Source organism: Asaia bogorensis (assembly GCF_900465345.1).
GTDB classification, from domain to species: domain Bacteria; phylum Pseudomonadota; class Alphaproteobacteria; order Acetobacterales; family Acetobacteraceae; genus Asaia; species Asaia bogorensis_A.
Genome location: NZ_UEGO01000038.1, coordinates 1 through 57,671, shown reverse-complemented (window position 1 = coordinate 57,671; position 57,671 = coordinate 1). Strand labels below are relative to the sequence as shown.

Genomic DNA, 57,671 nt, shown 5'->3' with positions numbered 1-57,671 from the left:
CATGGCGATCAATCCCTCTGCCCGACTCTGCGTGTCACAGCCTGCGCCCGCAAGCTCACATTCCCTACCCTGCCCGGGATCGGACCTCCGGGCGAGAACAACCTTCGCACACCCTGCCTCGCATAGGGAACTCGGGGCTGCATGACATGGATGGGAAGCAAGTCTGACGCGGCATATCGAGGGCCGGTTGGCCGTATCGCGGCGATGGAAAGGCTCAGACCGTCTCGCGCGTCGAGCCGGGATGACCGGCCCCCGGTGGCATAACGGTCGCGACAGCACCGGGTGTCATGACGCCGGGTGCTGCACCATCGGCAACAGGTTTGCGGCTGCGTACCAGCCAGTAGCAGATACCGAGAGACAGGACCGAGGCCGACAGCGCCAGAACCCCCATGACGTCCACCGCGCTCAGGTCGAGCACGATGAATTTGCGCACGGTCGCCATCATGCCGATCAGCAATACGGAACGCATCCTGACCAGGCTGTGCGACGGTGTATCCGGTGCAACGAGAATGGAATGTTTGAACTCCAGCGCAATCAGCACTGTAAAGCAAAGGCCAAACAGCGATTGCAGGACAGCCGGGTTGGATGGAACCAGCGTTGCCGAGCGCACCATCTCGAAAACAGCATAGACGACATGCACCAGCCCAAGCGTCGCCACGGCCATGACGCAGAGCGTGAGAATCAGCATGGCGCATTCCTCGAACAGATCGAAGAGCGTAGAGACCTTGAAGAAACCGGGGATACTTTTGATCATGGGCTGTCGATAATATCTTGGTGAGGAGTAAGCCCTCACTCTTACCAGAGCCGCAAAGACACAGCACCCGCAGAATGGTTGTCTTTTCGTAATATCGCCCACGTGATACGCAAATAATATCTGCAACATAAACATGATAGACTTTATTTATTAATATCATAATATAGAAAATATATATTTATACATCAAAATCATAATAATGGCTTTTTCCTTCCTTTGGACAAACCTTACAGAGCCGTCATTCTCGAGGCCTCCAGCCTTACGCGTTGCACGGTTCCGGCCTGGGACAATCGCTTCGGAGGAGGGCATCCGGCGCCACTCTGAAGCATAACAGGCACGACCTGCATTTCCCTCCATATGTCCGGGGCGTTTTCTCCCTCTTGCCAAAGAAGGGTGTTGCGGTGGAAATCGCTCACCATGCGCAAACTCGACCCCTTTCTGCTCAGCCTCATCGCCGCCATCGTGCTGGCCACCTTCCTCCCTTGCTCGGGGCCTGTAGCGGTCATCCTATCGAAACTGACCACATTGCTCATCGCCCTGATGTTCTTTCTGCAGGGCGCAAGACTCAAACCCGAGGCCGTGCTGGAAAGCGTACGTGACTGGCGGCTTCAGGGCAGCGTGATGTCCTGCACGTTTCTGCTCTTTCCCCTGCTGGGCCTTGTGCTTCATGGCCTCATGCCGGGTCTGCTCAAGCCCGATATGTGGCATGGGGTGCTTTTTCTTTGCTGCCTGCCCTCAACCGTGCAAAGCTCGATTGCGCTGACCTCTATCGCCAGGGGCAATGTGCCTGCCTCGATCTGCGCTGCTACGCTGTCGAACCTGCTCGGTATCGTGGCCACGCCTGTTCTGGTCGGGCTGATCGTGCAGAAAGGCAATATCTGGTCGGCCCATGCCATTGTGGATATCGCAACCCAGCTCCTGCTGCCCTTCGGCATCGGGCAGTTGCTGCACAAGCGCCTTGGGGCCTGGGCGCACCGCAACAAGAAACTGCTCTCGCTCAGCGATCGCGGCTCCATCGTGCTCGTGGTCTATACGGCGTTCAGCCATGCCGTGATGGAAGGGATCTGGCATCGCGTATCGCTTCCTGACCTTGCCTTGACCGCCGGGCTCGATATCGTGCTTCTGGGGCTGGTTCTGTTCCTGTCGCGCCTGATGGGCCGTGCTCTTGGCTTTTCGGAAGAAAGCAGCATCTCGCTCATGCTCTGCGGCTCGAAGAAGTCGCTCGCCACCGGTGTGCCGATGGCCAATATCCTGTTTCCGATGTCCGTGGTCGGCACAGTGGTGCTGCCACTCATGATGTATCACCAGATCCAGCTTTTCGTGTGCACGTTGCTGGCTCGACGCCTGGCCTCACGCCCGGAGGCGTAACGCACAGACACCAGGCGCAAGGCTGTAGCGGCGCTTCCCATCCGGGCGCCGTCGTCACCCGCACGCCTTTCCTTACCGCTCTTTCATGGGAAACGCTGGCGACATCAGGGGTTAACCCTCTCATGCGCCGGTTTTGCGACATCACGGCAACGTGATAGCAAAACGCCCCGTCGTTTCGAGTGAAGAAGGAAAGCCTGTGATCAAGCAAGACTATGTGCACTCCATGTCGAGACTTCTCGCATGGTTCGACTGGCTCCCGCCATCAGTGGCGTCAACACTTCTGCTGGTTGCCGCCGCGCTCATTGCCCTGCTTTTCAGTCGCCTGATTACCGAGGCGCTGCCGCGTCTGCCGGGTTTGCGTCGCATCGCCTTCATTCACGAGACAATCGCCAGGCTGCAAAACCATGTGCGCCTGCTGCTGATGATCGTGGCGGCCTCTGCGGCCCTGCCGGCCACGACGGGTTTTGCCCCCACCACCATCCAGTTTCTGGCGCATTTCTTCGCTTTTGCCGTGATCATCACCATCGGTTTCGGGCTGATCAAGGCGTTTCGCTTCGGCACTGACAAATATCTCGATCGCATCGCCAACCGCGAGCATGTGGATGATATCACGGTCCGCTCGCATCAAACCCAGATCCGCATCCTGCGCCGCCTGATCGAGATTACCTGCGGGGTGATCACCGTGGGTGCCGCGCTCATGGTGTTCGAATCCGTGCGTCAGTATGGCGTGTCGCTGTTCGCCTCGGCGGGTGCCGCCTCGCTAGTCGTCGGTCTCTCGGCCCGTCCTGCCCTGTCCAACCTCATTGCAGGCATCCAGATTGCCATCACCCAGCCCATACGCATGGAGGATATGCTGATCCTCAATGGTGACTGGGCCTATGTGGAAGAGATCAACGCGACCTATGTGGTGCTGCGTACATGGGATCGCCGACGCTATATTGTCCCGATTGCCTATTTCCTTGAGAACCCGTTCCAGAACTGGACGCACAGCTCTCCTTCACTCATCGGCTCACTGTTTCTGTGGCTCGATTATCAGACGCCGGTCGATGAGGTCCGTCGCCTCTTTCACGAAGAGCTTGAGAAATCACCCGACTGGGACCGCGACATGAGTTCGGTTGGCTGTCAGGTGGCTGACAGCAATGCGCAGGTGATCTCCATCCGCCTCATTGCGGGAGCTGTTGACGCCAATGGCATGTGGAATCTCTGCTGCGACCTGCGCGAGCGCATGCTCAAGCGCCTGCGTGAGGAACTCCCGCAAGCCCTGCCACGTGGCCGGACGGCTATCGTGCCCGGCGCACCTGCGGAACCTGCCTGGCCTGACTCGCTAGTATCACCCCCGGTCAACCGGCCCGGTCCGGGCGGCGTCATGAGCAGTGGCCAGTATAACGGGCCCGATATCCAGACACGCCGCTGACCCTGACCGCTGCGACACCGGTTGACGTCGAACAGGATCAGACACGCGTTCCGTAAGGATCAGCGCTTCATCAGCGGCGGTGATCATCGCGCCACAAGCCCCGACAAAGGCTCGTCGGCGCGCCCTTGGGATAAATCCTCCGTGAGGCCAACATGCCTCACCAGCGGTTTCCCAGCATAACACGCCCCCCTCACGGGGCCCGGCGTGAAAAATGATGGTTTTCAATCAGTTTTTCACCATGCCGCGACAGACGTTCTGCCTAGGGTCTCGCAGTCGAACCCGACGCTGACACAAGCCTCTCGCCTGCGTATGCAAGGGAGCAAGCAGCCAGAGCGGGTTTGTCCTGAAGGAGGAGCCCAAAGGTGAAACTGGTTCTTGACCCCTATATGCAGCGCCATCTCTCTTTGCCCGATATCGCCCGTGCGACGGCGGGATACGGATTTGATGGCATCGAGCTCTCGCCCCGTGCCGATTTTCTGGACTGGTGGGTGATGCCGCGCGCCACATCCCAACGCATACGCGACTTCAAAAAAGCGCTGCGCGATAACGGGACCGAGCTCACCACGCTTCAGCCCATGTATCGCTGGTCCAGCCCGATCGAGGAAGAACGTCAGGCCGCCATGCGCTACTGGCGCCGCGCCATCGAGATTGCCTCGGAAATGGAATGCAGGATCATGGTGTCCGAGTTCGGTCGCGGCACCTCGCCCGAACGCGCAGCCGGCCTGCCTCCTGGTGTCGCCACGCCCGAAACCTGCGAGGCCGCTTTCTGGCGCTCGATGGATGATCTGGTGCCCCTGCTGGAGCGCTCTGGCATCACGCTCTCTCTCGAACCGCATCCGGAAGACTGGGTCGAAACCTTCCATCCGGCCATCGATATCATCCGCAATATCGGCTCGGACGCAGTCAGGATGTCCTATATCGTGCCGCACACCTTCTTTTACGGTGAGGATATGGCGGCCATGCTGCGTGAGGCAGCCGATATTCTGGTGCATATCCGGGTGGCCGATACATTCGACCATCGCAAATCGTCAGAGCTGCGCTACATCGTCAACCCGCCGGGCGCAAAGGTGCGGGTGCACCAGCATCTCGATATCGGGCAGGGTGAAATCGACTGGGCCACGTTCTTCAACACGCTGGCCGAAATCCGTTTTGACGGCGTTCTCTCCTCCTGCGTGTTTGCCTGGGAAGACAGGGCAGAGGACTCCACGCGCTTCATGCTCAGCACCATGCGCAAGGAACTGACTCAACGCGGCATGATGTGACGATGCACACCCCCGGCGCGGCTTACCCCAGTACCGCGCCGGATGTCAGATGTCTTTCGGCAGGCGCTGCACGCGAGAGCGCAGAAGTTGTTCCTCGAAATCAAGCTCCTGCTGTAGATCCCATTCCGTCTGGTCGTTGATTCCCCGTTCGATAAACAGCCGGTGCAGGGTCTGGCGCTGGGCCCGCAGCAGCAGCAGACGGGTCGCGAGCTCCAGCCTCTCCCGGCGCATTGACAGGCTGCGACTCATGAGTGAAGCCTGTGGCGCCTCATCAATCTGGCTCAGACGGTTCTGATAAGTCTGCTCCAGCCGGTCCAGCACATCAATCCTGAGCGCGTTATCGGCTGGCTCCGCCTGGCTGTCCTGTGTGCAACGTGTCTTTTCATCATGCAGAAGGGTGACAGCCGTATGGAGCAGGGCCTGACGGGCCGTATTCTCCTCTGCCGCATGGCGCTCCATGCCGCGCTTGGGCAGAAACAGGATGCAAAGCGGCATGAGTAGCCCGGCACCGACCAGCGAGATCACAATGACTCCAGCCGCAATGGTGATCAGCAGGTCACGTGAGGGAAACGCCCCCATGTCACTCCCGAGCGCAGGCAATGACAATACCGCCGCCAGTGTCACGGCCCCGCGTACCCCCGCAAAGGTGAGCAGTACGGAACCCAGAAAATCGGGCCAGACAAACGGCGTATGGCTCCATCGGGCCACGAGCCAGCGGCGCAGGATGGAGCACCAGATACCGATGAAACGCAGCACGGTCATGATCAGATAGATCGCGCCGATCAGGGCCAGCAATTGCAGGATGGAAACCTGCCGCTCATGCGCCATCTGCACCCCACCCCGCATGAGCGCCGGCAATTGCAGCCCGAGCAGCAGGAAGATGAGCGCATTGAAAATGTAATTGACCATACCCCAGACCGTGGTGGCCTGAAGCCGCGTGGCGGTATTGGTCTCCTCGATCATGCCCATCATCTTGATGACCATGCACGCCGCAACAGAAGCCAGAATACCGGAGCAATGCACCCGCTCGGCCACGATATAGGTCACGAAAGGCAGCAGGATCATGAGCGTGATCTGCAAGGGCGGGTCATCGAAGCCACGTCGTAGCAGAATCCGGTTGAGGCGCGCCGAGACATAGGCAATGACCGCCCCGATCGCGAGGCCGCCAAACGCCACGAGCAGGAATGAATCGAAAGCCTGACGATAGGAGAATTCCCCCGTCATGGCGGCCGCCGTGGCGAAGCGGAAACAGACCAGTCCGGAAGCATCATTGAACAGCGCCTCACCCGAAAGCACATGGATCATTCGCTCTGGCACATGCTTTCCCGCCAGCAGGCTCGACACCGCCACTGTGTCGGTAGGTGAGAGCGCGGCAGCAAGCGCAAAACAGCAGGGCAGATCGAGCGTCGGGATCAGCCAGTGAATGGCGTAGCCACAGCAAATGGTGCTGAATACAACCAGCCCGAAGGCCAGAAAGAAGATCGTGCCGCGCAATTCATGGAATTCGCGCAATGGCATACGAAACGCATCGGCAAAAAGCAGTGGCGGCAGAAAGACCAGCATGAAGAGGTCAGGGCGCAGGCCGATCCTGACGCCCAGAAGGGCTGCTGCCACACCCAGAACGATCTGGATGAGCGGCAGGGGAATACGGTTTCTCAGCGCTTTGGCCAGCAGACTGCTTGCCGCAGCGAACAGGAGAAGAAGCAGGATATTATCGGCAGGAATCATGACTGAGGCGATGTCCGGGTGTCCCGCCGCACGGCATGCAGCGCTTCCTTCTTTCCGACGGCGCGCAACGCACATGAATGCGCTATAATGCGGTCATGAGCTCGTTCCGCTTTCTGCACGCCGCCGATCTTCATCTCGATAGCCCACTTCGCGGGCTTGAACGTCATGACGGTTTGTCCATGGAGCGCATACGCGATGCCTCGCGACGAGCACTCGACAACATGGTGGAGATCGCCATCTCCCATGACGTGGCGTTCGTCGTCATTGCGGGGGACCTGTATGACGGCAACTGGAAAACAATCAGCACAGGACGCTACATGGCCCAGGCGCTGGGCCGGCTTATCCGGCACGGCATTCGCGTCTTTCTGCTTCAGGGCAATCATGATGCCGCCTCGATCCTGACGCGCGATCTGCCATTGCAACAGGGGATCGACCGTTTTCCCTCGCGCAAACCGGGCAGTTTTCTCATCGATTCCCTTGGCGTCGCCCTGCATGGCCAGAGCTTTGCCGATCGCCATGTTCCGCATGACATGACCCCCGCCTATCCCGCACCGCTGGAGGGATATTTCAATATCGGGGTTCTGCATACGTCACTTTCAGGTCATGGCGAGCACGAGACCTATGCCCCCTGCACGCCAGACGGGCTGCGTGCCAAAGCCTATGATTACTGGGCGCTGGGCCATGTCCATGAGCGCATGATTCTCGATAACGGCACGCCCATCGTCTATCCCGGCGTGCTTCAGGGGCGTCACATACGCGAAACAGGCGAGAAAGGCGTCGTGCTCGTCACGGTCGAGAATCACCGTGTGACCTCGATCGATCCAGTCCCCTGCGATGTGGTGCGCTGGGTCGAAACGCGCTTCGACTGCGCCAATCTCACCCATGAGCCTGATCTGCATCAGCATCTCGGGGCCCTGTTTCAGGATATTGCCCGCGCTCATCCTGATCATCTTTGCGTGCTGCGTCTCGTCCTGTGCGGCCAGACCGCTTTGCATGACACGCTCAGGCGTCAGGGGGCGTCGCTACGCGAAACAATCCAGCATCTTGCGGCCATGAGTGGCGGCGAAATCGAGCTGGAAAAACTCGTTCTGGACACAGTCCCGCTCATGGCACCGGGTTCAGGTGCCTCCGATGGCGTCCTGGCGGATGACAGCGCCCTTTTTGCCCTGATCCATCGTGCCACGCAGGACGCGGCACTTCTGGACGATATCAGCCGCGATCTTGATCTGTGCCTCAAGACGCTGAATCTCGGTGAGATCGCGCCCGATTCCCTGCTCGATCATATCGAGCGGCGCGACTGGGCCGCGATCCTGCCGGGGCTGGAAAATGCGCTTTGTGAGAAGCTCTCCGGCCATTCGGGGAACGAGGCCTCCCATGAGGCGGAATACGATCCCAAGGGCCTCTCCACCTTGCGTGGCGGTACGCAGGGAGAGACGCCATGAGAATCGCGCAGCTTGATCTGATCCGCTATGGCCGCTTTGCCGACCGCCACTACGATTTCACGGCGTCTCAAACCGATCTGCACGTGCTATACGGGGCGAATGAGGCAGGAAAATCCACGACGCTTCAGGCGATAGGCGATCTGCTTTTCGGCTTTCCGCACAACAAGGCACAGGACTGGCGTTTCGATGCTGCCCAGCTGCGCATCGGTGGTGTGATGGAGCATGAGGGGCATTCTTTCGGCGCGATCCGCAAGCGTGGCACCAAGCAGACCCTTCTGGCCCCCGATGGCCTGACACCGCTTGATGAAAACGGGCTCATCCGTTGTCTCGGCGGCGTGGACCGTGCAGCTTTCGAGCGCCAGTGGAGCCTCGATCATCAGCGCCTGCGCCTTGGTGGCGATGCCATGGCACGTTTTGAGGATGATCTGGGCCAGCAGCTTCTGGCCGCTGGGTTCGGGCTTGAGAACGTCCAGTCTGTGCTCGACCAGCTTGACGCTGAATCCGGTGCTCTGTGGAAGAAGAACGGACGCGGCACACGGCTCAATGCCCTGCGTACGCGCCTGACCGATGCCCGCACTCGCCTGACTGCCGCAGAAAAGGACAGCCAGCGCTGGACTGCGCTCAACCGCGAATCTGATGAGGTGACGGCGTCACTTGGCCAGATCCAGGCCCTGCTGCGCGAGACTCTGGCCGAGCGCAGTGGGCTCGAGCGCCTGACCCGGCTGCGAGGCGACCTTGAACGACATGCTGCCCTGACAGCCTCGCTGGAAGCTGAACCACCCCCGGTTTTCTCGCCAGACGATCACACCCTGTTTGACGAACAATTGGGGCGTCTCGTCGCTGCGCAGCAAAAAGCCGACCGGCTGGCGGAGCTGCGCGAAAGCCTTATCTCCATGCGGGCGGCCTGCACCCCCGATCTCGCCCTTCTGTCCCACGAAGCGACAATCGACGCGCTGGAAAGGCAGGAGCGCGACCTTGCCCCGGCAAGACGTCGCTGGCCCGAGCAGGAGCAGAAACTGGCCGATCTCGATTTCTCACTGCGTCGCGAAGGGCTGCGCGGAGAATACGAGGAAATTCTTCCGGCCCTTCCCACACCTGAATACCTCGCAAGGCTACGCCCCCTCGCCCTGCGTCACGACATGCTGATCCAGCGCGAGGCCGAAACCCGTACGGCGCATCTCGCCGCCGAGGAGCGCCTCGCTTTGGCAAAATCGCGCGCCGGCGCGGAGGAAACACGCCCGCTTTCCTCGCTGCTGATCGCCTTGCAGCAGGCTGAAAGACGCGATGGCATCGATGCCGAACTGGCCAGCCTTGATCGCGAGAAACAGGCTGCAGAGACCTCCCTCGCCCAGTCATGGCGCGACCTCGCCCCCTGGCAGGGCACGATCGACGCGCTGCAGGGCATGGCTATCCCTGATGCCCCCTCACTGGAAGCCCAGAGCCTCCTGTGGCGTGATTTGCAGAGCCGCGATGCTGCTCTGGGTGAAGCGCTCGACACTGTCGGTCATGCTCTGGCGCGACAAAATCTCGCCAGAACCCATCTGGAGCAACGGCAGATCGTCTCGCTCGGCGCTCTGAAAGAAGCGAGGGCCCAGCGCGACGCCCTGTTCGAGGCCTTCGCCCATGATTCCCGTGACAGATCAGCACGGAGCGCCTTCATCGAGGCACGCGACCATGCCGATCATCTGGCCGACAAACGCTTCGATGAGGCCGAGGAATCGGCAAAGCTCACCCAGATCGAACAGGAAATCGAGCGTCTTTCCCTCGATCGTGCGCATCTCGTCACCCAGCGCGATGCCCTTGGGGCGGAAACCGAAAAGACGACCGCATCCTGGCATGAAGAATGTGCAAATCGCGCCCTGCCAGCACTTGAGCCGGAACGTTTGCGCGGCTGGCTGGCCCTGCGTGCCACGGCACTCAGGAACCATGACGCCGTGCAGCAGGTGATCATGCGCCGGACCGAACGCGCCGCCCAACACAGCGCTGCGCTCGACATCCTGCGCAATGTCCTGCCTGACATGCCAGACTTCACCCTTGTCAGCGATGCGCTGGTCTGGGCTCAGGCGCGCCGCCAGACATGGCAGCAGGAAGCCGATCGTCTGGCCCGCATCCGGACCGATATCGAGCAGGAACAGCGCAGCCTGGAGAGCGAACTCAGAAAAGCCCAAGCCCTGCACGACGAACAGGCCGCGCTGAAAGAGGAATGGTCATTGCAGGCCGGTACCGACAGCAGCACAACGGCAATCATCCCGCTGCAATCGGCAGAAGCCATCGACCGGCTTTCGGGCCTGCACGGTGCTGCAAGCGAAGCCGCCCGACTGCATCAGACCCTGAAGGCCCAGAAAGACGCTGATAACGCGCTCGGCAGCGCCATTGCCGCCTTCGCCAAAAATCTGGCGGGGCATGAGGCCCTCAGCCATCTCGATAGCGCAGCCTGTCTTGACCGTCTTGCCTCCCTGCTGCGCACTGCCCGGACGGATCGTGACAAGGCTGCTGCTCATGATGCCGATCTGGCACGAAACCTTACAGCCCTGAACGAGGCACAGAACGCCTGCGACGTGCTACGACAGGCCTTCCTCGCCTTCGCCCGCAGGATGCCGGATCACGAACCCGCAACAGCGAGCGTGGATGCGGCCATGATCGAAAAGCTTCGCGTGCGGATCACGCATGAAAAAGCCCGGCAGGCAGCGCTGGATGAAAAAACAGCCCTTGAGCGCCGTATCGCTCTGGAGCGCGATGCCCCCGGTCTCGATCAGCTTCAGGAACAGGCCAGAACCCTGACGCCCGATTTCGTAAGCCTTCGCCTCTCTGAACTCAGGAGTGACTATGAGGCCATCGAGCGCCGCCGTGAGGAGAACCTCAAACGTCAGGGTGAAATCGCCAATGACATGCGCCAGATCGAGCAGGCTCATAATGCCCGTGATGCCGCCCTGGATATCGAGACCTGCCGCACCGAAATGGCCAATGCCGCCGAGGCCTGGGCCAGCGCGCGTATCCAGTCGATGATCCTGAGCCATGTGGCGCGCCTTCAGCGCGACGAGAACACCAACCCCCTGTTGAAATCGGCAGAGTCCATATTTGCCGCGCTGACTTGCGGGCGATATCGCAGGCTTACCATCGCCGAGGATGGCAAGGCGCCTGAACTGGCTGCGATGCTGGAAGATGAAAAACTGATCCGCCCCGGTGCCATGAGCGAAGGCACACGCGACCAGCTCTTTCTGAGCCTGCGCCTCGCGGCCCTCGATCAGGCGCAGGCGCGTGGCATCACCCTGCCTTTCATAGCCGATGACCTGTTCATCACCTTCGATGAGGCCCGTGCCGAGGCCGGTTTCAGAACGCTCGCCGCGCAATCGCAGCGCAACCAGATCCTGTTCCTGACCCATCACGCCCATCTGGCTGACATGGCCGCCTCATTTGGCGCGACACGACACAGCGTATAGTCTTGCCTGCATGGATTATCGTACGATCTTCATTACCGGCGCGGCCTCGGGTATCGGCCGTGCCCTTGCCCTTGCCCTTGCGCTCTCTGCGCCCGATTGCGTCCTCTACCTTGCCGATTGCAATGCCACGGGGCTGCAAGCCACCCGGCAGGGCTGCATGGAGAAAGGGGCAACCGCCCACATCACCTGTCTTGACGTCACGGATCGCGAGGCGATGACGCGATGGTGTTCGCAGGGTGCAGAACACGACGTCGATCTGGTTCTGGTCTGCGCCGGGGTTACTGGCGGCGTGAGCGCGGTGGACCAGGACGGCGCGGCCTTTGAGACAGGCGACCAGATCAGGCGCATGATGGCGGTCAATATGGATGGCGCACTCAATGCCATCCTGCCCATGATGGCGCGAATGCGCGAGCAGCCCCTGCGCAAGGCGGGCCGGTTTCGCAAACAGCGTGGACAGATCTGTGCCATCGCCTCGGTGGCCGGATTGGTCTCCTATCCCGGCACCCCTTCCTACTCGGCCTCGAAAGCCGCGCTCGACCGCTTTCTTGTTGCCAGCGGGGCCTATAGCCGCCGTGCCGGTATCTATCTCTCAAGCGTGTGCTGCAGCTTTGTAGCAACCCCCATGGTGGCGCAGAACCATTTCCCCATGCCCGGCCTGATGCGCGTTGAAAACGCAACTGCCCATATCCTGCATGGCCTTGCCAGACGCAAAAGGCGGATCATCTTCCCCTCCTGGCTGGTTCTTGGATCACGCTTCATGGATCTGCTGCCCGTGCGTCTGGCCGAGCTTTATTATCTGCATCAGCCAACAGGCCGGCCGGGTTCCATGCCGGGCATCGAGAACCCGGCCTGCAAGGATGCCACCTTGCCATAAAAGCCGAGTACCCTGACGCCTTTGCCCGTTGCCTCGACAATCGCAAGGTCTGACCAACAGAAAACAGCTTTGCTTGCCAGTAGCCCACACAGGTGACCGCATGGCAAGAAGGCCTTCAGGGCAGCTGATGTGACAAGATGACGAAAAGATAACCAGGTTACACGCTGATACGAAGTATTCCCCCGGATTTTTTGCTATGGAGGCGAAATGAATTTGTGTCGTCTCTTCATCATGCGCCCCGTGGCGACGATTCTGCTCGCCCTTTCGCTGCTCGCAGCCGGAGCCATCTGCTATCCGCTGATGCCGGTTGCCAACCTGCCTGATATCGGCTCCTCGACGATCAATGTCGAGATCGAGCAGCCTGGCGCTAGCCCTGAGCAGATGGTCAGTTCCGTCACGACCCCGCTTGACCGCTATCTCGGCCAGATCGCCGGGGTGAAGCAGATCGAGTCCGACAGCGAAAACAGTTTTGCCTATATCCGGGTCGATTTCGTGGAATCACGCAATATCGACGGTGCCCTGCGCGACGTGCAGGCCGCTCTGCGTGCCGCACGCGCCGACCTGCCGCAGGGCACGCTCGATCGTGATCCCTATGCCTATAAGGAAGATCCGACCTCACAGCCGGTCTATCTGCTTTCCCTGACATCTGACGTGATGACGCTGCCGAAGCTGTATGATCTCGCGCAGATACGCGTCAAACCCCTGCTGGCGCAGATCAAGGGCGTGGGCCATGTGCAGGCCGTGGGCTCCGCCGATCCTGCCGTACGCGTCGATGTGAACCCTTATGCCCTCTATAAATGGGGTGTCGGTTTCGAGGACGTGCGTCAGGCGCTTGCATCGGCCAACGCCAATACGCCCAAGGGATTTCTTGATTCGGGCGGCCAGCGCATGATGCTGGAGACGAATGACCAGGCTGAACATGCGGCGCAGTACCGTGACCTGATCATCGGCTATCGCAACAATCTCAATCCCATCAAGCTGTCCTCCGTCGCCGAGGTGACGGACAGCGTTCAGGATCTCTATCAGGCCGGGTATTTCAACAACAAGCGCGCCATCACGCTTATCGTACGCGGGCAGCCCAAGGCCAATACGGTCAAGATTGTCGATGCCGTGAAGGAACGCATGACCGTGCTGCGTTCGGTCCTGCCTCCCGGTGTGCAGATGGATACGGCCATTGACCTCTCATCGAGCATACGCGCCTCGATGGACGACACACAGTTGACGCTTGGCGTATCCATCATTCTCGTGATCGGGGTGATTCTGGTCTTTCTGCGCCGTCTGCGCTCGACCATCATCCCTGCCGTGACCGTGCCGATTGCCCTTGTCGGCACGATTGCCGTCATGAAGTGGGAGCACTTCACCCTCGATATCATGTCGCTCATGGCGCTTACTATTGCAGTCGGTTTCGTGGTGGATGACGCGATCGTGGTGCTGGAAAACATCGCCCGCCATATGGAGGCGGGCATGGATCGCATGAGTGCCAGCCTGCGCGGTTCGTCGGAAATCGGCTTTACGGTCCTGTCGATCACGGCCTCGCTCATTGCGGTGTTCATCCCGCTCCTGTTCATCCCCGGTCAGGTCGGCGCGATCTTTTTCGAATTCGCCATGACCATCGTCTCGGCGCTTCTCATCTCCCTCATTTTGTCCCTCACCCTCACGCCCATGATGTGCGCCTACTGGCTGGATGTGGAGCATGAAGAACCCACAGGAAAAACCCTGCGAGACCGGGTGTTGCGGGCGATCGACTGGGCGCTGGAAGGAATTATCAGCCTCTATGGCCGGACATTGCGTGTCGCCCTGCGCCATCACGTCCTGACCTTCCTCACCCTGCCGCTGAGCTTTATCGCGCTGGTGGCCTCCATCGTTCTCATGCCCAAGACGGGCATCCCTGCGCAGGATATCGCGCTGGTGGGTGGGTCGATCAGCGGTGACGACACCATGTCGTTCAACGAGATCACCAAGCGCATCCATTATGTCGGTGCGGTGATGAAGGATGACCCCGATGTGCTGTCTGTCACGAGCTGGAACAACAGCAGCAGTGACGGGCAGCTTTTCGCCCGGCTGAGCGACAAGCGCACCCGCACGCGCACCGATACGCAGATCGTGGAAAGCATACGCAAGAAGCTGGGTGACATGCCGGGCCTGCGCACCTCGTTCTTCTCGGCGGGTGACCCCAATGGCGGCGGCGGTCAGCACCGCAGCGGTGCCTTCCGCTATGTGCTGCGCGATCAGGATGTGGCCGAGCTGAAGCTTTGGGTACCGCGCCTTGTGGCCAGGCTGCGCAAGGAGAAGATGATGTCTTCCGTCATGACCAATATCGAGGGTCATGGCGCGTCGGTTCATGTCAAACTCCGGCGCGATACCGAGGCGCGTTATCTGGTGACACCGCAGCTCGTGGGCAATGTGCTCTATGATGCCTATGGCCAGACCGTGGCATCTCGCATTCATACCGAACTCACCACCCATTCTGTGGTGATGGAGGTGGCGCGCGCCTATCGTGAATCACCAGAGCAGCTTCGCAGTACGTGGATCTCCACCGCCTCCGGCACGCCGGCAGGTGCCGTGCGCTCCAACCAGATCCGTGTACGCACAGCGGGCGGCAGCACAGCCTCGACCGCAACACAGCTCAGCCAGGCCTCACTGCGCAACGCCATTGCCAACCAGATTACCGGCAACAACTCCAACGGTTCGGCCGTTGCCTCATCGGTCGAGACCATGATCCCGCTCATCAACGTGGCGGATCTGGTCATGGAGCCGACACCGATGGAAATCGATCATCAGGATGGCATGACCTCGACCGCCATCAGCTTCGACCTGATCGATGGCAAGACCTATGAGGATGCCCGCAAGCTGATCGAGGATACACTCAGGAATATGGGTGCACCTGCGGGTCTGACAGGCGAGTTCTCGGGGCTTGCCGGTGAAACCAAGGAGATGCTGGTCAATGAGTTGCTGGCCTTCGTGGCCGCGCTCTTTGCCATGTATATCGTGCTCGGGATTCTCTATGAGAGCCTGATTCACCCGTTTACCATTCTCTCCACGCTGCCTTCTGCCGGTATCGGGGCCATTCTGGGGCTCTGGATTGGCGGGGAGTCGTTCAGCCTCATCGCCATGATCGGCATGATCCTGCTGACCGGCATCGTGAAAAAGAATGCGATCCTGATGATCGATTTCGCGCTCTATGCCGAGAAGGAACTGGGGCACACCCCGCGCGAAGCCATCTATGAAGCCTGCCTTACGCGTTTCAGGCCCATTCTCATGACCACCCTTGCTGCCGCGCTTGGCGCGGTGCCGTTGATGACAGGTCACGGCTATGGGTCGGAAATGCGTCGCCCGCTGGGGATTGCGATTGTGGGCGGCATGCTCATCAGCCAGCTGCTCACGCTTTACACTACCCCGGTCGTCTATCTTTACATGGATGCCATCGGTCGCTTCGGCACGAGAACATGGCATCGCATTTTCCCGTCCCGCCCGGCAGGGCGCCCCGTCTCCACCCCCCTCTCATCCGAAAGCTGACGCCGATCATGTCGCTCCTTTCCTTGTCGCGGGTCCGCCTGCTCGGCACATCGCTGCTCTCTCTCGGGATGGGGAGCGCGGCCCTTGGCGGCGTAACCCTGGCAAGCGCACAGGCACAGGCGGCACCGCTGCATTTCTACACTGCGCCAGCGCTTTCACCTGATGGCCATTCTCTGGCCTCACTCGACAGCATGGAAGCCGGGGGAACCGCCGAGGCGGCACCGGCCAGCCTTGTCATCCGCACCCTGCCCGATGGTCACGCCACGACCGTTGCGCTGCCCTGCAAGGATTGTGCGCCCTCCAGCCCCAGCTGGAGCCCCGATGGAACCCGTCTGGCTTTCATCATCCGCCACAAGCACACGCAGAACCGTGAAATCCTGAGCGTCACAGCCGATGGCAAGACCGTAACCAGCCTGCTGAAATTCACGGGCTCGCTTCAGGACCTGCGCTACGGCCCCAAGGGGGGCCTTGCCGTTCTAGCCATTGCCAATGCCCGTCGTGACCCCGGTGCCCTGCAGGCCGGCGCGCCCGAGACGGGTGAGATCGACGCAACGGAGGACGAGCAGCGTATCGCAACCGTCGAGAAGGACGGCCTTCACTGGCAGTCGCCTGATGGTTTGTATGTCTATGAATATGACTGGCTGCCCACCAGCACCCCCGCCTTCATCGGCACGGCAGCGCCGGGCAATGGTGATGCCCATTGGTGGTCGGCACATCTGTCGCGCTTTGCCGATTCAAAAGAGCAAGTGCTGTACACCCACCCGCTTTCGCAGCAGATCGGCCTGCCGCTCGTCTCGCCCGATGGCCGGAGCGTCAGCTTCGTCGCAGGGCTGATGAGCGATTTCGGGTTCTTTGGCGGCGATGCCTTGCAGCTCGATCTGTCACAACCCAAGGCCGCGCCGGTCAATCTGACGCGCACCCTCAAGGCTACGGTAACCGGGCTGAGCTGGTGTCAGGGGCGCCTGATCGCCTCGACCATTGCAGGCTCCATCACCGTCATGCGGTCCATTGATGACAAGCCGCCCCTCATGGCAAGCGCAGATGGCTTGCTTTCCAATGGGGGTGGCGAACCCCGTCTGACCTGCGCAGACGACCAGAGCGTCGTGATACGCCAGAGCTTCACGAGCCCACCTGAAATCTGGGCCGGTCGCCTTGGCGCATGGCAGCAGCTCACCCACTCCAATGACGGCCAGACCGTACCCTACACCGCCTCCAGCATCAGCTGGGTGAGTGACGGATTCAAGGTACAGGGCTGGCATCTTGCCCCCCGGTCACGCCCCGCCGCCATGATCCGCAACGGCAAGGTGCCGATGATCACCATCATTCATGGTGGCCCTTCATCAGCCGTCACGCCTCGCTTCCTGCGTCCCACGGGCGATGCGGCCGTGTTGCTCGATGCAGGTTATGACCTCTTCCTGCCCAATCCGCGCGGCAGTTATGGCCAGGGCGAGGCCTTCACCATGGCCAACCGCCGCGATTTCGGTCACGGCGATCTGCGCGACATCCAGCGCGGCATCGACGCGCTGGAAAAGACCGCCCCCATCGACGAAAACCGTCTGGGCGTGACCGGCTATTCCTATGGCGGGTACATGACCATGTGGATTGTGACACAGACGAACCGCTTCAAGGCCGCGGCAGCGGGTGGCGGCATCGCCAACTGGCAGTCCTATTATGGCCAGAACGGTATCGATGCCTGGATGCCGCCCTTTTTCGGAGCCACGGTCTATGACGACCCGGCCATCTACGCCCATTCGTCACCCATGACTTTCATCAAGCAAGTCAGGACCCCGACCTTTATTTACGTCGGAGCCAATGATGTGGAATGTCCGCCTGCACAAAGTCTTGAATTCTACCATGCCTTGCGCGCACTCGGGATTCCGACGAGCCTTGTGATCTATCCCGGTGAAGGACACGGGATGCGCGGTCACGACCATGCGAGCGATGCACAAAAGCGCATGCTGGCGTGGTTCGGCCGCTATCTGAATGGAAGCGCTTCCGGCAAGAACGGAGCAAACTGAGCGCAGCCCTGAACGTTGCAGCCGTGAAGCTTTGGAGTTGAGATGCAGACGAGAAACAGGACCGTGATGCCGGGCTTTCTGACCCAGACAAGGCAGGCCCTGCCAGGCCTGTTCCTGGGGTGCATTCTCTCTGCCAGCGCGCTCTCCGGCTGCGCCCAGGCCCAGACCAAAAACACAACTGCAGCTCTGGCTGCCCCGGCGGCCCAGCCACCACTCCCCGCCCAGGCGGGAGCGGTCTCTTCCGTGCCGGATCATGCGACGACACCGCCCATCGTCATTCCGCCGCTGCCTGTCCTGTCGGAGCACGATGCCCGTCTGGAAGCCAGCCGTCTGACGCTGAGCATGAAAAAATCGGTCTCGCGCTTTACAACCTATACCCCTGAGCAGCGCCAGCGCTTTATCCGCCTTGCCCGTGCCGCCATTGCCAGCACGAATACACCCATCGACCGCCCCCAGATCCTGATGGTGGTCGATCGCAACCCCAAGGTACAGCGCCTGTGCTTTGTTCTGGCCATGCCGGGCAATGCAGACTGGGAGACACTGGGGGGAACCCCCGTCTCGACCGGTCGCGCAGGCCGCAAGTTCTATTACATCACCCCCACGGGCGTATTCATCAACTCCCCGGACCGTCTCGGTTACCGTGCCTTGGGCACGAAAAACGAGAACGGCATACGTGGCATTGGTGCCAAAGGCATGCGCGTCTGGGATATGGGCTGGCACAACGCCGTCAAAGGCTGGCTGCCCACCCATGAGACAGGCGATATCCGGCTCGAAATCCACGCTACGGACCCTGACTTTCTGGAACAGCGCCTCGGTCATCCTGCCTCCGAGGGCTGCATACGCATTCCTGCCACCATGAACGTATTCATGGACAAGAATGGTCTGCTGGATGCGCAATATGAGCAGGCCGCCAGCTACGACACGCGTTTTCGCGCCCTGCTGCCCAAGGACCGCACACCTACGCCGATCGCGGGCGATGCTCTGGTTGTCGTCGATTCAGCCGATGCCGTTCAGGCCATTTCCTCGGCCAGCGTCGGCCATCAGCCTCTGGTCAATCACCACGAAGGCTGAGACCTGACCCCTCAGACAGCCGGGGCGGCATACGCCAGTTCGGGCAGACCCTGTTCGAGCGCCTGCCCCACAAGCCGCGCTGCCACAGGCAGGGATCGGGCCTGATCGACGCAGAATCCGAGCGTGAGAGGGCGTATCCGGCTGTGCTCGAGCGGCACAAAGGCAAGTGTCCCGGCCTCGATCTCTGGTAGGACATCGATATAGCTGAGTAGGCTGACCCCGACCCCGTGACGGACCAGCGCCCTGATCGCCTCGATATCATCTGAGTCACAGACCGGATTCAGCGCCAGTCCGGTTTCCTCGGCCAGCCAGGCAATCTTCTCGCCCAGCGCCAGCGGCGGTCGTGGCGCGATCACAGGGTAGAGGCTGCACTGGCTGAACCGTGCCGTCTGCCCTTTTGTCAGCGGATGGCCGGGTGTCGTGACAAACCCGACAGGAAAGGCAACCGAGGCCCGCATCGCAAGGCGATGCGACACCACAGGATCGAAAACCAGCGCCAGATCTCCCTGCCCGTCGAGCAGGGCCGGCGAAATCTCGTGATTGGTCATGACACGCACGCCCAGCGTCACCCCTGGATGCTGCCCGCGTATGGAGGCCACGATACGCGGAACCAGCCCCCTTGCCATTGCCTCCGGAATAAGCAGCGTCACATGGCCGCGCTTGAGCCCTTTGAGATCCTCCATGCGTGTGCGGCAATCCCCAAATTCCCGCTCCCAGCGTCTGACCTGAACCAGCAGCATCTCGCCTGCTGCCGTCAGCCGAAGGCCTGACGGCAGGCGTTCGAACAAGGCGGCACCCAGACGGGCCTCACCTTGCAGGATCTGCCGGTCGATAGATGAGGCCGAAATTCCGGTTGCCTCGGCCGCACGCCGGATCGACCCATGCTGCGCCACGGCCAGAAAATAACGCGAGAAACGGGAGAAGACCGGCATGATCGAGTGCTCTCTTTTTTGAAACGCCCTGTCAGGAATTTGGATATATCCTCGAACGGGGTGCGCGTGACATGTCTTTATGACGATCCACTCTTTCTGCGGGGGCTTTCATGTCCGAAACACTCGACCGCCCGGTACAGCTTCCGCGCCAGTGCAGCTTTGAGGCAGCAGACTGGGCCATTCTCTCGCGCTTCTGGTATCCCGTCGCCTTGATCCGCGACATCGGCACCGCTCCTGTAGCGGCCACATTGCTGGATGAAACGCTGGTCATCTATCGTGCGGGTGACGATATCGTGGTGGCACAGGATATCTGCCCGCATCGCGGTGTGCCGCTCAGCCTCGGCACGGGTGATGGCGAGACCATTGCCTGCGCCTATCACGGCTTTCGCTTTGGCGGGTCAGGGCGCTGCGTGCGTGTTCCTGCCCATCCCAGCTCTGCCATACCGGGCAAGCTGCACCTGAAAACCTTCCCCGTGCGTAAGTGCTATGGTCTGGTCTGGACGTGTCTCGCTGGCGAGACGCCCCATGACGTGCCGACCATGCCCCACTGGCATGACCCAGCCTATCAGCAGATCACCTGTCCCTCGATCGACATCGCCGGGTTTGCCGGTCGGCAGGTCGAGGGGTTTCTGGATGTTGCGCATTTTGCCTTCGTGCATGCCGACACCTTTGCCGACCCTGAAAACCCGGTCGTTCCCCCCTATATGCCGCGGCGGACAGAGGAGGGTTTCGAGGTCGAATATCGCAGTTCGGTCGGCAATTACCCCATTGGCGTAGAAGGGCGTGCTCCTGCGGGCTTTGAATGGCTGCGACACTTCCGGACCTCCCTGCCCTTCACGGCAACGCTGGAGATCCATTTTCCGGAAGATGGCCGTCTGGTGATCATGAATGCCGCCTCACCCGTCTCTGCCCGCAAGACACGCATGTTCGCACCGATCTGCCGCAACTTCGATACCGATATCCCCGTCGAAGCCGTCTATGACTTCAATCGCCGCGTCTTTGAGGAGGATCGTCTGCTCGTGGAGGCCCAAAAGCCCGAATGTCTGCCCCTCGACCCGACGCTTGAAGCCCATGTCATGGCCGATCGCAGTTCGATCGCCTATCGCAAGGGGCTGCGTGATCTGGGGCTGAGCCGGTTCTTCACAGCCTGACGCCATCGCTTCTGCGGTGCAACGCCCTGCATTTCTAGAGGCACGTAGGGCGCACCCCGCAAGGCTGCGCAATATCCCCTGCAATGATCGCATGGCTCATGCCCCTAATGGACATGCCCCAAGCCCACCGTCTGGCTTGTCATCCACGGCACGATCATTTCCTCTGGTGGCAGGATTGAGGAGACGATCATGCCAGCCACCAGAACGGAACACGACCTTCTCGGCACACGCGAGGTGCCGGCAGAGGCGTATTACGGCATCCACACGCTGCGCGCTGTCGAAAACTTTCCCATTACCGGACGACAGATCAGCGCCTATCCCGAGCTGATCAATGCCCTCGCCGCCATCAAGCAGGCGGCTGCCCAGAGCAATCATGACCTTGGCCTGCTTGATGCCTCTCGCACGCGCGCCATTATTGCTGCCTGCGAGGATGTGCGCGCTGGCATGCTGCACGACCAGTTCGTGGTCGATGTCATACAGGGCGGGGCAGGCACCTCGACCAACATGAATGCCAACGAGGTTATCGCCAATCGCGCCCTCGATCATCTGGGACGGGCTAAAGGGGATTACGCAGCGCTTCACCCCATCGATCACGTCAATATGGGCCAGAGCACCAATGACGTTTATCCCACGGCCCTGCGTATTGCCGCCATTCATGGCGTGAGCCATCTGACCGATGCCATGACCGTGCTCCGCAAGGCCTTCATGGCCAAGGCGACGGAATTTCATGACATTCTGAAAATGGGCCGCACCCAGCTTCAGGATGCCGTTCCCATGACGCTCGGGCAGGAATTTCACACCTATGCCGTCATGCTGGACGAGGATCAGAAGCGCCTGCAGGAGGCCATTCTCCTGATCAGCGAGATCAATCTGGGCGGTACGGCCATCGGCACCGGCATTGCGGGCCATCCCGCCTTTGCCAGAACAGTCTGCGGTCATCTGAACATGATCACCAATCTGCATCTGCTGACAGCCTCGGATCTGATCGAGGCGACACAGGATTGCGGTGCTTTCGTTCAGGTGTCGGGCGTTCTCAAGCGTTTTGCGGTCAAGATTTCCAAGATCTGCAACGATCTGCGGCTGCTATCTTCTGGCCCTCGCGCCGGGCTGTACGAGATCAACCTGCCGCCCATGCAATCGGGCTCGTCAATCATGCCGGGCAAGATCAATCCCGTCATTCCGGAGGTGGTCAATCAGGTAGCCTTTGAGGTCATCGGTAATGACCTGACCGTCACCATGGCCGCCGAAGCCGGACAGCTGCAGCTCAACGCCTTCGAGCCCATCATTGCCCATAGTCTGTTCAAGAGCCTGACCCATCTGCACGCTGCCTGTCTGACACTCGAATCGCGCTGTATTCGTGGCATCACCGCCAATGCCGCCCAGCTTGAGGCGATGGTCACCCATTCGATCGGGCTGGTTACGGTGCTCAATCCCTTTATCGGCTACGAAACCGCCACTGCCATCGCGCTCGAAGCCCATCGTACCGGACGCGGCGTGATCGAAATTGTCCGTGAGCGCCAGCTCGTTCCCGAGGAAACCCTGACCCGTATTCTCTCCCCGGAGGGGCTTTGCCATCTGCACAGCTTCTAGGCAGTGCTTCCGCAGACAGTTCTCTCAGGGCTCTGCCCCGAAACCCGCCAAAGGGCAGTCGCCCTTTGGATGCCCCTGATCTGGCGTCTGGAAGAAGCCTTGATTTCCCAGGGTGGGATTGATCTCTTCTAACCTGCGCAGGCGCTCCCTAAACGCGTCGGGAGCTTCCCAGAGCGCTGCCGCAACGCCCTCGATCAACGCAATAAATTCATGCCTGTTGGGCGCACGGGGCGAACTCCGCCGCCATACGCAATGACGGACGCCTAGTCCGGGGCCTCATCCTGCTTTTCGCTCCACACCGCCTGCACGCCGGGGAGGCGCATCAGGGCTGTTACGACATCATCCGGAGCTTTGAGGCCATGTACATGCACCGTCATGATCAGCCGATCGCTCTCATCGTGACGTTCCTGCGCCATATGGCCCAGCGTGAAGCCGAGTTTCCTGAGCGCAGCGCAGACAGGATCGACAAAATCGATATCAGCGGCACCGCGTACACTGACCTTGAACCCGTGACGCGGGGCACGCGGGAAATGCAGAAGCCAGCCGGGTGTCAGGAACATGATCAGCAGATAACCGATTGTCGTCAGCACGGCGACGATCGTCATCCCCGCGCCGCATGCCATGCCGATAGCCGCTGTCAGCCACACAGAGGCGGCAGTGGTCAGGCCACGCACCGTATCGCGCCGCATGAAAATGACACCGCCACCGATAAAGCCGAGGCCCGACACGATCTGGGCCGCAACACGCGACGGATCGACCACCACACGGTCCGGGGTGAGCACATCATCGAAACCGTATTTGGAGATCAGCATGAACAACGCAGCCGAGACCCCAACCAGCGTATAGGTGCGAAACCCCGCCGCCTTCTGGCGATACTCACGCTCAAGCCCGATCAGCGCCGAGAGCAGAAAGGCCAGACCGAGTTCCTGCACCTGCAACAACCCCTCTCCGGGGATATGAGCAAAAAGCGCGGGATGGGTCATGGTCTGGTCTCACAAAACAATAATGCCCGTAGGGAGCCAAACCCGTCGGCGCGAGACCGAACCGACAGAGCCGGACGTGGGAGATCTCAACGTCTATGGCGGGCGCCGAAAAATTGCGTCCTTGCCGGGGAATGCTTCGGGTCAACGGGCTTTACCGAACTGCCCCATCGGGCGGGCAGCGAATGGAGGATTATCTTATTGCCCTGCTGTGGCAACACCCCATCCTCTTAACTTGATCGAATCGCCACCGGGCGTGGTAGAGGGGCGCTGTGACCATGACCGATACCCCTATCCGAGCTATGGCCGATGACGGCCTGACTGCGCTGCTTCGGCGCACCCCTCCTGCCAATCCGGAGGCAGAGCGCGCCCTGCTGGGTGCGTTACTGACCAATAACAAGGCCTATGAGCGCGTCTCGGATTTCCTTGAGGCAGCCCATTTCGCCGACCCTCTGCATGGGCGGATTTTCGAGGCCATCGCCCGACGCATTGATCGCGGCATGCTGGCCGATCCGATAACCATGCGCGCCGAATTCGAACATTCGGGCCTGCTGGATGAGGTAGGCGGACCGCAATATCTGGGCCAGTTGCTTATGGCGATGGTCGGTATCGTGAACGCCGGTGATTACGGGCGCGCCATTCACGACGCCTGGATACGCCGTCAGCTGATCGATATTGGCGAGACGGTCGTCAACAACGCCTATGGGGCGCGTGCCGATCTTGAGGGCGGGGACCAGATCGCGGCGGCGGAAGAAACGCTGTTCAAACTTGCCACCGACAAGGGGCAGGATGGTGGTTTCGTCACCTTCGAGCGTGCCCTGACCGGCGCATTGCAGGTCGCCGAGCAGGCCTTTCAGCGCACAGGCGATGTGAGTGGCCTGACATCGGGGCTGCGCGATTTTGACAAGAAAACCGGCGGCCTGCACCCGTCGGATCTGCTCATTCTGGCTGGGCGGCCGGCCATGGGCAAAACCGCCCTGGCCACCAAGATCGCCTTCTCCGCTGCACAGGCGCTTTTGCGCGAGGCTGAAGACAAGGGCATCAAGCCGCGGGGCGCTGTCGCCATTTTCTCGCTTGAAATGTCATCGGAACAGCTGGCGACACGTATCCTCTCCGAGCAGTCCGAAGTGTCGGGTGAAAAAATTCGTCGTGGCGATATCGGCCAGCGCGAGTTCGATCGATTCGTGCGTGTCTCGCGCGAATTGTCGGAACTGCCCCTGCATATTGACGATACCCCGGCCATTTCACTTTCCGCCATGCGGACACGGTGCCGCCGTCTGGCACGCACCAAGGGGCTCAGCCTTGTGGTGGTTGACTACCTCCAGCTCATGCGCCCTGCCATCGGGACCAAACCCGAGAGCCGCGTGCTAGAAATCTCGATGATCACCCAGGGACTCAAGGCCATTGCCAAGGAGCTCTCGGTGCCGGTCATCGCCTTGTCCCAGCTTTCGCGTCAGGTAGAATCGCGAGAAGACAAGCGCCCAATGCTTTCGGATCTGCGCGAATCAGGCTCGATCGAGCAGGACGCCGACGCCGTGATGTTCGTTTATCGCGATGAATATTATCTCCAGCAGCGCATGCCCAAAGACAGCGCTTATGAGAGCATGGACAAATATCAGGTCGCGATGGAGGAATGGCAGCGCAAGATGGCGCTCGTGCATAACAAGGCCGAACTGATTCTGGAAAAACAGCGTCACGGACCAACCGGCACCATCCCGCTGTATTTCGAGGGCGAATTCACCCGGTTTGGCGATCTGGATACGGTGCACGACGTCTGAGGTCTTTGGGCCTATCTCTCGGGTGCCCAGTCCTACCAGCGAAATCTCAGGCCGCCCGTTACCGCCGCAGAGCCGGGTGGTGCGCCAAGGCGGGTATCGCGATGCCCGCCGAAGAAACTCGCTGTCAGGTCCAGCCCGGGGATAGCCTGCACAGGCAAGGCAAATACAGTCGTCACGCCATGTTCCATAGCGATCGGAGACGTTGCTTTCTGCTCGACTGAAACGGGGCCGAGATGACGCAGAGCCGATTGAAGCGTATCGGGCGCAAAGACTTTGGGGGGCGCTTCAGCCTTCGTACTGAAATCGAAGCCCCTTCCCTGCGCGATCAGGGGATGAACCAGAGACGGAGCAGGTCCTGTGGGCCTATGCGCCAGAGCGGGAGGTATGAAATAGCCGGGCTGTGCTGCCTGCGCGCCTGGCGCGAGCAGGACCGGCAACAGAACCGGCAGGGTATTAAAGCCCCGCCATCTCATGTGGATGACGTTATGCATACACCGAAAGATGACATATTCGGCCGATCATGCAGCGTCACATTTTACGACGCTGCATTACAGATGCGCTGAGGATCAGAAATCTGCCGTGAACGGATTGGGGCCCGTGCGCCCATCCTCCCGGTCGAGGGTGGCGATGCGGCTCATATCGTCCTCATCGAGGCGGAAATCGAACACGTCGAAATTCTCATCGATACGCTTTTGATGCGCCGATTTGGGAATGACGACATTGCCCTGATCAAGATGCCAGCGGATCGTCACCTGACCCGGCGTCTTGCCGTGCTTCTTCGCGATGCTGGTGATGATCTCGCCATCCAGCCCCGTACCGCGTCCCAGCGGGCTCCAGGCCTCGGTGCGGATATCGAGCGACTCATTGAAAGCCCGCAGCTTCTTCTGCTGGAAAGCCGGGTGCAGTTCGATCTGGTTGAGCACAGGTTTGACCCCGGTCTCCTCAATCAGACGCGTCAGATGTTCAGGCTCGAAATTGCAGACACCGATCGACCGGATACGCCCCTGCTTCTTGAGCTCAATGAGCGCTTTCCAGCTTTCGACATACAGATCCTTCTTCGGCATAGGCCAGTGGATCAGATAGAGGTCGACCACATCGCGACGCAGTTTTTTCGCGCTGACATCAAAAGCACGCAGGGCGGCATCGTAACCCATGTCGCTGGCCCAGAGCTTGGTCGAGACATAGAGATCCGGATAATCCTGCAGCGCGTCGCCAACACCGCTTTCATTGCCGTAAAACGCTGCCGTATCGACCATGCGATAGCCTGCCTTGGCGGCATAGCGCACGATTTCAGCCGTTTCGTCAGCCGGGGTCTTGTAAACACCAAGGCCGAATTGCGGGATTCGTGCCCCATCATTGAGTTGCAGATGGACCTGTTCTTCATCGGCACGCGGGGTGGCAATGGCGAGGTCAGGGGTAAATTCGCTGCGAGACATTCAGGGCTCCTGTCATTCCCGAAAAGACGGTTCTTGCCCAATCTAGCGGATTGCGACGCTCTGGGTTGCAGGCCCGCCCGCCTTCCTGGCCATCGAGATGGTCATCACTGCGTGAGCCATACCTCCTGTCGCCAGCGCGCAAGGCCCTGCGGCCCGAGAGCTGACGGCCTGTATCCCGGACAAAAACCTTGCGCCCGCCCGGTTCTTGACTGAGCAAGATTGTGCTACAGGAATGTCGTGATGAATGCCGTATCCGAACCCGCCTCCGAATCCCGTGACAATGCCCAGCACGCGCCTCTGAACGATGCGCCGCTCGTTCTGGCACTGCCAAAGGGGCGTATCCTCAAGGCGCTGGGCCCCGTGCTTGAGCGCACAGGGCTTTTTCAGGATGGCAGCGCCATTGGCGAAGGGACACGCAGCCTGCGTTTTCCAACGCTCGACCCCAAGGTCGATGTGGTGCGTGTGCGCTCTTTCGATGTCGCGACTTTTGTGGCGCATGGTGGCGCACAGATCGGCGTTTGCGGTGCCGATGTGCTGATGGAATTCGACTATCCTGACATCTATGCGCCGCTCGATCTGGGAATTGGCGGCTGCCGCATTTCCATCGCCCGCCCGGTTGGGATGGCCGGTCAGGTCGGCGATCATGACAAGACCGCAGCCAGTTCGCATCTGCGTGTTGCGACCAAATATCCGACCATCACGCGACGTCATTTCGCGGCCAAAGGCATCAATGCGGAAATCGTGCATCTGCACGGCGCCATGGAACTCGCCCCCACACTCGACATGGCCAGCGTGATTGTCGATCTGGTGGATACCGGCTCGACCCTCAAAGCCAATGGCCTGCGCGAGACTGATGTCATCGCGCATGTCACGAGCCGCCTCATTGTCAATCGCGTTGCCCTGAAAACCCGACCCGACGCCATTCGTGCCCTGATCGAACGCTTTCGCGACGCCCTTCAGGAGAAAACAGCATGAAATGGCTTCAAAGCACCGACACGGATTTCGAATCCCGTCTCGCAACGCTGCTTTCTGACCGGAGCGCTGTTGAAACCAGCGTGAGCACGCCGGTGCGCGATATCATCGCCACCATTCGTGAGCAGGGTGACACGGCTCTGCGCGACTACACGGCGCGTTTCGACCGGTTGAGCCTCGCCCCGGAAGGGCTGGCCATCACCGCAGACGAAATTGCACGCGAGGCCGACAAGGTCGATGCCGATCTGATGGAAGCGCTCAATCTCGCTGCCTCACGCATCGAATCCTTTCATCGGGCACAGATGCCTTCAAACCTCGCCTATCAGGATGAGGCCGGGCTGACCCTGGGCATGCGCTGGACGCCGCTCGATGCCGTGGGGCTTTACGTGCCGGGCGGCAAGGCGGCGTATCCGTCCTCTGTGCTCATGAACGCCCTGCCAGCCCGTGTGGCAGGCGTTGGCCGCATCGCCATGTGTGTGCCCTGCCCCGATGGTGTCCTCAACCCGCTCGTTCTTGCGGCTGCGCGTGTCTGCGGCGTGAGCGAGATCTATCGGGTTGGCGGTGCGCAGGCTGTGGCCGCGCTCGCCTATGGCACGAACAGCATTCGCCCTGTCGATCGCATTGTCGGTCCGGGCAATGCCTATGTCGCCGAGGCCAAGCGCCAAGTGTTCGGTCACGTAGGGATCGACTCGATTGCCGGTCCGTCCGAAGTCGTGATTGTGGCCGATAACCGCAACAACCCGCGCTTCGTGGCGCTCGATCTGCTGGCCCAGGCAGAACATGACGAACTGGCCCAGGCGGTACTCATCACAGACGATGCCGGATTTGCCCGATCTGTGGTGGAAGCCGTCGAGACCGAACTCAAGACCCTCCCCCGTGCTGCCATTGCCGGAAAGTCCTGGGCCGATCATGGCGCGGTGGTGATTGCGCGCGACTGGAATGAGGCCGCTGAAATTGCCAACCGTTTTGCCTCGGAGCATCTCGAGATCATGCTGGATGATGCCGAGCAGTTTTCCACGCTGATCCGTCATGCCGGTGCCATGTTCCTTGGTCGCAACTGCCCCGAAGCTGTCGGCGATTATGTTGGCGGGCCGAACCACGTTCTGCCCACAAGCCGCACGGCACGTTTTGCCTCGGGCCTGTCGGTGTTTGATTTTCTCAAGCGCACCACCACGATCTCAGCCGGCGCCGATGGTCTGCGCGCTGTCGGTCCTGCCGGTGTCAGGCTGGCCAAAGCCGAGGGGCTCGATGCCCATGCGCTGAGCCTGTCGGCACGACTCGACGCTCTGGGCTAAAATCTGCCGCCGGAACCGCCCCCGGTCATGGTGCCTGATCCTGCCACTTGTGACGGCAGGACAGAAAGTCCTTAACCCGGGGTGACGAGGCTAGCGCGCAGAAGCCAAAATGCCTCTTTTCGGGGCCAAAATCACCAAGAAACTTGACGTAACGACGTCGAGCCAGCACATACGCGGCATAATTCCATCCTGCCGGGGATTTTCCGGCCTGTATCAGAGCACAGTTTCAAGGACTCAGATGTCAAAAGAAGACATGATCGAATTCAGCGGCACGGTGACCGAGCTGCTGCCAAATGCCATGTTCCGCGTCACACTCGACAACGAGCACACCATTCTGGCCCATACCAGCGGCAAGATGCGCAAGAACCGTATCCGCGTTCTGGCCGGTGACCGCGTCAATGTTGAAATGACCCCCTACGACCTGTCCAAGGGCCGCATCACCTTCCGCTTCAAGTAAGAGCGTTCGCGTGACAGACGGCACAAGGCCGGAGCTGGTTCTCGCCTCGGCATCGCCGCGACGGGTGGACCTGCTGCGACAGATCGGGCTGACCCCGGACCGCATCGACGCGGCCGATCTTGACGAATCGCCACGACAGAACGAGACGCCCCGCGCCTGCGTGGCGCGCCTGGCCCGCATGAAGGCAGAACTTGTCGCCACGCGCTGCCAGCAGGAAGCCCTTGTTCTGGCTGCTGACACGCTGGTCGCCGTCGGGCGCCGCATCCTGCCCAAGGCCGAAGACCGCGCAACGGCAGAACGCTGCCTTCGCCTGCTTTCCGGTCGTCGTCATACGGTGCTGACTGCCGTCTGCGTCATGCCTGCCGGTGGCTGGGCTGCCGGACGTTTGGTGGAGCGTCTGGTCGAGACCGATGTGACGTTCTCCCGCCTGACAGAGGCGCAGATAGCGGCGCTGCTCGATCAGGGAGACTGGCAGGGCAAGGCTGGCGGCTATGCGCTTCAGGGTGCCGCAGCCTCTGTTATACGCTATGTGGGCGGTAGTCCCTCAGCCGTGATTGGCCTCCCCCTTTTCGAGACGGCCCAAATGCTGCGCGGCCAGCCCTGTCGCTTCATCGTATGATGGAATGTCGCATCGCCTGGTCACCGGGCGAGGCACGCATCGCGGTTTGCGATGAAGAAAGACTTGTCGATTTTGCCCTGTGGCGGCCGGGCATGCCCGATGGCTATGGCGACATTCACGCCGTCCGTGTGCAGAAATCCGCACCCGCCCTGGGCGGCGCTTTCGTGCTCCTTGGTGACAACAGCTCCGGCTTTCTGACCGGCACCCATGCCGAAGGAACTCTGGTCGTCGCACGCGTGACGCGCAGTGCCCAGAATGGCAAGGGTTTACGCCTCAAGCCCGTCAGCCACACACTCACGGCGACCGACCGTCCCGGCCTTGTCGCGCGAGGCCCCTCACCGCTTGAGGACATCGCAGCGCGTTACCCGGACGCCGCATTGCTGTGCGACTCTCCAACCCTTATGGCCCTGATCCCTGCTCCCCTCAGGCCGCGCATCACCCGTGTCAGCCGCGCCTTCGACGCTGTGCTCGATGCTGAATGCGATGACCTGATGACGCCGCAAGCAGCGTTGCCCCATGGCATCAGGGCGAGCTTCAGCCCAACTCCGGCATTGACCGCCATCGATCTGGATGACCCCCACCCCGATCAGCGTCGGCAGATGGACGGGTTCACGGCCAATCGTCATGCCTTTGCGGCTTTGGCGCAGCAGATACGCATGCGCAATCTCAGCGGGGCAATTCTGGTTGATCCGGCTGGAGTCCCCCTGCGCAAGCGTCCGGCGCTGGGCAGGTTTCTGGCCGAGGCGCTCGAAGGCGATCCGATGCAACCGCGCATGCTGGGTGCGACTGCGCTGGGTCTGCTGGAGATCGTTCGTACCAGGGGGCGTGCACCCTTGCATGAGTGCCTTTCCAGCCCCGGTGGTCGTGGCCTGCACGCGCTGAGGCAAATCCTGAGGGACCGGCCAGCGAGGTCGACAGAACAGAGGGCCACCCCAACACCCGTCCTGCAGGCATCGCTGGCTGTCACACGCGCATTGGAGGCGGACAGCCAGGCTGTGGCACAGTTCTCGCTTGAATGGGGGGCACCGCTCGCCCTGCACATGATGCCTGATTACCCTGACAGCTACTGGAGTTTCACCCCATGAGCCTGTGTCCCATCTGCCAGAAACCGACGCTCCACGATTACAGGCCATTTTGCAGCAAGCGCTGTGCTGATGTGGATCTCGGGCGCTGGTTCAATGAAAGCTACAGCGTTCCGGCCGTGGATGAGGATGAAGCCGAAAAAAACGGCTTTCCCCCGCTTGATCACCGTGACGGCTTGGAGTAAACCCCCTCTCACACCGTCAGGTGACGGTGCCCAAGTAGCTCAGTTGGTAGAGCATGCGACTGAAAATCGCAGTGTCACTGGTTCGATCCCGGTCTTGGGCACCATATTTCCCTAAAATCAGATCTATCCGTCGCAAGGCTGTGTCATAGCCCTATGTGATGGCTGTATTGCAGGTGCGCCCCTCCGGCTTCTCAGCTATGATATGGGCTCTCGGCAGGCCTTTGATAACATGCCTTCCAGCAAGATGCGGGCGACGCAAGGGCATATGTGCGGCGCCCCATGGGCGAGGCCGCTTTTTCGCTGGCTTCCTGACGCTCTTTCCATGAGCCTGGCTCACCTGGCTTCAGTTTTCTTGTGCCGGTTTATGCAAGGCAATAGCCCTGTTTTCAGCACGATGAGCCAGCGATCCGGAGCAGTTCGCATTCATCAGTCAATCTGAACAACTCAGTATTTTTCGTGCAATGTTTATGGACGAGAAATGCATGATTTGTCATATAAACTGCATAAAAACAAAGTTTTTCATCTCGTTCAGTTGTCTGGTAATTTCAATTCAGACCGAATAGGTAAATTAGCCAAGAATTTGTGGAGCTCGACCCTGGCTATGAAGCGTCTCGTTATTGATCTCGACGACACCCTCACCATCAGTAATCCTGATCTGTCATATAGCGAGAAGGAACCGAACCTCCCGCTCATTGCCAAGCTGCGCGAATACAAGGCGCAGGGATTTGAAATCCTGATCCAGACGGCGCGGAACATGCGCACCTATCAGGGGGCGGTCGGCAAGATCAATGCGAATACACTTCCTGTCATTCTTGAATGGCTGAAGAAGCACGACGTTCCCTATGATGAGATCTATGTCGGCAAGCCGTGGTGCGGCACCGAAGGATTCTATGTCGATGATCGTGCCATTCGCCCCAGGGAATTCGTCACGCTCTCGCTCGCCGAAATCAATGCATTGATTGAATCAGGTAAATGAATCCCTCAGCAACCATCGCCCTGATCATGTCCGGGGCCTATGTCACGCAGGAACTCGTTGCAGAGTTCGGGCAGTTGCCGCCTTCCTTCCTGCCGCTCGGCGTGGGGCGTCTTTATGACATTCAGGCTGACAGCCTGAAGGCGCAGGATCTCAATATCAGCCAGATCTATCTGGCGGTTCCTGAGAGCTATGAAGTTCCGGCCTATGATCTGCACAGACTGGAACAGAAGGGCGTATCGTTGCTCCCCCTGCCTGACGGCATGTCCCTGGGTGAAGCCGTTGTCTATGCGATCAACGTTCTGAATGCCTATTCTGTCGGCATCCAGATCCTTCACGGCGACACGGTACTTGGCACGCTTCCGACCGGACTCAATGTCGTTGCAAGCCACTGGGAGGGCGACGACTACTCCTGGGCGGTGATCAATCATGAAGACGGCGCGATCAGCAGCCTTGAAACGATCGAGGCCACCAGCGAGGAAGACCTCGAACGCCCGATTGCGTGCGGATTTTTCTCGTTTTCGAACGGGGTCGAGCTTGTCCGTGCCATCAGCCAGGCCCGTGGCAATTTCATCACCGGCCTCAATCTCTATATCAAGCGCCGCCCTCTGACCCTCAAGCAGGTCGATGGCTGGTACGATTTCGGCCATATCCAGACCTATTTCCGGTCGCGCCGCCTTGTTACCACCGCCCGCGCCTTCAATTCGCTGCAAATCACGCAAAGCACGGTTCGCAAGCTTTCTGAAGACCGTTTCAAGATGAAGGGCGAGGCCAACTGGTTCGAGTCCATCCCCGCAGCGGTGCAGCCCTATGCGGCCCGTCTGCTCGACAAGGGCGAGAACGACAGCCAGGCATTCTACACCACTGAATACCAGTACGCGCCCAACCTCTCCGAGCTCTACGTGTTTTCCTCCATCGGTCGCGTCACTTGGAAGAAAATTCTGACGAGCTGCTCGGAATTCCTTGATCTCTGCGCCACCACCCACAGCGATGCACCGCGTGAGGCCTATTCGCGTCAGCTCATGGGGGGCAAGACTGTCGAACGCCTTGAGCGCTATGCCCGAGAGACAGGGTTCGATGTCACGCGCCCGCTGACGTTCAAGGGTCGTGCAATGCCGTCGCTCATGACCATTGCCCAGGAGATCGAGGCCCTTATCACGCATGACCCGTCGGCGCGTGCAACGCTGATGCATGGTGATTTCTGCTTCAGCAATATTCTCTATAACTCGCGCAACAGCCGTATCTCGGTCATTGATCCGCGTGGTTACGTGTTTGCGGACAAGCTCGAAATCTGGGGCGATTTCCGCTACGACATCGCGAAATTCTCCCATTCCGTCGATGGGCTTTACGATTTCATTCTGGCGGGTCGTTACACGCTGACGCAGCAGTCAGAGTATGATTTCGATCTGGAGTTCGATGCGTCGCCCCAGCGCGACTGGCTGCAGAGCTCCTTTGCCGAGATGAAGATTGCAGGCCTGTCTACGGCAAGCCGTGAAACGCGCGCCATCATGACATCGCTTTTCGTTTCCATGTTGCCGCTCCATTCCGACCGGCCGGACAGGCAAAAGGCATTCATCGCCAATGCCCTTCGTCTGTATGCCACGCTTGAAGGACTTGCGTGATGATCGTCATCCCCATGGCTGGCCTCTCCAGCCGCTTCACCAAAGCCGGCTATCCGGTGCCCAAATACATGCTTCCCCTGCGTGGCAAGAGCGTGTTCGCCCATTCGATCGAGAGCTTTTCAGCCTATTTCGAAAGCCATCCTTTCGTGTTCATCGCCCGCACGGTGGCTGACACAGAGGCCTTCATCCGTCGCGAAATCGAGGCGCTTGGCATTCGTGATGCGCGCATCGTCATTCTCGACCATGAAACTGCAGGCCAGGCCGAGACGGTGGAATTTGGCGTCAAGCAGGCTGGTATGTCTGCCGAGTCACCATTGACCATTTTCAATATCGACACGTTCCGCCCCAATTTCCGCTTTCCCAAAGGGGCATGGTTCGGGAAGTCGGATGGTTATCTCGAAGTGTTCCGTGGGTCGGGTGCCAACTGGTCCTATGTTGGCGCGGCGGAAAATAGCGATGAGCCGCTGGCCGTTCGTACAACCGAAAAACAGCCGATTTCCGATCTGTGCTGTGACGGACTCTACCATTTCGCCCGCAGCGGCGATTTCCTGAAGGCGCTTGAGCAGGAACGTCTCACCCCGTCATCTCCTGAGCTTTACGTGGCGCCACTCTACAATCATCTGATCAAGGATGGGATGAAGATCCATTATGAAGTGATCCCGCCTGAGGCGATCACCTTCTGTGGGGTACCTGCCGAGTACGAGGCCCTTCTGGCCGAAGCCTGATAACAGGCTGTCACGTTGCCTTCTGCTCCGAAAAGGGCAGAAGGCAACGTCCTTGGTCAGGCGAGCAACCCGCCATCGACCGCCAGAGATGATCCGGTGATGTAGCTCGAACGCTCATTGACCAGAAATGACACGACATGAGCGATATCCTCAATCGCGCCATAGGCTCCGGTCGCCACGAAGCGGGCCAGAATTTTCGCTGCCTCGGTGTCTGACGGATTCATGGCCGTATTCACCGGACCCGGTTCCACCACATTGATCGTGATCCCCCGATCACCCAGATCGCGCGCCACACCCTGGGCAAAACCGCGCAGGGCGGCCTTGGTGCCGGAATAGAGCGACAGACCCGGCAACGGCGCACGACCGCCGAAAGCCGATCCCATCAGCACGATACGCCCACCGGGCTGCATGTGACGCACCGCACACATGGTTTCAATCATCGGGCCACGGACATTGAGGTTGAGGACCTTCTCGATATCGCCGGTCGTAATCTCGTCAATCGTCCCTTTGGGGTACATGCCCGCATTGCAAACCAGCACATCCAGGCGGCCGAAAACACGCACAGCTTCAGCCACGACTTTTTCATTGCCGGCAACGGTGCTGCCATCGGCCTGAATGGCCAGCGCCCTGCGACCCAGTGCTTCGACCTGCCTGATTGTCTCCTGCGCCCCGGACGCGTCACCAGGATAGGAAAAGGCGATGTCATAGCCTTCACTGGCAAGCTGGCGGGCAATTCCGGCGCCAATTCCACGGCTTGCGCCTGTCACCAAAGCAAGTTTTGCCGTCATTGATCAGTTCTCCCATTTTGAAAAAAGGCCAGATAGACATTCAGGCCGACATATCTGAGGGCGTCCGCAACGAAGATGAGATCCATCATCTTTCAGGCCTGGAGCAATCGGCAGGAGCGTTCGAGCGTCCTGTAATGCTGGCACAGGTCACGCAGAATAAGGCGTTTCTGCCGAGCCGAGAGACAGATCCTGCGTCGCTCGAGCTTTGCGATCTGCTCCCGCCAGACACGATATAATTGCCTCATCTGCTGTGACTGGGCGCGGGTGGTCATGAGCCCCTTTGCGGGTGACATGGCGTGATCTGGCATGGCAGGCTCCTGATGCAGTGAAACTCCCGTCCTTGCGGAACAGGCAGACCATGCGCGTCCACACCGCAGAACCGTTATCTCTCGAATCCGCAAAACTTGCCTTATCGTCTCGCAGCCCCATACTGACGTGATGGATAAACAGGCTGACGCAACCATGCTGAGCGACGTGCAGTCCCTTGTGCGCGCCCATTGTCCGCGCAAAAGCACCCGCACAGCTGTCGATTTCCTGACACTGTACCGTTCGGAGACCACGACCGACCCGCTGCTGGTCGTCTATGAGCCGCGCCTGTACATCATCATTCAGGGGGCGAAGAGGATCAGGATTCACAAGAGCAGCTTCGACTACGACCAGAACCATTATCTCGTCGCGACGGTCGATCTGCCTCTTTCGGGGCACATCACACGCGCCACGCCCGAGGCACCTTATCTCGCCGCCTGTATCGCCTTCACGCCTGAGGAAATCGCCAATGTGATTGCCGAAACAAGGGCTGACCCGGGCCTCAGATCCCCTCTGCATACCAGTCTTGGCCTGAGTGCCGTGACCCCCGATCTGCTCGACGCCCTGCGCCGTCTGCTCATCGCCCTCGGCAATGATGACGACCGGGCCTTTCTGGCACCCATGCTCAAGCGGGAGATTATCTATCGCGCCCTGCAGGGTGATCAACGCCACGTCCTGCACGAGATTGCCGACCAGAAAAGCGATGCATCACGCATCAACCGGGCGCTTGCCCATATGCGCGCCCATTTCATGGAAGAGACCGTGGCCTCGACCCTCCCCGGTCTTGCAGGGATGGGGCGATCAACGTTCTATCGCAAGTTTCAGGAGGTCACGGGGCTATCGCCTGTCCAATATCGCAAGCGCCTGCGTCTTCAGGAAGCGCGACGCCTGATGCTGTATGAAAACCGTCTTGCGGCCGATGCCGGTTTTGCTGTGGGCTATGAAAGCCCCTCGCAGTTCACCCGCGAATACCGGTCGATTTTCGGTATGCCACCCCATCAGGATGTGTCACGCATACGCGCCATCGGCATCGAGCGATATCGGGAGCTGAATGAGGCAGTCTGGGTGTAATCCGCTTGCGGGCTTGCCGTTATCGGCTCAGTCCCTAGAATCGGAAAGATCGCGCAGGGGCCCTGACAAGTCCCACGGCGCGACACGAGAACAGCCAAGGTGTCTCATGAGAATTCTTCCCCTGCTCGCTGCCATGCTGCTGCTGGCTTGCTGCACCCATCCCCACCCACCAGAGGACGACACCCGCGCCGGGCTCCTGCGTCCAGTGACGGGGACGGGTACCGGGTCAGGCGGGAAATCCGTCAGCATGAAGGGACCATCCGGCCATGGTCCGCATGGTCACATGTATATGGGTTCGGGCTTTGGTGCTTCCACGCCCTGACGCATGGATGACCCGGGCTGGCGATCCTATTTGAGAACGTCCAGCACCTCGGAAACAGTCAGGATCTGCGGCAGGATCACACCCTCCTTGTGGGGGGCATAATAGACATAGAGCGGTACGCCATCGCGCTCATGCGCACGAAGATAGGCGCTGATGGTCTCGTCACGATTGGTCCAGTCCCCCTTCATGTATGTCACGCCCCGCGCAGCGAAAGCCTTCTGCACGGGCGCCGCCTGCAGGGCAACGCGCTCATTGACCATGCAGGTGATGCACCACGCCGCCGTCATGTCGATAAAGACAGGCTTGCCAGCATCGCGCAGCGAGGCGAGCCGATCGGGTGAATAGGCCACGACGCCATTTTCGCTATGAGCGACAAAACTGGGTGAAGCTGCCTCGCTATCGGCAACGCGCACAAGACTGGCCCCTGCCAGCAGCACGACAATAACGGCCACAGCCCGACCGATAACGACCCAAGGCGTTGCACCCCTGATCATCGCCTGGCGTTGCGTCAGACCGAACAGCCAGGCTGCCAGCCCCAGCGCAACCGCACCGCCAAGCCCGACGGGCAGGATCATGGCGCCACGCTGCACACAGGCAACCCAGAATAGCCAGACTGCCGTTCCCAGAAGCGGGAAGGCAAGAACCTGCTTGAGAATGGCCATCCAGGCACCGGGCTTAGGCATATGCCGGGCCAGAAACGGAATGGTCGCAATCGCGACATAAGGCGATGCCAGACCGAACCCCATGGCGAGGAACAGCATGAGTCCTGCCCATGCCGGTCCACCCAGAGCCGCCGCAATGGCAGCCCCCATGAACGGCGCTGTGCAGGGCGTGGCCACAACCACAGCCAGCAGCCCCGTCAGCATGTCGCCCCATATGCCATGGCGTGGCGTGACATCCTGACCGAGACGTCCTGCCGTTACCTCGAAAACACCCAGCAGGTTCAGGGCCATCATGACAAGCAGCCAGGCTACACCGAGCACAAAGACGGGCGACTGGAACTGAAAGCCCCACCCTGCCGCCGAGCCCACGCTGCGCAGCACGATCATGGCGACACCCAGCGCGGCAAAACTGCCCATCACGCCGGTCATATACGCAAGCGCACTGCTGATCTGCTCATGGCGATGCGACCCGCCCAGACGGGCAAGCGAGAACGCCTTCATGGCCAGAACCGGGAAGACGCACGGCATCAGATTGAGAATCAGCCCACCCAGAAAGGCAAAGATCACCAGTTGCCAAAGCGCCGTATGCGAGGGAGCCGCCGCAGACGAGGCTTCTCCCGCGACGGGAAGAGTCACGCCCGCACCCGCACGTTGTCCGGCCGCCTCCGTGCCGGGGCTGGTGCTGACCCACAGAGCCGTCTGCTGCCCCGCCTGATCCTGAAGCACCACGATACCATCAAGCGTCGTGGGCTTATACGCTGCATCGATCCAGTGAAGGCCAAGCGACACCTTGCCCTGACTGACTTCCAGCTTCTGCGGGGCAACCTGATCGATCACGCCGGTTACGGAGGGCATGAACCAGGCCCGGCTGACGCTCTCACCCGACAGCCCCTGACCACTCAGGGTCAACGTGGCGTCTGATGTCGTTGTCGCGGCAAAAGGTGACGGCATGGGGCTCGCCTGCGCCGCCTTGACGAATAGCGGCCCCTCGGCAGCACTGTTGGGCGCGGCATTGCCTGAAGGCAGGGTCAGGCTGAAATCACCCGATTCAGGCACACAGGTTGCTGCGCATACCAGCCATTCCGCATGGGCCTTGAGCGTCACCTCACCCGCCTTGCCCTCCAGCTTCAGGGTCTGGGGCAAAAGCACGTCACCCGTATAGGCGTAGGACATCAGCCCCCCTTCGCTGATGCGTACAGGGGTGGGAAAGCTGATCGACTCGCTCTGGCCGGTCATGGCTCCGCTGGCCGTGGTTTTCAGTGTCGGGGGTTCGCCCGCATCACCGGCATTGAGCCAGTAGGTATGCCATCCCGGCTTGAGCTGAAGACGGAGCCCGACATGCAGATCCCCCCCGGCCGTGACGCTGTCGCGATCAGTCACCAGGGTGGCGGTGTCATGGGCCGAGGTGACGGGGGTACTCTCGGCGGCAAAGGCAGGAGCAGAACCGAAAGCGAGCAGGATGAGGACAACAGGAGACAGCTTGCGCAGCATGAGACCAATCGCTGTGAAGGAAGAGAATTGCCGACCGCCCCGCGGACGCGCCATAGAAGTCATTATGACCGGTCCCCTATTGCCCGCCAATCTCATTTCGCTTCCCGTTCTTCCTGTCTGTGCCGCCCTGCCCGAGCTTCAGGCCGTGCTCGAGGCCGGACGCAATGCCGTGCTGGTTGCGCCGCCCGGCGCAGGCAAGACCACTTTGGTGCCGCTTCATCTTTTACAAGCCCCCTGGCGCGAGGAAGGACGCCTGATCGTCGTCGAGCCCCGGCGTGTTGCCGTGCGTGGGGCCGCCCATCGCATGGCCGCCCTGCTGGGCGAAGCCACAGGCCAGACAGTCGGTTATCGCACGCGCACGGATTCGGCTGTGAGCGCGGCCACCAGAATCGAGGTGGTGACAGAAGGGCTGCTGCTGCGACGCCTGCTGACCGACCCGCTGCTTGAGGGCGTGTCGGCCATTCTGTTCGACGAGGTGCATGAACGCTCGCTCGATCTCGATACAGCACTTGGTTTCGCGCTCGATCTGCAACGCACCATGCGCCCCGAACTCCGTCTTGTGGCCATGTCGGCCACAACGGATGGGCGCGCCTTTACCTCTTTGCTCGATGGCGTCCTGGTCGAGAGCGAAGGCCGCGCCTTTGCGCTGGACATACGTCACGCCAGACGGGACATCGCAGCCCTGCGCGAACTGCCCGATGTCATGGCGCGCACCATACGCAGCCTGCTGGCTGAGGAGGAAGGCGATATTCTGGCCTTTCTGCCCGGTGTCGGCGAAATCAGGCGCTGTGCGGCAGCGCTGGCCGATGCCCCGGCACTGATCGTCCCCCTCTATGGTGAACTCGATACCCGCGAGCAGGATCTGGCCCTCAAACCTGCCGAAAGGCGCAAGGTGGTGCTGTCCACCTCGATTGCAGAAACCTCGCTCACCGTACCTGGCGTCCGTATCGTGGTGGATGGCGGATTTGCCCGTGCGCCGCTTCTCGATGCGGGGTCCGGCCTGTCACGGCTTGAGACCATGCGCATCTCGCGGGCCACGGCGATACAGCGTGCCGGGCGCGCCGGACGCGAGGCACCAGGCATTGCCGTACGTCTGTGGACGGAAGCCACTGGCCGCGCCCTGATTGCCCATGATCTGCCCGAAATCCAGACCAGCGACCTGACCGGCCATTGCCTTGACCTTGCTGCATGGCACGAGGTCATGGGCACGCCCCCAGCCGCTGTGCCTTTGCTCGATACACCGCCAGCCGGTGCCTTTCAGGCCGGCTGCGCCCTGCTTACGGCGCTCGGGGCATTGGATGAGACAGAAAAGATCACGCCGCTGGGCGCCGCCATGGCACGGCTCGGCGCACAGCCCCGTCTGGCTGCGATGATGTGCGCAGCCCGTACCCCACCCGAAAAGGCCACAGCCGCCACCCTCGCCGCCCTTCTGGAGGAACGTGACCCGCTACGCCCGCGTATCGTCCCCGGTCAGCGCAGCCCCTCGGTACCCGCCGATATCCAGACGCGTCTCAGCCTGATCGAGGGCGCCGAGCATCACCCTCATGCCGACCGGGCGAGCCTTGCCCGCATCCGGCAATCCGCCCAGCGCTATCAGAAGCGCCTCGGGCTGAGCCAGCGTCTTGCGCCCGACCCCGCCAGCGCGTCGGCCCTGCTTGCCGCAGGCTTTCCGGATCGCGTAGCCATGGCCGCGGGCGAAACGGGACGATATCGCCTGTCGGGGGGAGGATCGGCCCGGCTGAGCGCCATCGACCCGCTGGCGCGCGAAACCCTGATCGTAGCCCCTGCCCTTCATGTGCGTACGGCAACCGAAATCTGCCTCGCCGCCCCGCTCGATCTCGATAACCTGCCTGCAACCTTGCTGGCCCGTACGGAGGAACAGGTCGAGACCGCGCTCGATACGACAACCGGCAATGTCATTGCCCGCAGAAGGCTTCGCCTTGGCAATCTGGTGCTGCGCGACCGTTCTGCCCCGGCAAAGCCGGAAGAGGTGCAGGCCCTGCTACTGTCACGCATACGCGCCGATCTGGCTGGGAGCCTCACCTGGTCCGAGTCATGCCAGCAATTTCGTGCCCGGCTCGCCCTGGCGCGGGCCCATCTCGATGAGACCCTGCCCGCCGCCGATGATGAAACCCTTGCCGCCACACTTGATGAATGGCTGCTCCCCTATATCGATGGCATGACAAAGCTCAGCCAGATACAGGCGCTGGATTTGCTGCCCCTCATGCGGCAACGCCTCGACTACGCCCAGCTCAAACAGCTCGATCAGGCTTTGCCGACGAGCCTCACCCTGCCCGGCGCGCAGCCCGCCATCGATTATCGCGATGCCACACCCACGATCTCGGCCCGTGCTCAGGCTTTCTACGGGCTGAAGGAGACGCCACGCATCGCCAATGGGCGCATCAAGCTGCAATTTGCCCTGTTGTCACCTGCCGGTCGCCCACAGGCCATAACTGCCGATATCGCCGCCTTCTGGACCACGGGCTGGGCCGATATGCGACGCGACATGCGTGGTCGTTACCCGAAACATGACTGGCCGGAAAATCCTGCGACAGCCAGCCCGCCCCCGCCCAGACGTCCACGCGACACCTGAGCGCCTGACAGCCTCGCGCGATTCGTCACACATAACGTGACTAACGAACCACGAAAATGTTATGTATGACGCTGTGATACCCGATCCACCTGACGAATCCTGTGATTTGTCCGCGCTGCGCTGGTTGAAATCACAGGTCAGGACCCTTTCGTAACGAAATCTTGTCTTTCGTATCGAAAATATCTCTCACACCACTTGGGCACGGATCGCCTGGATGATCCGCGTCTGAGAGGCCATCATGCGTTCGACTCACCCGGCAGGCACGCCCGGCACAGCCATTGAAAACAACACCCACTCAGGGCAGGCGGGGCACCGACGCGTATTCATCGCGTCCTGCGTGGCAGGTCTGGCGGGTATTCTCTTTGGCTATGATCAGGGCATCATTTCCGCAGCACTCCTGACACTGGGTGACAGCTTCACTCTTGGCACGCTGGGCAAACAGGCCATTGCCGCAGGCATGGTTGCCGGCGCCTTGCTGGGATGCATGGCCGCAGGGCCCCTATCGGACCGTCTGGGACGTCGCATGGTGGTCGGGCTATCGGGGGCGCTGTTCCTGCTTGGCTCTATCGGCTCGGCAATGGCCATGTCCCCTACGGAACTGACGCTGATGCGGCTGCTGCTTGGTCTGGCCGTCGGTGCCGCCAGCCAGATCGTGCCCGTCTATATTGCTGAACTGGCGCCTGCTTCACGACGGGGGCGGCTCGTCCTGCTGTTTCAGCTGGCCATTGTCAGCGGCGTCCTTATCAGTTCGCTGATCGGCTGGTGGCTGAGCGGCAGCCCCTTGCTCATCCGACTGCTCGACCGGGGAGGAGACTGGCGCATGATGGTGCTCATCGGTGCCATTCCCGCGCTGATGCTGCTGGTCGGCCTCATTTTCCTGCCCGAAAGCCCGCGCTTTCTTGCCGCAAAGGGCCGACGGGACGAGGCCATCGCGATTTTGCGCAGCCTCCGAGGCCCCGGTGAGGACCCCGAGGCCGAAATGCGTGACATTGAGGGTGCCGCGCAGGAACAAGGGAGCTGGCGCCTGCTCTTCTCACCCCGGCTCCGCCCGGCCCTGATTGCCGGGACCGGGCTTGCCATGTTCAGTCAGGTAACCGGCACAAATGCCGTCCTGACCTATGCCCCGACCATCCTTTCGGGCGCGGGGTTCGACCGCAATTCTGCCCTGCTCATTTCGCTGGCCATTGGCGTGGCCATCACCGTTGCGACGGTGTTCGGGTTCTGGGCCGTGGATCACTGGGGGCGTCGTCGCCTCATGCTGCGCGTGCTGCCCGGATCGATCCTTGCCCTGATCGTTCTGGCTGTCGTGTTCTTCGGCGGCGACCCGCAGGGTATGGGGCGCTTTTTCGCGGTGGCTGGCCTGATCCTGTATGTGCTCTGCACGCTGGGGAGCATCAATGCCTCGCTCTGGCTGGTAGGTGCCGAGGTCTTTCCGCTCGCCGTGCGCGGCAAGGGCATGGGCCTTGTCACCGTCTCGCACTGGTCTTTCGATCTGCTGATCTCGATGGTGACCCTGTCCATCATCTCGATGATCAGCGTATCGGGCACCTTCCTTCTCTTTGCAGCCCTAACCACTCTGGCCTGGATCTTCATCGAGCGCCGTATTCCCGAGACAAAGGGCCGCTCGCTGGAAGCCATTGAACGCAGTCTGAATGAGGGTGAGTTTCTCTCGCGGAAGATGACCCGCTGAGCGTGGGGCATGAAGGCGACCCGTCGGGATGTTACCGTCGCGTTGCCTTACCAGCGCTGCGACAGGGTCACGAATACCGTGCGCCCGGGCGCCCAGGCGCAGGCAACATCGCGGGTACACATGGCAACATATTTGCGATTGGCGATATTGGTGCCGTTGAACTGCACCCGCGTGCGCCCCCGGTCGATATGGGCCTGCAAATCCCATACGAGCTGCGAAGGCACGGAAAATGTGAGGGGAATGGAGCCCGCGGTATTACCCGTGTAGCGCATGCCCGCCCCGAGACCGGCCTGCCAGAGCGCCGAAAAGGCAACGTCGCGCTTGAGGAACAGCGACGCCATATGGGAGGGAATCGCCACAGGCCGCTGCCCAACCTGCGCTGCCACTGTCGAGCGCATCACACGCGGATCCTGATAGGTAAAGCTTGCGATAAAATCGATCCTGTAGGGCAGACGGCCCACGCCCTCGAACTCGAAGCCGCGTGTTCTCTGCCGCCCGGTCTGAACGCTGAAAGACGAATTGGCCGGATCGGCTGTCAGGACATTATCCTGCACCAGATTGAAGAAATCAGCTGTGAGCATGAAATTGTCCACACCACGCAGAGGTTTGACCGGCTTGTATTTGACACCCGCCTCGATCTGCTTGCCCGTGGTCGGCACGAAGGCCGAGCCAGCGAATGTCGTCCCGACCTGGGGCTGGAATGACGTCGCATAGGAAACATAGGGGTTGAGCCCTATGGAAGACTGATAGACCAGACCGACCCGACCCGTGAAAGCGTTGTTGTTTTGCGGTGTCCGCCCGCCATTGAGATTATTGACCGTCATGCTCTGGGTGAAATCACCGCGGCCTGACAGGGTAAGATACCAGCGCTGCCAGTTAGCCTGTTCCTGCGCATAGATCCCGGTATCTGTTTCCGTCTCGTTTGTGCTCGTGGTGGTGCCATAGCCTGGCCAGGTGATGGCACGATAAACCGGCTTGTAGAGATTGAGCGCGGGGGCTGCGCGCTGGCCGCGGCGATTGGCCAGAAAATCACTGCGAAAATCCACGCCTGTCAGGATTTCATGATGAATACCCCCCGTATGGAAGGTCACTGCCGACCGCGTATCGAGGGTGACGTTGTTGTAATTGCCCTGCTGGTTGAGCGCGGTGCGATTGATGCTCTGTTTATCTGCTGAAAGTGACGAGGTGGTCACAAAACGATAGAGCACGTCGAGATGCGCGTAGCGCATATTTTGCGTGATGGTCCAGTTGGGCAGGATATGCCGGACAAAACTATAGCCAACCGCCACCTGACGCTTTGAGTAGACATCATAATCCGCATCGCTGCTCAGGAAGTTGCGGGCAATCTGGCCCCAGCGCGAAGGCAGAACGGTCCCGACAGCCGGCAGGAACTGCGCCGTCGACCCGGCATCGAGCTGTTCGAAACTGGTGAGCAGGGTGAGCGTGGTTTTTTCATCAGGGCGCCAGCTCAGCGAGGGCGCCACATATATCTCGTTGTTCTTGATATTGCGCGCGTAGGTGTCCGACTTACGTATCAGCCCGTTGAATCGCCAGAGCAGGGTCTTGCGGGCATTGAGCGCGCCGCCGACATCGACCGCGCCCTGGACACGCCCGTAGGAACCGGTCTGGAAGTCGATCTCATTGACCTGATCCGGATGCGGACGCTTGCTGACGGCATTGATGATGCCCCCAAGCTGCCCCGACCCGTAGAGGGCCGAAGACGCCCCGCGCAAGACATCCATCTCCTCAAGCCCCCAGGGCTCGATGCTGAAACTCTGCGATGTACTGGCATCAGGAGCGCGTGTGCCATCGAGATAGATATCGGGCGTGAACCCGCGGATCGTGCCAAAATAGCCGCGCGGGTCGTCCTTCGACCCGTAATCCGAAACGCCTGCTGCGTAGCGCACGGCCTCAGACAGGCTGCGAGCGTTGAGTACGCTCATACGCTCCTGTGTGATGACCGTGATATTCTGGGGCGTCAGCTCCAGCGGCGTCGATGTCTTTGTGGCACTGCTTGCGGCAGCGGGAAGAAAGCCCCCGCGCGTGCCTGCCACACGAATGGTCTCGTGAACACCTTCATGAGCTCCCTCATGAGCTCCTTGGGCGGATTGGGCTTTTCCTGCCTGAAGTCGCGCGGCGGGCTGTGCAGGCGTGGCCCTGTTCTGCCCCGCCCCTTCATGAAAGGGCGACGCCTTCTCCGGCAGGGTTTGACGTTCCTGAGCGAGAGCGCCTGGCACCATTGCCGCCGAAAGGAGTGAGGACAGACACAAGGCAGCACGCAGGGAAACGGACATCAATCTACCGGAACAGACAAACAGGGAAACAAATGAGAACGTTTCTCATTTGCATTGGGGTTCCCTTAGAAACCGCTAGCCTGCCTGTCAATCAAGGCGATCAGGGTCCAACCGCCCTTGTGGCCGTGACGACACGTTTCGATCGAAGACCGTACCCGTGTTTGTGCATTAGGTTCACGCCACGACGGGCTGAGTGGATGAGTGGCTGCCTTTGACTAAGCGGCATTGCCTGTTGCATCCGTCATGGAGAAGTCTGACGCATCTCGCCATGAGACGGCCGCATGATCCGGCTCCGTGATGACGGCGCGTTTCACATCCTGGCGCCTCACGCAATCAGACCGGACGCGTGGACTCCGGTGCAATGTCACGCAGGCGATCCAGCAGAGCTACGAGCGGATGATCGAGCTGTGCCCCGCGGAAGCGCTTGACCTGACTACGGCATGAATAACCGCTGGCCAGCACAATTTTCTCACCCTGTCTGTCCAGACGCGGCCCCCAGGACTGCTCGAAAATCACGCGGGACGTTTCCACATTGCGCGCCTCGTGACCAAAGGTGCCGGACATGCCGCAGCACCCTGTTTTTTCCAGCTGCAAACCAAGGCCAAGCCGCGCAAACAGGGCCTGCCAGTCTGCCCCCGAACCCGTCAGAGCTGTCTTTTCCGTGCAGTGCCCAAGAAACACGAAGTTGGCCGCTGCTTGCGGAGCGTCCTGCATCCGGGGCAAGGCATGCAACAGAAACTCCTGAGGCAGTTGTACTTCAGGCAGAGCCTCAAGCCCGACAATCTTGCGGTATTCCTGACGATAGATCAGCGTCATGGCCGGATCGAGCCCGACAATCGGCAGCCCGAACGAGGCCAGTATGCGTAGCCATGCGGCATTGCGACGCGCCTGTCGGGCAAACAATCCCAGAAAGCCATGCACATGCAGCGGCTTGCCGCAGGCCAGGCTCTCGGCAAGATAGACCCTGTAACCGCAGCGCGCCGTCAGCTCGATAAACGCCTCGACAAGATGGGCCTCGAAATGACGGGTGAACAGGTCCGGCATCAGAATGACAGACCGTGCCCTCTCTGCCTCGGTCAGGGCCACCAGACGCTCTGGTGTGGCAGGCTGCACGTGCCAGCGACGGCAGGTTTCTGCCAGTGCGCTGCGTGAGAGGGGCGGCATATCGACAAGGCCAAGCAGGGTTTTGCCCAGCGCGGCCATGGGCTTCAGGCTGACCACGGCATTATAGAGACGCCTCATACGCGCCATGAGTGGCAGGGTATATTCGATCAACCCCACGACATAATCGCGCAGCGGGCGGGCATAGCGCTGGTGGTACAGATTGAGAAAGCGGGAGCGGAAATCAGGCACGTCGACCTTGACCGGGCACTGGCTGGTGCAGGATTTGCAGGCCAGACAGGTGGCGAGACTGTCATAGAGCTGATGCGAAAAATCGACCGGTGTGTTCTGCCTGCGTCGGAACTGCGCCGATACGCGGTCGAGCAGACTTGGCGCATGCGCCTCCAGCGCCGCCGTATCCACACCCGCGCCAGCCTGAAGGCGCAGCCATTCGCGCATGAGCGAGGCGCGCCCCTTGGGAGAGAAACGCCGGTCACGCGTTGCCTTCCAGGACGGGCACATCGGATCGTCCTGATCGTAGTTGAAGCACGCGCCATTGCCGTTGCAATGCAGCGCCGTGCCATAACCCTGCCAGACCGGATCGGGAATCTGCCGATCCTGCGCCCCGCGCATCGGCACGTCATCAACACGCAAAAGCGGCGCCGAGGCGCCCGGAGGGGCCGCGATCTTGCCGGGATTGAGCTGGTTATGCGGGTCGAACACACCCTTGATCTGTTCCAGGCAGGGATAAAGCGGGCCGAACACATCCGGCACATATTCCGACCGCACCCCCTTGCCATGCTCTCCCCAAAGCAACCCGCCATAACGGCGTGTCAGACGATGCACGGCGTCACTCAGGGGGCGAATCAGGGCAGCATCATCGGGGTTGCGCATGTCAAGCAGGGGGCGGACATGCAGCACGCCGGCATCCACATGGCCGAACATGCCGTAATCCAGCCCATGCCCATCAAGAAGCGCCCGGAATTCGGCGATGAAATCCGCCAGTTTTTCCGGCGGCACAGCGGTATCCTCAACGAAGGGCTGGGGCCGCGCCTCCCCCTGCACATTGCCGAGCAAACCCACAGCGCGCTTGCGCATCGCATAGACCTGCGAGACCGCCTGGCGCCCCCTGGCCAGCGTATGGCCACGGCGACGTACCGTCTGATCCTGCCGCAGATGCTCCAGAAAACCCTCGACCTGTCTTTCGAGTTCGGCCTCATCATGACCGGCAAACTCGACCAGATTGAGCCCCTTCGCAGGGCCAGCCTCATCCTGCGGGAAATAGCTCTCGACCGAGCTCCAGACGAAATCCTGCATGGCAAGGCCAAGCACTTTTGAATCGATGGTCTCGATCGAAAGCGGCTTGAGCCCGATCAGCGCGCGCGCGTCGCGCAGTGCATCCATGAAGCTGTCGTAGCGGATATTGACCAGGATACTATACGGCGGAATGGCCAGCAGATTGAGTTTCGCCTCGGCCAGAAATCCGAGTGTCCCTTCCGATCCACAGAGCAGGCTGGTCAGATCGAACTGTCCGGCCTCATTACGCAGATGACGCAGATCATAGCCGGTCAGACAGCGGTTGAGTTTGGGGAACACCGTCTCGATCGTGTCGCGCTCACGATCATGGATCGCCGCCACGCAATCATGAATCTGCGCCACGCGGGAATGACCCTGACGGCGCACCGCCAGCTCGCTTTCATCGAGCGGTGACGTGTCGAGCACGTCGCCCCCCACAAGCACGGCCGTAACACCGAGCACATGGTCGCGTGTCTTGCCATAGGTGCAGCTTCCCTGCCCACTGGCATCGGTGCTGATCATGCCGCCGATCGTGGCACGGTTGGATGTCGAGAGTTCGGGGGCGAAGAACAGCCCGTGACGGGCAATGGCCGCATTGAGCTGGTCCTTCACCACACCGGGCTGCACCCTCACCCATTTCTCCTCGACATTGATTTCGAGGATAGCGTTCATGTGTCGGGACAGATCGACCACGATGCCATCGGTGAGGGATTGGCCATTCGTGCCCGTTCCGCCGCCACGCGGTGCAATGGTGATACCGCGCCAGACGGGCTCGCCCGCAAGCCGGGCCAGCACGATCAGATCCTGCCTGTGCCGAGGAAAGACCACGGCCTCGGGATGACGTTGATAGATGGAATTATCGGTCGCATGCACCAGACGCGTGTCATGCGTCGTGCCGATCTCGCCCTCGAACCCCTGCTGACGCAGTGCCGTGAGGAAAGCGGCATGATCTGCCGCATTGCCTGGGGTCTTGTCGAGAACAGCAATCATGGTCATGGCCGGTCATCCATCACGAGGGCACGCGCTGGCACTGGATTAGCCTGAACCACCTTGGAACGATAGTGACCCCACCTTCACCAGCGATGGCCTGCCGGATTGGACCCGCCACCGATGATGCCCGGTTCAGGACCGCGTCAGAACCACCAGCGCCCGTCTTTCCTGCGCAATGCCCGAGCGCAGATGCCCGTGAGCACAAAGCGCCTCGCCTTCATGCTCCAGATACATCGCCTGATTGATGATTGGCGCCGAGGCCGCCGCAGTCTGACGCAGCGTGCGATGCACCTTGCGAGCCAGGGTGCGGCAATAATCTAGCGTATCGCTGGTGACAGCCATAGGCACGGCCTCATGCACGGGCGCCGTGCTGGCGCCCGGTATGGCATCGGCTCTGGCAACGCCAGGCGACCCGACCGCGCAGGTCAGGCAAAAAAGCGCAAAGGCTGTGTGGGTCATAGAACCGGCACTAATTCAGTCCGTATTGCGCTCTCATGGGCTGCGAATGAAGACTTGTTTATGTAGTCAGTTTTTGGACCGAGCGTGTCAAAACAGCCTGCAAGCCCCGCTCTGCCGGCCTTTCAGCCCAGCCCGTTTTCCTCTACTGGCAGGCTGAGCACGACACGAAGCCCGCGCTGCAGGGGCTCGAGCGCTAATGCGCCGCCGTGAAGCTGCGCGACAGCCTGCACCAGCGACAGACCCAGACCGGCCCCCGGCGTGTTGCGCGCCTGATCGGCACGGAAGAACCGCTCGGAGGCGCGCAGCAGATCTTCCGCAGACATGCCCGGGCCTTCATCAGTCACGCTGATACGGACTAGATTACCGGAGACGCTGGCCCGTAGCGTGACCGTCGTTTCAGCAGGCGAAAACTTTATGGCATTGTCGATCATGTTGGCCACGGCCTGCTGGATCAGGCGGGCGTCACCATGAAAGAGCAGGCGAGGCGGCAGATCGAGCGCAATCTGCAGCCCGGCATCCTCGGCTGTCGCCTCATAAAGCTCGGCGATATCCTGCAGCGGCCTGATGAGATCAGTCGTCTCGAAAGCCGCGCGGCGGGCGCCAGCCTCGATCTGGGCAATGCGCATCAGCGCATCAAAGACCGCCGTGACATGATCCAGATCGGCCACGGCGCGATAGATGGCGTCATGCATCTCTTCGGTCGAGCGCGCATGAAGGGCAGCATCTTCCAGACGATTACGTGCACGCGTGATCGGCGTGCGCAGATCATGAGCGATGGAGTTGGAAACCTGCTTCACGCCTTCCATGAGCTTGGAAATACGGTCGAGCATGCGGTTGATGGAATGGGCAACGAGATCGACATCATTGCCCACCAGCGGCATACGCTGACGCATGTCACCATTGGCCAGCGCCGTGGTGGTACGGGCTATCGAGCTCAGAATACGGCTGAAGATACCGCGCACAACCCATGCCCCACCAATGGCGAGTGCTGTCACCATGAGCCATGACCACAGGAAGGTTTCTGTCAGCACACGGCGAAGGATATCCCGCCCCCTGATATCGCGGCCCACCAGCAATTGCAGGCCACCCGGCAGGACATAGGCATGCATGGCGGCTGAAGTCGTGTTGCCGGCCCGACTGATCTTGAGCGTGTAAAAGCGATCGGCCCGTTGTACCGCCTCGGGCCATGAGGGCATGTTGCCAGCCAGCCTCTGGCCACCCGGCGTGATCAGCAGATAGAGATCCTGATCCTCGACATCCTGATCGAGCCTGTCCTGAATAGCCCGTTGCAGGCTGGAAAGACCCCCCTGCATCCAGCGTTCTGCCAGACCATGCGCGTCGGCATCGACGGCCTGTCCCACCTCGCGCTCGAGCGCGCCGATGGTGTGCCACCACAGAAAGGTCAGGAAGAGTGTGGCGGAAAGGGCAAAAACCAGCCCATAGCCCAATGAGAAGCCCAACCCGGCTGAACGAAACCGCCAGGCGCGCTTCCACCAGACGCGAAGCAGGGGAAAGCGCGACAGGCTGAACCTCATGGAGCTATATCATCCTGCTTAATTGGCGCGCAGGATGTAACCTGCATTGCGGATCGTATGGATCAGCGCGGTTTCAAAAGGCTTGTCAACTTTCTGTCGCAGGCGTGACACATGCACGTCGATCACGTTCGTCTGCGGGTCGAAGTGATAGTCCCACACGCGCTCGAGCAGCATGGTGCGTGTTACGACCTGACCGGCATGACGCATCAGGAATTCGAGCAGGCGGAATTCACGCGGCTGCAGATCAATCTTCTCTTCACCGCGCTTAACGGTGCGCGAGAGGAGATCCATTTCCAGATCGGCCACAACAAGCTTGGTCTGCGGTGCCTGCTCGGCACTTCCGCGACGGGCCAGGGCCTCGACACGAGCCAGAAGCTCCGAAAAGGCGAACGGCTTGGTCATGTAGTCGTCGCCACCAGCCTTCAGGCCGGCAACGCGCTCATCCACATCGGCGAGTGCCGAGAGAAGCAGCACGGGCGTTGCGTTATTCTGGGCACGAAGCGTTTCCAGGATACGCAGACCGTCAATGCCTCCGGGCAGCATCCGGTCGAGAATAACGATATCGAAATTCTCACTGACCGCCAGAAAGAGACCGTCCTTGCCGTTATCGGCCTCCTCGACGAGATGCCCGGTTTCCTTCAGTCCCTTCACGATGAAGCTCCTGACGGTAGGATCATCCTCGACAAGCAGAATACGCATGATCAGTCCTTGGCTTTGGCGGGGGCCATGACGGGCAGGATCGCCCGCCCCTCACTTTGCAGTGACCTTATTATCTTTCAGTTACGCGCCAGAAGAAAGGGCGAAGAACGCAATGTCCGCTCATTCATCGGCATCTGCCGGGCGTTTCCCGATTGGAAGTGTCACTGTCACGGTCTTACCCTTGCGTATTACCGTGAAAGTCACGGCATTTCCCGGCTTTCCTGCGGCGACGATACGCAACAATGCACGACCGTTTTCGACTGGAGCGTTATTGATGGCGGTAATCTTGTCGCCCTTCATCAGGCCGCCCTTCTGCGCCGGACCATTGCGATCGACATCCACGAGCACGACGGAACCATCACCGTCATCGAGTGTGACACCCAGCCAGCCATGATCGACATGGCCCGTGCGGCGTATCTCTTCCACGATGGGGGCCACGATTTCCGAGGGAATACCAAAGCCGATGCCGACCGATCCCCCGGCAGGGGAAACCATGGCCGCATTAACGGCGACCACCTGTCCTCTCATGTTGAAGGCCGGGCCACCGGAATTTCCTGGGTTGATCGGCGCATCGAGCTGCAGGAAATCATCGAGGGAACCGGCCCCCAGATCACGCCCGCGCGCCGAGACGATACCGGCACTCACAGACGAGCCGAACCCGAACGGGTTGCCCGCAACCAGGATCCAGTCACCCACATTCACCTTGTGGCTGTCTCCCCAGGTCACATAGGGCAGTGGCTTGGGTGATTCGACCTTGATGACTGCGATATCGGTGAGGGCATCAACCCCCACGAGCTTGGCGGGCAGTTCCTGCCCGTTGGAGAGCGAGACAGTCACGTTGTCGGCATCACCGACCACGTGATCATTCGTCACGATGATACCGGACGGATCAATGATAAACCCTGAACCAGCGCCAAGGATCTCCTCCTGATGGCGCTGCATTTTCTCGCGATACCGCTTTTCGAGCGGTGTGCCCTTGATCTGGGCGGGTACCTTGCCCCCGCCTTCCGAGCTTATCTGTGTGATGGCAATGTTGACGACTGCCGGAATGACACGCTGCACCAGCGGCGCAAACGAGAGTGGCCCCGACTGCACCAGCACGGGGGGCAAGGCAGGCGTTCCGTCCGGTACTGCCGCCTGGGCCGGAATCTTCACCGCGCTGGCAGGGGGCACAGCGGGAATAGCCGGATGGCTGGGCTGCGGCGGCGGGTGTGGCAGGAATTTTTCCAGGAACGCCGGCAAGGCATAGGCCCTGTCAATGCCAAACCCGGCCAGAACGAGAAGGAGGAGAGCTTTGCGCATCAACAAACCACAGCCAGGGCAATATTCAGGGTCATGGCGGCACGATAGCGCAGAAATGAAATGATTCCATCTCTCTTGCATCTTTACCCGCGACAAGGCGCCATCACCCGAAGGCGCGGGACCGCCACTTCCAGAGCGGGAAGCAGGATTGTCATTCGCCCGCGCCTTTGGCAGGACGACAGAGCGACCATGCTGTGGCGCCATGAGGCGGGTTTTATCGAGGATTACAGATGATTAGCGACTTCATATTCGGGCGCGTCCTGATCATCGGAGACCTGCTGCTCGACTGCTATATCCACGGCTCGGTCGATCGTATCTCACCCGAAGCACCGGTGCCGGTGCTGCTGCGCGCCAAACACAGCAGCGTGCCGGGAGGGGCTGCCAACGTGGCCATGAATGCCGCAGCGCTTGGCTGTGCTGTCACGCTCGTCGGGCTGGTGGGGCAGGATGGTTCGGCAAGGGAATTCCGTCGGGCCGTGGGGCGCGAACCCGGCATCGATCTGGGCCATCTGGTTGAGGATCCCGACTGGGTCACCATCACGAAGACACGCGTGCTGAGCGGCCGCCAGCAGATCGTGCGGATCGATGAAGAGCCCTCGGTGCTCGTTCCTCCGCCGGTTCAGGAACGTCTGATCGCCGCATCACTCGCTGCCATGGACCAGGCGGATGTCGTGATCTGCTCCGACTACGCCAAAGGCGTGCTGAGCAACGAGGTGCTTCAGGCCATCATTCAGGCAGCCAATCAGCGCGGCATCCCTGTTGTGGTCGACCCCAAGCGCCGGGATCTTTCGGTTTATAGAGGCGCACAGCTTATCACGCCCAATCGCAAGGAGCTGGCAGCAGCCACAGGGCTACCGGTCAACAGCGACACCGAAATCCATTTTGCTGCCTTGGCCGCACAGGAGCAGTTTGGCGGCGATGTTCTTGTAACACGCTCGGAGGAGGGCATGACCCTTCTTGAGCGCAACGGCCGCATGACGCATGCCCATGTTCCGCAATCCGAGGTGTTCGATGTCTCGGGGGCTGGAGACACTGTTGTTGCGACAGTAGCGGCCATGATGTCGGCCGGCGCCGATCTGCGCACGGCCATGGTCATCGCCACCAATGCGGCGGCAATCGTGGTTGGCAAGCTGGGCACTGCGACCGTTTCACGCGCAGAACTCAGCGCCGCCCTCAAATCCAAGATCGACCGTGATGGTGTTATTGCCACTTTGCCCCAGGCCCAGGGAATTATCGAAGCCTGGCGTCGGCATGGTGCGCGCGTGGTCTTTACCAATGGCTGTTTCGATCTGCTCCACCCCGGGCATATCGCGCTGATTCATGCTGCGGCCAGGGAGGGCGACAAGCTGATCGTCGCGCTGAACAGTGACGCCTCGGTACGTCGTCTCAAGGGGGCAGAGCGCCCATTGCAGGACGAGCGGGCACGCGCAACCGTCATGGGTGCCCTGCGCGATGTCGATCTGGTCATCATTTTTGACGAGGACACGCCCCTTAAAACGATCTGCGCCCTCAGACCGGATATCGTGGTCAAGGGTGCTGATTACACCGAAGATCAGGTTGTGGGCGGCGAAGAAGTGAAATCCTGGGGCGGTCGCGTCGTTCTGGCCGATCTGGTATCAGGGCGGTCGACAACATCGATCGTTCGCAAGATGAAGGCTGGTCCTTCAGCGACGGCGAGTCCGGAAGCAGTGAGTTTGAAACCTGAGTGACATGACCCGTGCCAAGCAAGAAACAGCCCCCGCCATTCGGGATCAGTGGCGCGACTGGCTTGTCGGGCAAGCCCTCCCCCTGTGGAGCGAGGCCGGGTTCGATCCGTCACGCATGCTGTATCACGAACGCCTTGACTGGCAGGCGCGCCCCATCCGGCTCGATGCGTCAAGACTCATGGTCCAGGCGCGGCAGATTGCGACCTATTGCCGCGCTGCTCTGGATGGCGTGTATGCCGCGGGGGATCAGGCGCTCGCTTGCCTGGACCGGGTTGAAAGGCTCTATCACCGCACCGATGCCCAGCCGGGCTGGGTATTCTCGATCGACCCGAATAATCGCCCTGCCAGCACGAAACGCGATCTCTACGCCCATGCCTTCATTCTTTTCGCCTGCGGCTGGGCCATACGTTATGCAAACCGCCCAAAAGACTGGGCTCTGGCGCGCTGCATCGCTGATGAAATCGACCTGATCTTTACGGCAGACAACGGTGGCTATCTCGACGCGATACCTGATGACGGGACACGACGCAGCCAGAACCCGCACATGCATCTGCTTGAGGCCTATCTGGTCGTATTCGAGGCAACGGGCGATTCGTTCTACCTCGACAAGGCGCGGAGCCTTGTCGAACTGGCCCGCACCCATCTGATCGACACACGGTCGGGGCTGCTCCTAGAATTCTTCGCCCCGGACTGGTCACCCCTCGCCCCGTATGGTGCCAATCAGGTGCAAGCAGGTCATCTGTTTGAATGGTCCTGGCTGTTACGCGATTTCGGTCATCTGACACCTGAAGCTGAGAGCGGGGCTGAATGGCGCAAACAGACAGCAGCTTCACTTTTCGAGGCTGGCTTCACGCATGGCTGTGATCATCAACGCCGCGTCGTGCTGGACAGCATGAGCGACAGGCATGTGGTCCAGGAGCACTCGGCGCGGATCTGGGCGCAGACCGAGCTGTTGAGACTGCTCTACACTCCGGGACTGACACCCAAGACCGACGACGCAGAGCCATATGCTGCTGCCTTCCTGCGTATTTTTGCCCCCTCGCAGCTTGGCGGAGGCTGGGTCGACCATATCGACGCGCGTAGTGTCGCACTGGTCGACTACATGCCGGCAAGCTCGCTCTATCACATCTATGGTGCAGGACGCGAAATCATCTCTCGCTGAGTAGTCGGGGGCTTTTCGCCGTCGTGAGAGGCTGGTCTCTCACGAAGCGGCCGCGATCCGAACGCTAGAGCCGCCACCTGCTGGCCGCCATGTTGGCTGACGTTAGAGCCTGTTCACTGCCCGGACCGTGTGGAGACATCCAGATGAAGACGTCGGGTGTTATCAGCTCGCCTCCTTCCGATCCAAAGCGCGCACGGTCCAGCATTGTGCCTGAACTGATATCTATACCTCCCAGCGCTTGCCTCCCGACAAGCAAGCTCATTGCAACATATCCGAGCGATCAACAACAAGACGAACCGATAAGCGCCTCGTGCGCTTTGATCCTTCACGCGGCAGGCCCGGCGATCATGCGCTCAGCGCGGTCGCCTCCCGGGCCAAACGATAAGAAGAACGCGTCCTGTCAGGCATAACTCAGGGAGAGGACGCATCATGGTCATTCCAGCTTTTCCACCGCCAGAGGCCGAAGAGGTCATTGCCCATGGCAAACCGACGGACAATGAACTGCTCGCCTATTACCGCTCCGAAATCCGGTTCGAGACGGAGACGGTCAATGGCCGCCTGCAGGCGCTTCTGAGTTCGCAAGCCTTTCTGGTCATCGCCTATGCCACAGCCATGACAGGTTCAACGACACGATGGGGCGATCGCATGGCGATCCTTATCCCACCGCTGCTTTCGCTTTTGGGGTTCATGCTGACCTTGATGGCTTTGCCGGGTATTCGCGCTGGCTATGCGGCAATCAGCAAATGGAACGAGAAGGAGCAGCATCTGCACAAGCAATGCCCCAACCTTTCGGAGTTCACTCTGGCCAGAAGCGACGAGGATGCTCGCGCGATGAATCACCGTGCGCGCCGCGGTCGCATGTTCGCCCATCAGGCGCCACTGGTCTTCCTCATCGCCTGGTTTATCTTCGCCCTGATCCCATTCTATCTCTATGGCGGGTTCTGAGGCCCTGCCTGCAAATCTCGATATCGAGCGAGGATAAGGGGTTCCAGCTGTAGTCTATAAATTTCGGAGGGAATCGTTTCGAATTTCGCACATGTTCTGCGAATGATTCGTACAGCTCTTAATCGGGAGAGGATCTGCCCTAGAGCCCCTGTTGCAAGTGTCTACAAGCAAGAACGATCCTCCTTCATGAGGCCGCTACGCCTTGAGAATTTATAACGACCAGAGGCGATCTGTACCGAGGATTTGATTATCCTGTGCCTGGGCCGCGCTGATGGCGGTGTTTGTGCCTGCTGTGAGGCAGTGAGCGTTTTCGACGCGGGATCAGGGGTTATCTGGGCTGCACTCAGCGCGAGCACACGCGCGCGTATAGACGCGTATTCTCTGTGAGAGATCTGCGCTGTCCCTGGATTATGTCTGTAGGGTATTTGGTTGCGGGGGCAGGATTTGAACCTGCGGCCTTCAGGTTATGAGCCTGACGAGCTACCGGGCTGCTCCACCCCGCGGGGGTGGTGGTGTGTTTTGTGGGGTGGATCAGGGGACCTGGCGGCGACCGACTTTTCCGCATCTTGAGATGC

General features: G+C 60.6%; 44 protein-coding genes and 2 tRNA genes (1 of these 46 running past the window's edge). 29 read left to right on the top strand and 17 right to left on the bottom strand.

Translation table 11 applies throughout. The features are described from left to right. Window positions 1-3 carry the 5' end (the start) of an NUDIX domain-containing protein gene (locus ED655_RS14530; RefSeq protein ID WP_122050788.1) on the bottom strand. Its footprint begins 657 nt before the window's first position, so 3 of the gene's 660 nt are visible here — the first part of the coding sequence; it begins with the start codon at window positions 1-3; its stop codon lies off the left edge, out of view. 211 nt (window positions 4-214) lie between these two features. Then, window positions 215-754: a phosphate-starvation-inducible PsiE family protein gene (locus ED655_RS14525; RefSeq protein WP_122050787.1), complete on the bottom strand. Its 540-nt coding sequence runs from the start codon at window positions 752-754 to the stop codon at window positions 215-217. Between the two features lie 417 nt (window positions 755-1,171). Between ED655_RS14525 and ED655_RS14515 the strand changes: the two genes are divergently transcribed. The 3 genes from ED655_RS14515 (at window position 1,172) to ED655_RS14505 (ending at window position 4,798) form a co-directional block, all read left to right on the top strand. Continuing rightward, a complete protein-coding gene (locus ED655_RS14515; protein ID WP_122050785.1) occupies window positions 1,172-2,122 on the top strand; it encodes a bile acid:sodium symporter family protein in 951 nt (316 codons plus the stop codon). Window positions 2,123-2,345: 223 nt separating this feature from the next. After that, window positions 2,346-3,536 carry a mechanosensitive ion channel family protein gene (locus ED655_RS14510; protein WP_122050784.1) on the top strand — a complete coding sequence of 397 codons (1,191 nt, stop codon included), beginning with the start codon at window positions 2,346-2,348 and terminating at the stop codon, window positions 3,534-3,536. 362 nt (window positions 3,537-3,898) lie between these two features. Continuing rightward, window positions 3,899-4,798, top strand: coding sequence for a sugar phosphate isomerase/epimerase family protein (locus tag ED655_RS14505; RefSeq protein WP_122050783.1), 900 nt, complete (start codon window positions 3,899-3,901; stop codon window positions 4,796-4,798). 45 nt (window positions 4,799-4,843) lie between these two features. Here ED655_RS14505 and ED655_RS14500 read toward each other — a convergent pair whose 3' ends face one another. Continuing rightward, window positions 4,844-6,526: a Na+/H+ antiporter gene (locus ED655_RS14500; protein ID WP_122050883.1), complete on the bottom strand. Its 1,683-nt coding sequence runs from the start codon at window positions 6,524-6,526 to the stop codon at window positions 4,844-4,846. A 95-nt stretch (window positions 6,527-6,621) separates the two neighbouring features. Between ED655_RS14500 and ED655_RS14495 the strand changes: the two genes are divergently transcribed. The 6 genes from ED655_RS14495 (at window position 6,622) to ED655_RS14470 (ending at window position 18,887) form a co-directional block, all read left to right on the top strand. Then, a complete protein-coding gene (locus tag ED655_RS14495; protein ID WP_162993549.1) occupies window positions 6,622-7,968 on the top strand; it encodes a metallophosphoesterase family protein in 1,347 nt (448 codons plus the stop codon). Then, window positions 7,965-11,408, top strand: coding sequence for a YhaN family protein (locus ED655_RS14490; protein ID WP_122050781.1), 3,444 nt, complete (start codon window positions 7,965-7,967; stop codon window positions 11,406-11,408). Before ED655_RS14495 ends, ED655_RS14490 begins: the two co-directional genes overlap by 4 nt. Before the next feature lie 10 nt (window positions 11,409-11,418). Then, window positions 11,419-12,282 carry an SDR family NAD(P)-dependent oxidoreductase gene (locus ED655_RS14485; protein ID WP_122050780.1) on the top strand — a complete coding sequence of 288 codons (864 nt, stop codon included), beginning with the start codon at window positions 11,419-11,421 and terminating at the stop codon, window positions 12,280-12,282. 207 nt (window positions 12,283-12,489) lie between these two features. Further along, window positions 12,490-15,798 carry an efflux RND transporter permease subunit gene (locus ED655_RS14480; RefSeq protein WP_122050779.1) on the top strand — a complete coding sequence of 1,103 codons (3,309 nt, stop codon included), beginning with the start codon at window positions 12,490-12,492 and terminating at the stop codon, window positions 15,796-15,798. Between the two features lie 8 nt (window positions 15,799-15,806). After that, window positions 15,807-17,816 (top strand): S9 family peptidase, encoded by a 2,010-nt coding sequence (locus ED655_RS14475; RefSeq protein ID WP_162993548.1) that lies wholly within the window; start codon window positions 15,807-15,809, stop codon window positions 17,814-17,816. A 66-nt stretch (window positions 17,817-17,882) separates the two neighbouring features. Continuing rightward, complete coding sequence (locus tag ED655_RS14470) at window positions 17,883-18,887, top strand: L,D-transpeptidase (protein ID WP_408735689.1); 1,005 nt, start codon at window positions 17,883-17,885, stop codon at window positions 18,885-18,887. A gap of 11 nt (window positions 18,888-18,898) precedes the next feature. Here ED655_RS14470 and ED655_RS14465 read toward each other — a convergent pair whose 3' ends face one another. Continuing rightward, window positions 18,899-19,819, bottom strand: coding sequence for a LysR family transcriptional regulator (locus tag ED655_RS14465; RefSeq protein WP_122050777.1), 921 nt, complete (start codon window positions 19,817-19,819; stop codon window positions 18,899-18,901). Window positions 19,820-19,929: 110 nt separating this feature from the next. On the opposite strand from ED655_RS14465, the gene ED655_RS14460 reads away from it, so the two are divergent. Together ED655_RS14460 and ED655_RS14455 are read left to right on the top strand one after the other, a co-directional pair. Continuing rightward, window positions 19,930-20,970 (top strand): aromatic ring-hydroxylating oxygenase subunit alpha, encoded by a 1,041-nt coding sequence (locus ED655_RS14460; RefSeq protein WP_122050776.1) that lies wholly within the window; start codon window positions 19,930-19,932, stop codon window positions 20,968-20,970. A 189-nt stretch (window positions 20,971-21,159) separates the two neighbouring features. Beyond that, a complete protein-coding gene (locus tag ED655_RS14455; protein ID WP_122050775.1) occupies window positions 21,160-22,560 on the top strand; it encodes an aspartate ammonia-lyase in 1,401 nt (466 codons plus the stop codon). Window positions 22,561-22,823: 263 nt separating this feature from the next. Here ED655_RS14455 and ED655_RS14450 read toward each other — a convergent pair whose 3' ends face one another. Next, window positions 22,824-23,543 (bottom strand): MgtC/SapB family protein, encoded by a 720-nt coding sequence (locus ED655_RS14450; protein WP_122050774.1) that lies wholly within the window; start codon window positions 23,541-23,543, stop codon window positions 22,824-22,826. A 275-nt stretch (window positions 23,544-23,818) separates the two neighbouring features. Between ED655_RS14450 and ED655_RS14445 the strand changes: the two genes are divergently transcribed. Continuing rightward, window positions 23,819-25,318, top strand: coding sequence for a replicative DNA helicase (locus tag ED655_RS14445; protein WP_122050773.1), 1,500 nt, complete (start codon window positions 23,819-23,821; stop codon window positions 25,316-25,318). A 32-nt stretch (window positions 25,319-25,350) separates the two neighbouring features. Here the strand turns inward: ED655_RS14445 and ED655_RS15935 are convergent, their stop codons facing one another. After that, complete coding sequence (locus ED655_RS15935; RefSeq protein WP_162993546.1) at window positions 25,351-25,791, bottom strand: hypothetical protein; 441 nt, start codon at window positions 25,789-25,791, stop codon at window positions 25,351-25,353. Window positions 25,792-25,884: 93 nt separating this feature from the next. After that, on the bottom strand, window positions 25,885-26,754 hold the full coding sequence (locus ED655_RS14435; RefSeq protein ID WP_122050771.1) for an aldo/keto reductase: 870 nt from the start codon (window positions 26,752-26,754) through the stop codon (window positions 25,885-25,887). A 240-nt stretch (window positions 26,755-26,994) separates the two neighbouring features. Between ED655_RS14435 and hisG the strand changes: the two genes are divergently transcribed. From hisG to ED655_RS14385, 10 genes are all read left to right on the top strand, one after another. Next, window positions 26,995-27,729: an ATP phosphoribosyltransferase gene (gene hisG, locus ED655_RS14430; protein WP_122050770.1), complete on the top strand. Its 735-nt coding sequence runs from the start codon at window positions 26,995-26,997 to the stop codon at window positions 27,727-27,729. Continuing rightward, window positions 27,726-29,021: a histidinol dehydrogenase gene (hisD, locus tag ED655_RS14425; protein ID WP_122050769.1), complete on the top strand. Its 1,296-nt coding sequence runs from the start codon at window positions 27,726-27,728 to the stop codon at window positions 29,019-29,021. The genes hisG and hisD overlap by 4 nt, the downstream gene beginning before the upstream one ends. A 238-nt stretch (window positions 29,022-29,259) precedes the next feature. Beyond that, the gene (infA, locus tag ED655_RS14420) at window positions 29,260-29,478 is read left to right on the top strand and encodes a translation initiation factor IF-1 (RefSeq protein ID WP_023979930.1); all 219 of its coding nucleotides are present in this window, start codon (window positions 29,260-29,262) and stop codon (window positions 29,476-29,478) included. Window positions 29,479-29,488: 10 nt separating this feature from the next. Further along, window positions 29,489-30,097 carry a Maf family protein gene (locus ED655_RS14415; RefSeq protein ID WP_122050768.1) on the top strand — a complete coding sequence of 203 codons (609 nt, stop codon included), beginning with the start codon at window positions 29,489-29,491 and terminating at the stop codon, window positions 30,095-30,097. Then, on the top strand, window positions 30,094-31,182 hold the full coding sequence (locus ED655_RS14410; protein WP_122050767.1) for a ribonuclease E/G: 1,089 nt from the start codon (window positions 30,094-30,096) through the stop codon (window positions 31,180-31,182). The genes ED655_RS14415 and ED655_RS14410 overlap by 4 nt, the downstream gene beginning before the upstream one ends. Beyond that, the gene (locus tag ED655_RS14405; protein WP_122050766.1) at window positions 31,179-31,364 is read left to right on the top strand and encodes a DNA gyrase inhibitor YacG; all 186 of its coding nucleotides are present in this window, start codon (window positions 31,179-31,181) and stop codon (window positions 31,362-31,364) included. Before ED655_RS14410 ends, ED655_RS14405 begins: the two co-directional genes overlap by 4 nt. A 28-nt stretch (window positions 31,365-31,392) precedes the next feature. Continuing rightward, a tRNA-Phe gene (locus tag ED655_RS14400) sits at window positions 31,393-31,468 on the top strand. Window positions 31,469-31,965: 497 nt separating this feature from the next. Beyond that, entirely contained in the window at window positions 31,966-32,340 is a 375-nt protein-coding gene (locus ED655_RS14395) for an HAD family hydrolase (RefSeq protein ID WP_062165498.1), read from the top strand. After that, window positions 32,337-33,959 (top strand): capsular biosynthesis protein, encoded by a 1,623-nt coding sequence (locus ED655_RS14390; RefSeq protein ID WP_122050765.1) that lies wholly within the window; start codon window positions 32,337-32,339, stop codon window positions 33,957-33,959. The genes ED655_RS14395 and ED655_RS14390 overlap by 4 nt, the downstream gene beginning before the upstream one ends. Next, window positions 33,959-34,684, top strand: a complete 726-nt coding sequence (locus ED655_RS14385) for a glycosyltransferase family 2 protein (protein WP_122050764.1) — start codon at window positions 33,959-33,961, stop codon at window positions 34,682-34,684. Before ED655_RS14390 ends, ED655_RS14385 begins: the two co-directional genes overlap by 1 nt. Window positions 34,685-34,740: 56 nt before the next feature. Here ED655_RS14385 and ED655_RS14380 read toward each other — a convergent pair whose 3' ends face one another. Both ED655_RS14380 and ED655_RS14375 read right to left on the bottom strand, forming a co-directional pair. Beyond that, window positions 34,741-35,472: an SDR family NAD(P)-dependent oxidoreductase gene (locus ED655_RS14380; protein ID WP_122050763.1), complete on the bottom strand. Its 732-nt coding sequence runs from the start codon at window positions 35,470-35,472 to the stop codon at window positions 34,741-34,743. 92 nt (window positions 35,473-35,564) lie between these two features. After that, window positions 35,565-35,780, bottom strand: a complete 216-nt coding sequence (locus ED655_RS14375; protein ID WP_122050762.1) for a hypothetical protein — start codon at window positions 35,778-35,780, stop codon at window positions 35,565-35,567. Window positions 35,781-35,910: 130 nt separating this feature from the next. Here ED655_RS14375 and ED655_RS14370 point away from each other — a divergent pair, with 130 nt between their 5' ends. Both ED655_RS14370 and ED655_RS15635 read left to right on the top strand, forming a co-directional pair. Next, window positions 35,911-36,849: an AraC family transcriptional regulator gene (locus ED655_RS14370; protein WP_240993695.1), complete on the top strand. Its 939-nt coding sequence runs from the start codon at window positions 35,911-35,913 to the stop codon at window positions 36,847-36,849. Window positions 36,850-36,955: 106 nt separating this feature from the next. Next, window positions 36,956-37,171, top strand: a complete 216-nt coding sequence (locus tag ED655_RS15635; protein WP_162993547.1) for a hypothetical protein — start codon at window positions 36,956-36,958, stop codon at window positions 37,169-37,171. Between the two features lie 26 nt (window positions 37,172-37,197). Here the strand turns inward: ED655_RS15635 and ED655_RS14365 are convergent, their stop codons facing one another. Next, window positions 37,198-39,378 carry a protein-disulfide reductase DsbD family protein gene (locus ED655_RS14365; RefSeq protein WP_240993694.1) on the bottom strand — a complete coding sequence of 727 codons (2,181 nt, stop codon included), beginning with the start codon at window positions 39,376-39,378 and terminating at the stop codon, window positions 37,198-37,200. A 10-nt stretch (window positions 39,379-39,388) separates the two neighbouring features. Here ED655_RS14365 and hrpB point away from each other — a divergent pair, with 10 nt between their 5' ends. After that, entirely contained in the window at window positions 39,389-41,917 is a 2,529-nt protein-coding gene (gene hrpB / locus ED655_RS14360) for an ATP-dependent helicase HrpB (protein WP_122050761.1), read from the top strand. A 238-nt stretch (window positions 41,918-42,155) separates the two neighbouring features. Further along, a complete protein-coding gene (locus ED655_RS14355) occupies window positions 42,156-43,607 on the top strand; it encodes a sugar porter family MFS transporter (RefSeq protein ID WP_122050760.1) in 1,452 nt (483 codons plus the stop codon). A 47-nt stretch (window positions 43,608-43,654) separates the two neighbouring features. Here the strand turns inward: ED655_RS14355 and ED655_RS14350 are convergent, their stop codons facing one another. From ED655_RS14350 to ED655_RS14325, 6 genes are all read right to left on the bottom strand, one after another. Next, window positions 43,655-45,901, bottom strand: coding sequence for a TonB-dependent siderophore receptor (locus ED655_RS14350; protein WP_240993693.1), 2,247 nt, complete (start codon window positions 45,899-45,901; stop codon window positions 43,655-43,657). Window positions 45,902-46,234: 333 nt separating this feature from the next. Further along, window positions 46,235-49,294 (bottom strand): D-2-hydroxyglutarate dehydrogenase YdiJ, encoded by a 3,060-nt coding sequence (ydiJ, locus tag ED655_RS14345; protein WP_240993692.1) that lies wholly within the window; start codon window positions 49,292-49,294, stop codon window positions 46,235-46,237. Between the two features lie 126 nt (window positions 49,295-49,420). Next, a complete protein-coding gene (locus ED655_RS14340) occupies window positions 49,421-49,747 on the bottom strand; it encodes a hypothetical protein (RefSeq protein ID WP_122050759.1) in 327 nt (108 codons plus the stop codon). A gap of 122 nt (window positions 49,748-49,869) precedes the next feature. Further along, window positions 49,870-51,282: a HAMP domain-containing sensor histidine kinase gene (locus tag ED655_RS14335; protein WP_122050758.1), complete on the bottom strand. Its 1,413-nt coding sequence runs from the start codon at window positions 51,280-51,282 to the stop codon at window positions 49,870-49,872. Between the two features lie 18 nt (window positions 51,283-51,300). Then, on the bottom strand, window positions 51,301-51,981 hold the full coding sequence (locus tag ED655_RS14330; protein WP_023979948.1) for a winged helix-turn-helix domain-containing protein: 681 nt from the start codon (window positions 51,979-51,981) through the stop codon (window positions 51,301-51,303). A 120-nt stretch (window positions 51,982-52,101) separates the two neighbouring features. Beyond that, window positions 52,102-53,283: a S1C family serine protease gene (locus tag ED655_RS14325; RefSeq protein ID WP_023979949.1), complete on the bottom strand. Its 1,182-nt coding sequence runs from the start codon at window positions 53,281-53,283 to the stop codon at window positions 52,102-52,104. 230 nt (window positions 53,284-53,513) lie between these two features. Between ED655_RS14325 and rfaE1 the strand changes: the two genes are divergently transcribed. The 3 genes from rfaE1 (at window position 53,514) to ED655_RS14310 (ending at window position 57,096) form a co-directional block, all read left to right on the top strand. Then, window positions 53,514-54,992: a D-glycero-beta-D-manno-heptose-7-phosphate kinase gene (rfaE1, locus tag ED655_RS14320; protein WP_122050757.1), complete on the top strand. Its 1,479-nt coding sequence runs from the start codon at window positions 53,514-53,516 to the stop codon at window positions 54,990-54,992. Window position 54,993: 1 nt separating this feature from the next. Continuing rightward, entirely contained in the window at window positions 54,994-56,151 is a 1,158-nt protein-coding gene (locus ED655_RS14315) for an AGE family epimerase/isomerase (protein ID WP_122050756.1), read from the top strand. Between the two features lie 429 nt (window positions 56,152-56,580). Continuing rightward, window positions 56,581-57,096 (top strand): hypothetical protein, encoded by a 516-nt coding sequence (locus ED655_RS14310; protein ID WP_023979952.1) that lies wholly within the window; start codon window positions 56,581-56,583, stop codon window positions 57,094-57,096. Window positions 57,097-57,522: 426 nt separating this feature from the next. Here ED655_RS14310 and ED655_RS14305 read toward each other — a convergent pair. Continuing rightward, window positions 57,523-57,599, bottom strand: a tRNA-Met gene (locus tag ED655_RS14305). Window positions 57,600-57,671: the final 72 nt, after the last annotated feature.

What these genes read in the sequence shown, in the direction of transcription:
- ED655_RS14375 (WP_122050762.1), bottom strand. Translation starts at nt 35,780, where the DNA reads ATGCCAGATCACGCCATGTCACCCGCAAAGGGGCTCATGACCACCCGC.
- ED655_RS14490 (WP_122050781.1), top strand. Translation starts at nt 7,965, where the DNA reads ATGAGAATCGCGCAGCTTGATCTGATCCGCTATGGCCGCTTTGCCGAC.
- ED655_RS14395 (WP_062165498.1), top strand. Translation starts at nt 31,966, where the DNA reads ATGAAGCGTCTCGTTATTGATCTCGACGACACCCTCACCATCAGTAAT.
- ydiJ (WP_240993692.1), bottom strand. Translation starts at nt 49,294, where the DNA reads ATGACCATGATTGCTGTTCTCGACAAGACCCCAGGCAATGCGGCAGAT.
- ED655_RS14435 (WP_122050771.1), bottom strand. Translation starts at nt 26,754, where the DNA reads ATGTCTCGCAGCGAATTTACCCCTGACCTCGCCATTGCCACCCCGCGT.
- infA (WP_023979930.1), top strand. Translation starts at nt 29,260, where the DNA reads ATGTCAAAAGAAGACATGATCGAATTCAGCGGCACGGTGACCGAGCTG.
- ED655_RS14315 (WP_122050756.1), top strand. Translation starts at nt 54,994, where the DNA reads ATGACCCGTGCCAAGCAAGAAACAGCCCCCGCCATTCGGGATCAGTGG.
- ED655_RS14380 (WP_122050763.1), bottom strand. Translation starts at nt 35,472, where the DNA reads ATGACGGCAAAACTTGCTTTGGTGACAGGCGCAAGCCGTGGAATTGGC.
- ED655_RS14365 (WP_240993694.1), bottom strand. Translation starts at nt 39,378, where the DNA reads ATGGCGCGTCCGCGGGGCGGTCGGCAATTCTCTTCCTTCACAGCGATT.
- ED655_RS14385 (WP_122050764.1), top strand. Translation starts at nt 33,959, where the DNA reads ATGATCGTCATCCCCATGGCTGGCCTCTCCAGCCGCTTCACCAAAGCC.
- ED655_RS14335 (WP_122050758.1), bottom strand. Translation starts at nt 51,282, where the DNA reads ATGAGGTTCAGCCTGTCGCGCTTTCCCCTGCTTCGCGTCTGGTGGAAG.
- ED655_RS14475 (WP_162993548.1), top strand. Translation starts at nt 15,807, where the DNA reads ATGTCGCTCCTTTCCTTGTCGCGGGTCCGCCTGCTCGGCACATCGCTG.
- ED655_RS14325 (WP_023979949.1), bottom strand. Translation starts at nt 53,283, where the DNA reads ATGCGCAAAGCTCTCCTCCTTCTCGTTCTGGCCGGGTTTGGCATTGAC.
- ED655_RS14510 (WP_122050784.1), top strand. Translation starts at nt 2,346, where the DNA reads ATGTCGAGACTTCTCGCATGGTTCGACTGGCTCCCGCCATCAGTGGCG.
- ED655_RS14515 (WP_122050785.1), top strand. Translation starts at nt 1,172, where the DNA reads ATGCGCAAACTCGACCCCTTTCTGCTCAGCCTCATCGCCGCCATCGTG.
- ED655_RS14350 (WP_240993693.1), bottom strand. Translation starts at nt 45,901, where the DNA reads ATGTCCGTTTCCCTGCGTGCTGCCTTGTGTCTGTCCTCACTCCTTTCG.
- ED655_RS14310 (WP_023979952.1), top strand. Translation starts at nt 56,581, where the DNA reads ATGGTCATTCCAGCTTTTCCACCGCCAGAGGCCGAAGAGGTCATTGCC.
- ED655_RS14355 (WP_122050760.1), top strand. Translation starts at nt 42,156, where the DNA reads ATGCGTTCGACTCACCCGGCAGGCACGCCCGGCACAGCCATTGAAAAC.
- ED655_RS14340 (WP_122050759.1), bottom strand. Translation starts at nt 49,747, where the DNA reads ATGACCCACACAGCCTTTGCGCTTTTTTGCCTGACCTGCGCGGTCGGG.
- ED655_RS14500 (WP_122050883.1), bottom strand. Translation starts at nt 6,526, where the DNA reads ATGATTCCTGCCGATAATATCCTGCTTCTTCTCCTGTTCGCTGCGGCA.
- ED655_RS14445 (WP_122050773.1), top strand. Translation starts at nt 23,819, where the DNA reads ATGACCGATACCCCTATCCGAGCTATGGCCGATGACGGCCTGACTGCG.
- hisD (WP_122050769.1), top strand. Translation starts at nt 27,726, where the DNA reads ATGAAATGGCTTCAAAGCACCGACACGGATTTCGAATCCCGTCTCGCA.
- ED655_RS15935 (WP_162993546.1), bottom strand. Translation starts at nt 25,791, where the DNA reads ATGAGATGGCGGGGCTTTAATACCCTGCCGGTTCTGTTGCCGGTCCTG.
- ED655_RS14455 (WP_122050775.1), top strand. Translation starts at nt 21,160, where the DNA reads ATGCCAGCCACCAGAACGGAACACGACCTTCTCGGCACACGCGAGGTG.
- ED655_RS14370 (WP_240993695.1), top strand. Translation starts at nt 35,911, where the DNA reads ATGGATAAACAGGCTGACGCAACCATGCTGAGCGACGTGCAGTCCCTT.
- ED655_RS14330 (WP_023979948.1), bottom strand. Translation starts at nt 51,981, where the DNA reads ATGCGTATTCTGCTTGTCGAGGATGATCCTACCGTCAGGAGCTTCATC.
- rfaE1 (WP_122050757.1), top strand. Translation starts at nt 53,514, where the DNA reads ATGATTAGCGACTTCATATTCGGGCGCGTCCTGATCATCGGAGACCTG.
- ED655_RS14525 (WP_122050787.1), bottom strand. Translation starts at nt 754, where the DNA reads ATGATCAAAAGTATCCCCGGTTTCTTCAAGGTCTCTACGCTCTTCGAT.
- ED655_RS15635 (WP_162993547.1), top strand. Translation starts at nt 36,956, where the DNA reads ATGAGAATTCTTCCCCTGCTCGCTGCCATGCTGCTGCTGGCTTGCTGC.
- ED655_RS14480 (WP_122050779.1), top strand. Translation starts at nt 12,490, where the DNA reads ATGAATTTGTGTCGTCTCTTCATCATGCGCCCCGTGGCGACGATTCTG.
- ED655_RS14485 (WP_122050780.1), top strand. Translation starts at nt 11,419, where the DNA reads ATGGATTATCGTACGATCTTCATTACCGGCGCGGCCTCGGGTATCGGC.
- ED655_RS14460 (WP_122050776.1), top strand. Translation starts at nt 19,930, where the DNA reads ATGTCCGAAACACTCGACCGCCCGGTACAGCTTCCGCGCCAGTGCAGC.
- hrpB (WP_122050761.1), top strand. Translation starts at nt 39,389, where the DNA reads ATGACCGGTCCCCTATTGCCCGCCAATCTCATTTCGCTTCCCGTTCTT.
- ED655_RS14405 (WP_122050766.1), top strand. Translation starts at nt 31,179, where the DNA reads ATGAGCCTGTGTCCCATCTGCCAGAAACCGACGCTCCACGATTACAGG.
- ED655_RS14390 (WP_122050765.1), top strand. Translation starts at nt 32,337, where the DNA reads ATGAATCCCTCAGCAACCATCGCCCTGATCATGTCCGGGGCCTATGTC.
- ED655_RS14470 (WP_408735689.1), top strand. Translation starts at nt 17,883, where the DNA reads ATGCCGGGCTTTCTGACCCAGACAAGGCAGGCCCTGCCAGGCCTGTTC.
- ED655_RS14410 (WP_122050767.1), top strand. Translation starts at nt 30,094, where the DNA reads ATGATGGAATGTCGCATCGCCTGGTCACCGGGCGAGGCACGCATCGCG.
- ED655_RS14450 (WP_122050774.1), bottom strand. Translation starts at nt 23,543, where the DNA reads ATGACCCATCCCGCGCTTTTTGCTCATATCCCCGGAGAGGGGTTGTTG.
- ED655_RS14495 (WP_162993549.1), top strand. Translation starts at nt 6,622, where the DNA reads ATGAGCTCGTTCCGCTTTCTGCACGCCGCCGATCTTCATCTCGATAGC.
- hisG (WP_122050770.1), top strand. Translation starts at nt 26,995, where the DNA reads ATGAATGCCGTATCCGAACCCGCCTCCGAATCCCGTGACAATGCCCAG.
- ED655_RS14465 (WP_122050777.1), bottom strand. Translation starts at nt 19,819, where the DNA reads ATGCCGGTCTTCTCCCGTTTCTCGCGTTATTTTCTGGCCGTGGCGCAG.